The sequence below is a fragment of the Sphingopyxis sp. QXT-31 genome, from assembly GCF_001984035.1.
Taxonomy (GTDB): Bacteria; Pseudomonadota; Alphaproteobacteria; order Sphingomonadales; family Sphingomonadaceae; genus Sphingopyxis.
In genome coordinates, this window is the sequence record NZ_CP019449.1 from 508,721 (window position 1) to 558,396 (window position 49,676).

Here is a 49,676-nt window from a genome sequence, read left to right on the forward strand (position 1 = left end):
TCGCGCAGCATCTGCGCGCCCATATTCTCGAACTTGTCGGCAAGCTCGATTTCCTTGGCGACGGTGACGCCGTCCTTGGTGATGCGCGGCGCGCCGAAGCTTTTGTCGATCACGACGTTGCGGCCCTTGGGGCCCAGCGTGACCTTCACTGCATTCGCAAGCGTATCCACGCCGCGCAGCATGCGATCACGCGCGTCCGACGCAAATTTCACTTCCTTGGCAGCCATTCTTACCTCCTTCTTGATGTCCTTTCAGTTGTTGGATGGATGCGGCGTCAGGCCGCCTGCTTGAGCGCTTCGGCCTGCTCGATGACCCCGAGAATGTCGCTCTCCTTCATGATGAGCAGCTCCTCGCCGTCGATGCGCACCTCGGTGCCCGACCATTTGCCGAACAGGATGCGATCGCCTGCCTTGACGTCGAGCGCGGTGACCGTGCCGTCCTCGGCGCGGACGCCGGGACCGACGGCGACGACTTCGCCTTCCTGTGGCTTTTCCTTGGCGGTGTCGGGGATGATGATGCCGCCCGAGGTCTTCTCCTCGGCTTCGATGCGGCGGACGACCACACGGTCGTGCAAGGGTCGGAAATGCATGCATAACCTCCATATTGCATAACGATATGATAAGCCGGCGCGCCTGTCCGGGACGCGCGGCGCCGATGAGCTAGGAAGCGATTTTTTTCGCTTCAAGAGGTCTGGCGAAAATTTTTTGATGGCTGCGCTGGCGCGAAACAAACGCCGGTAATCAAGGGGCTGAACCCTCTTGACTCGACTCGCTTCGCTCCCAAAATTTTTTCCTGCGGCGCTTTGCCGCACGACAAGAAAGGAAAGGCTACAAGGAAGGAGGCACGATCATGTCCGAGCCATTTTCCCGTTTTCTTCATCCCTTCGACGTGGCGCGTCACCCGAGCCTCGAGCCCGAGGTCAAGCGCGCCCTTCTCGCATCCTGGGCATCGGACCACTCGGCGGTCCGCAACAAGCCCGCACTTCGCAAACCCCCGGGGGCGAGGCGAGCGGTGCCAGTCGACGATGTGCTCGCGGCGCTTCGGTCGCTCGATGGCGGCGAGACGCGCGCGCCATGACCGACCGCGCGCTGATCGCCCAGCTGGACGGCTACGGGCTGACGACCGCCGAGATCCATTATTACCGGCCCGATCATCCCTCGCTGCTCCAGCTCTTCGTCTGGCAGGACTATGATCTGCCGCCGGACTTCCCGGTGCTGTTCGATTTTCTGGCGATGTGGCGGCGCCAGATCGAAGCCGCGCTTCATTCGGTACGGATCGCGCACGAGGCGCTGATCGGCCCGGCCGAGTGGAGCGCGGCCGATATTATCCGGTCGATTGACTGACGCTCGTTCTGGCGGTGGCGCCATCGCCGCTGGGGCGCCCCGAGGACCCTTTGAATTGCGGGGCCGCGCCGTTGGCAGCGGCCCCGCCAGATTTTACGCGTTTTCGAGGCTCTTCTCTTTGGACGCGCCGATCCGGCGCGGTTCGGCATCGCCGCTGCCGATCTCGATCTTGCGCGGTTTCATCGCCTCGGGAATGACCCGGTTGAGCTCGATCGCCAGCAGGCCGTCGGCGAAGCTCGCCGCGCCGACCTCGATATAGTCGGCGAGCTGGAAGTGCCGCTCGAACGCGCGGCGCGCGATGCCGCGATGAAGATAGCTGCGCTTTTCATCTTCTTCCGCCGGCTTGCCCGACACGCTGAGCTGGTTCTGCTGGGCGACGATCTCGATCTCGTCGGGTTTGAAACCGGGAACCGCGAGCGTGATGCGGAAGCGGTCGTCGGCCTCGCGCACGATGTCGAAGGCGGGAAAGCCGTCCGACGTTTCGCTGCGCTGCCCTTTCTCGAGCAGGTCGAAGAGGTGATCGAAGCCCACCGTCGAGCGGCGGTAGGGGGTGAAGTCAAAGTCGGTTCTCATTTCCAAATCCTCCTGATTGAAGCAATTCGGGCATGAGATGCGCCGGGACTTAGAGCCGGCGCTCTCTATGTCCTTCGGACCCGAACAATCCGGCGTCCAGAAAAAAGCTAGGAAGCCAAATTTCCGTTTCAAGAGGTCGAAAGCGCTTTGGATTGGCGAATGGGGCGGCGCTCCATAGGCGCTTTCAGGTGCGGAGCCGCGCCGCGCGCGGCTCCGCGATCGGATCAGGCGGCGCGGCTGCCGCCGGTATCGCCGATCCATATGGTGATTTGGTCCCTGACCAACAGCTTCAGCTTCTTGAGCCGCGCGATCAGGACCTCGTCGGGTCGGCGCTGCCGCGCTTCCCGATCGATTTCGGCGTCGAGGCGGGCATGCTCGCGCCGCAGATAATCGATATGTTTGCTGGACATCTTCTTCTCCATGCCAAGTTGAGGATGTTGCAGCCCGAGCGGCTGCGGCGTGGATGTAGGAAAGCTATGGTCAGGATTTCAAGGGGTTGAAGTGTCCGCCTGTGGGAGACTGTCGGAAGCTGTGAAGAGCATCGCGCGGCGCCCCGCAGGGACAGGCACGACAGCCGGCATTGGGATGCAAAGTTGTAGAGGCGGTCGGCGCGCTACAGCTAAATCGTCACAACATGGGTTAGTCGCTGCAACCCGGCCCGGCGACCATTGTTTCGGTAGCATGCCGACTCGCGAGGGACAGGTTTACCCGCTCTTCAGACGCGTCGCCGACGCCATTCGCGCTGTCCGCCTTCCTGGCCGCGCCTGGGAATATGCGCTGCGCCGGAGCCAACCGGCATATGCTTCAGAATGGGAGTGATGGATGTGACCATGAAAGCACAGAAGCTTGATACGATCTGGGTCGAGAAACCCTGGGGCGTCGATCGGCTCCCTCCGCCCTTCGACGCACGGACCGATGGCCGCGTCGGCGAAATCTGGTTTCGTCCGCCCCAATCCAATCCGCTGCTCGTGAAATATATCTTCACGAGCGAGCGCCTGTCGATCCAGGTCCATCCCGACGACCGGCAAGCGCAGGCGCGCGGACTTCCCGCAGGCAAGGAGGAATGCTGGTACATTCTGGGTGCCGAACCCGGGGCTATGCTCGGGATCGGAACGGGTCGTTCGCTCAGCGAGCGCGAACTCGCCGATGCCGCCCGCTCGGGCGCTATCGAGGCGCTCATGGAGTGGCATCCGGTGCGCGCGAACATGTTCTTTCATATTCCGCCCGGAACCGTCCATGCAATCGGTGCCGGGGTCACACTCGTCGAAATCCAGCAGAATGTGGATGTTACCTATCGTCTCTACGATTACGGCCGCCCGCGCGAGCTGCACCTCGCCGATGGGACGGCGGTCGCGAAGGCTGGGCCAATGTCACGCGATCTCTGCCGCCAAGTCGATATCGCAGAGAGCGCGTTGTTGCTCGACAGCCGCCATCTCGTGGTCGCGCACCTGAACGCCAACGACCTTTCGCCGCTTGCCGATGCGAGGGATGGGGCGATGATCGTCCCCCTCGGCGGTACGGTCGCAGCTGAGGGCGTGACCGCGCAGGCGGGCGAGTGCCTGTGGGCCGAAGACGTCACCACCATCGAGGCCGGAGCCGGCGCGCGTTTTCTGGCGGGTTGGCACAAGCCTTGACGCCCTGCGCGACCTTGGCGCATCACCGATGGGGGGCGATCCGCCTGCGCCAACTGGCCTGGCACCGTCCCGCCGCCCGAGACGCCTAGCGAGGCGCGTCGGCTGCCGCGCATGTTACAGGGTTGATCGGCTATCCGCCCGAGGCTTTCTCTACGGCGCTTCCCATCTCCTCTCCGAGGCGTACCCGCCGTTCGGGAAACCAATCGGGGTTGAACGCGATCGCTTGCTTCTCGAACAGCATCACGATCGTGGAGCCGAGGAGAAAGCGACCCATCTCGTCGCCCTTGCGCAGCGAGACTTCATCGGGGGCGTAGGACCATGACGATATCTTGCTCGATCGCTTTGCATTCACCACGCCATGCCATGACGTTGCGATGCTGCCGACGATGGTCGCACCTACGAGTATCATCGCGAAATGGCCGTGAGTGGGGGACTCGAACAGGCATATGACCCGCTCGTTGCGCGCGAAAAGGCCGGGCACCCCGCGCGCGGTCGTCGGGTTGACGGAAAAGAGCGAGCCCGGGACGTGGATCATGCGTCTGAGCTCCCCGTCGCACGGCATGTGCAGCCGGTGATAATCCTTGGGCGAAAGATAGAGGTTGGCGAAACTGCCGTCGCGAAACGTCGACCCCAGCGCAGCGTCGCCGCCCAATATTGCGGTGGTGGTGAAACGGTGGCCCTTGGCCTGGACGATGTGATGATCGTCGATCGCGCCGAACTGACTGATCGCACCGTCGACCGGGCAGATGAAATCGGCCGCGGCGAGCGGGCGCGCGCCCGCTATCAGCGGGCGGGTGAAGAAGTCGTTGAAGCTCGCATAGCTGCGAATATCCGGATTGTGGGCCTCGCTCATGTCGACGCCGTATCTCGCGACGAACCATCGGATCAGCTTGGGGGTCAGCCAGCCGGACGATGAAGCCACACGGCCGACGAATTCGGTCAGCCGCCGCTTCGGCATCGCATGCTGGGCAAGAATTGTCAGGCGCTTGAACATGATATCATCCGTTGGTCGATCCTTCGGAGGGAAAGCCGATCGCCTGGGGAGAGACGACGGCGCCCGCCTCTTCGTTCCGGCGGTGATGCTTTATCCCGATGTCGTGGGGCAAGGGAAGGCGCATGGCCGGGAGCGGAAGATAATCGGGTAGGGGGCGCGCTCAGTCTCGCCGGGCTTTTGGCGCCCCTCCCGCCGAACGGAGGAAGCGGTAACTCTTCATATCATAGTTCCGCGCGCGCAGGAAGTTGTGGGCGTTGTTGATCATGATGTCGCTCATGATCTCGATCGTGCCGCATCCGCCCTTGGCGAGAGCCGTTTCGGCGGCGGTCAGGAGCGCCGTCCCGATGCCGCGGCGCCGATGGTCGCCGTCGACAAGCAGCAGGGTGACGCGGCCGACGAGGCCGTGCTGCAAGGTCGGAACGACGCCCCAGGCGCAGCATCCGACCAGCCCGCCGGCATCGGCGACGAGAAGCCCGGCCTTCGCTTTGCCGATCGCCTCAACGTTCGCATCGATCGATATGCGCTCGGGCGGCTCGGCAAGCTGCGCGAGCAGACGGGCGAGAGCCTTTCGGTCCTTGCCCGTCGCGGGCCGCAGGCTGAGCTCGGGCTCCGGCAGGGCTTCGGGTTTGACGATCCTCAGCACCGGCTTGGCTTTCGGCGGCGGCGGCGGATCCTGCCGCCTTCGTGCAGGCTCGGGTGACGGTGGCGGACTCGTTTTTCCGCGTCGGCGGATAGGCGAACGCTCCTCGATGGGTTCGGCAGCTTTGGGTGCCTTCTTGGCACGCTTCGCCGCGGGTTCGCGTTCGGCCGAGAGTTTCCAGCTGTCGGCCGCGCCGCCGCGAAGATAGTGCGCGATGTCGGCGGCGCTTGCCATGAGCCCTTGTTCGCCGATCCCGAGGAGCGGCTTGCCCGCCGCATCGGTGAGGCCGAACTTCCCATAGTCGCCGACGCCCGGCGTTCGCTTTCGCGACCGGACGAGTTTCATCCCGCGATGTTCGGCCATGGCGCGTAGCTCGTCGGCTGTCGGCTCGGTCGCCATCGATCAGGGCCGGAAAGGAGAGGCGGGGCGGGTCTGCGGGGAGGGGGCGCTCGCTCGGACCGGCGGCGCGCGCTTGCCCGCGTCCTGGTGGGAACCTGTGCGGCTGCGACGCGCTCTGCCCATATGCGCGCGCGCCGCTTCACCCGCTCGACCATGATCGACCATGTCGCCTATGACGAGGCGGCGTCGGTGCTTTCCATCAGCTTCCGGGACAGCGGCAAATATCTTTATCATGGCGTCCCGCGCGCGATCTACGACGGGCTGTGCGCCGCGGATTCGCTCGGCGCCTTCTTCAACGCGCATATCAAGGATCATTTCCGCTGCGAGCGCGACCCGGCGCGCAGGCGGTTCGGTCCTGGTGCCTGACAGTGGGGCGGTGACGATCGCCCCTGCGGAGGCGCCGCTCATGCGCGCTTGCGCGCTGCCGGCTTGGCGGGCGCTTTTTTCGCCGGGGCTTTTTTGGCAGTCGCCTTTCTGGCACTGCCAGCCTTCGCCTTTCCGCCGCCGTCACCGATTGACTTCTTCAGCGCCGCCATCAGGTCGACGACGTTCGATCCGCTCGGCGCCTTCTCGTCCTTCCCGTCGTCGAGATTGAGCGTTTTGCCCTTCTTCTTGCGCTCGATGAGCTCCTTCAGCGCCTCGACGTAGCGATCGTGAAAGTCGCTCGCGTCGAACTTGCCCGTCTTCTTGTCGATCAGCGTCGTCGCGAGGTCGAGCAGGTCTTCGTCGGGATCGCTGTCGGCAATGTCGCGGAAATAGCTCGCCGCCTTGTTGACCTCGTCGGCATAGCGCAGCGTCTCCATGACGAGACCCCGGCCGCACGCCTTGATGCTGACGACATATTCACGGCCGCGCATCGCGAGCTGACCGAGACCGACCTTGCCCGTGCGGCGCAGCGCCTCGCGCAGCACGATGAACGCTTCCTCGGCAAGGTCGTCGGCGGGGACGACATAATAGGGCTTCTCGAAATAGATCTCGTCGATATCCTCGGCCTCGACGAACTGGGTGAGCTCGAGCGTCTTCTTGCTCTCGAGCCTGACCCCTTCGATCTCCTCGTCGTCGAGCAGCACATATTGGTCCTTGGCATATTGGAATCCCTTGACGATCTCGTCGACATCGACCGGGCCGACGCCGGGGACGACCTTTTCATATTTGATGCGCCTGCCGGTCGGCTCGTGGATCTGGTTGAACGCGATCGTCGCCCCGCTCTTCGTCGCCGAATAGATCTCGACCGGGATCGAAACGAGCGCCAAGCGGATCTGGCCTTTCCAATAAGGGCGCGCAGCCATCGTCACTCACTCCTTTGCCAATGCTCCTTCAATGCGCGCGGTCGCCGAGCGTTCCGCGCCGGCGATGGGAAGGGAAGCCCGATCGCCGCAACGGGATCGAAAGCGGGAGCTGGAAACGGCCGGACAGTTGCGATCGCGCGCGCCTGCCGTTTTCGCGGACCGCGACTTGCCGATCCGAGCTTGTCAGACGGTCCAGCGCGCGGGCGCGAGCGCGATGGCGATCGGAGGATGCACCCGCTGCCATTTCGTTGCGGCGAGCACGTCGTTGCTCTCCTTCGCCTCGCGGCCCGGCCCAAGCGACCAGGTGATATGATAATGGCTGCCGTCGCCGCGATCGGTGGTGCCGCCGATGCGCACGACGAGCGCCTGGACGCCCGCGCCGTCGTCGACTTCGCCGACGATCTCGCCCGCGTGCGCGGCGGGTAGGGGCGTGTCCTCGGCGGTCCCGAAGCGGAGCGTCACATGGTCGGCAACCAGCTCGGCATAGCGCGGTTCGAACCGTTCGAGCAGCCAGTCGCGCTCGGCTGGTGGCAGCTTCCAGCCGGCGATGGAGCGGGTCATGACGCCTTGCGCTTTCGCTTTGTGGGGCCCGCGCCAAGTTCGATCCAGGCGGGCGCATGGTCGCTCGTCTTGTCGAGCGCCCGCGGGCGGGTGTCGACGCCAGCTGCCTCGAGCCGCTTCGCCGCGGGCTTGTTCAGCAGCAGATGGTCGATGCGGATGCCGGCATTTCGTTCGAACGAGCGCCGCCAATAAGCCCAGAAGCTGTAGATGCGCTCCTCGGGATGCAGGTGACGGATCGCATCGGTCCAGCCCTGGTCGAGGATGCGCCGGTAGGCGGCTTTGGCTTCGGGCGCGAAGAGCGCGTCCTTCTTCCAGTTCGCGGGCTTGTACACATCGAGGTCGGTGGGAATGACGTTGAAGTCGCCGCAGATGACGACGGGGGCATCGAGGTCGAAGAGCGTTGTCAGATGCGCGTCGAGCCGTGCCATCCACTGCATCTTGTAATCGAACTTCGGACCGGGCCAGGGGTTGCCGTTGGGAAGATAGAGGCCGGCGACGAGGATGCCGCCGACCGCGGCCTCGATATAGCGGCTCTGCTCGTCGCCGGGATCGCCGGGGAGCCCGCGGCGCGTTTCGTGGATTTCGCCGACGCGGCTCAGCATCGCGACGCCGTTCCAGCGGCTCTGGCCGTGCCAGATCACGTCATAGCCCGCGTCGCGGATCGCCTTCTCGGGGAATTTTTCCTGAGGGGCTTTCAATTCCTGCAGGCAAACGATGTCGGGCTCGGCCTGCGCGAGCCAGCCGAGCAGAATGTCGAGGCGGCCGCCGATGCCGTTCACATTATAGGTCGCGATCTTCACAGGTCGGGCAGCGTCTGATCGGCGCGGCCCCAGCCTTGCAGCGCCTTGAGGCTCGCGCGCTTCAGAAGCTCCTTCGCGTCGGTGATGCGGAAATGCGACGGCTTGTCGATCGTCTCCATTTCCTTCCAGCTGATGGGCGCGGCGACCGGCGCGCCTTCGCGGGCCCGCGCTGAATAGGGCATCACCGCAGTCGCGCCGCGCTGGTTGCGGAGATAATCGACGAAGATCCGGCCCTTGCGCTGCGCCTTGGGGAGGGCGGCGGTGAAGCGGTCGGAATCCATCTGGGCGACGGCGCGGGCGAGCCGGTGCGCGAAGTCCTTGACCTCGGGCCATTCGGCGCGCGGCACGAGCGGGGCGATAACATGGACGCCCTTGCCGCCGGTGAGCATCGGGAAGGTCTCGAGGCCCATCTGCTTCAGGATGTCGCGGAACTGGAAGGCGGCGCTGCGGACCGTCTCGAAATCGAGACCGACGTCGGGATCGAGATCGAAGACGAGCCGATCGGCCTTCTCGACATCCTCGATGCGCGCGCCCCAGCCATGGAATTCGATCGTGCCCATCTGGACGCAGGTCATCAGGCCCTCGGGCGTGTCCATATAGAGATAGGGCTGGTTGTCGCCATCCTTCTCCTCGATCGCGACGTGTTTCACCGCATCGCCGAAGCTTCCGGCATCATGTTTCTGGAAGAAGCATTTCTTGGCGCGGCCCTGCGGACAGCGCACGAGGCTGATCGGGCGCGAACCCGCCCACGGCAGCATGATCGGCGCGAGTGCGGCATAATATTCTGCAAGCTCGCCCTTGGTGAGCCCCGCCTCGGGAAAGATGACGCGGTCGGGGTTGCTGATCGGTACTGGCGAGGCGTGCGCTACCTCGGCGACCGCCGCTTCGCTCTCGATGACGACCGCCTCGGGATTCTTGTCCTCGCGAAGGCCGAGATAGCTCGGGTGGCGGAGCGTGCCATCGTTCGTCATCTCGGTGAAGGCGATCTCGGCGACGAGCTTCGGCTCGATCCAGTGCGCGCCGCGCGTCTCGGTGCGGGGCGCCTTCACCGTCGGCTCCTTTCGTTCGAGCGGCTTCATCATCGCCTGGAGGCGGAAGAGCTCCTCGGTATCGAAACCGGTCCCGACCTTGCCCGCGTAGCGCAGCGCGCCATTCTCATGGACGCCAAGCATCAGCGAGCGGAACGCGCGCGACGTGTCCGAGGGCGTCCAGCCGACGATGACGAACTCCTGCCGCTTGATGCACTTGGTCTTGAGCCAACTTCCCGTGCGCGCGCCGACATAGCGTGCATCGGCCTTTTTCGAGATGACCCCTTCGAGACCCGCGGCGCAGAAACTCTCGAGCAGCTTCTCGCCGCTGCCCGCGATATGATCCGAGTAGCGGATATGCCGGGAGGCCTTGGGAAGAATTTTGGCAAGATGCGCCTTGCGGTCGAGGAGGGGGAGGGCGGTCAGATCCTCGCCGTCCAGCGCGAGCAGATCGAAGGCGAAATAGTCGATGCTATCGGGCGCGGACTTCAGGGCATTTTGCAGTGACTGGAAGCTTGAGCGGCCTTCAGCATCGAGCACGACCGCTTCACCGTCGATCAGCGCGCTGTCTACCTTCAGCTTTGCGGCCTCGGCGAGGAGCGGCGCGAAGCGCTCCGACCAGTCGACACCCGAGCGCGTATAGGCGCGGGCCTCGCCGCCGCCGACCGCGATCAGCAGGCGGTAGCCGTCATATTTCATCTCGTGAACCCAGCCCCTGCCGGCGGGAACGCTGTCGACGAGCGTCGCCAGCTGGACCGGACGAAAGGGCGGGGGAGCCGCAGCCTTTCGTTCGCCGCGCTTCGAAGAGGGGGCGCGGTCTGCAGGGCTCGGTGCGGCGGTCTTTCTGGCCATGGACTCAAGACCATCCGGCGCCGCGATCGTTCCCGGTGGCGGGGCAACTTGCCCGCCCCGCCATGCGTTCCCATTTTCGTCCCCGAAACATGGAGCTACAACATGGCGAATGGCTGGGCGCGCGACGGCGCCGTTCAGGAGCAGATCGACGACACGGTGAGCGATGCCGTCAAGGAGGCGCGCCTGCGGCTGCTGTCCGGCAAGGGCGCGGACTATTGCGACGATTGCGGCGAGCGGATTCCGCAGGCGCGGCGAAAGGCCTTGCCTGCTAGCCGTACCTGCATCGGGTGCCAGACGCTTCGCGACGCCGAACGCCGTCCGGCCGGTTTCAACCGCCGGGGAAGCAAGGACAGTCAGCTGCGTTGACCCCTTTGGAAAGCGGCCGCGGCGTCGACTTCAGGCGCGCGCCTTGGCTGCGGCGCGGACTTCCTGCGATCGGTCGAGCGCGATAACGAGGATATCGTCGCCGTCGACGATGACGCCGACATTGTCCATGCCGACGAGCGACACGCGTTTTCCGGGCGCGCGGACGAGGCAATTGTGGCTGTCGTGTGCGAAAAGATCGTCGCTGCAAGCATTACCGGAAGCGTCGGCACCTGCGAGCGCGTGCACCGCCTGCCAGCTGCCTAGGTCCGACCAGCCCATCGACACGGGGACGACCGCAACGCGGGCGTCTTTCTCCATCACGGCATAGTCGATCGAATCAGAGGGCGCCTGTTCGAACGGCGCGCTTGCCGCGTGCAGGGCATCGCCATCGTGCAGCGCATTGGCGACCGCGGCTTCCGCCGCGCGATATATGGCCGGGCAATGCGTGAGCATCGCTTCGCGCATGCGACCGGCCCGGAAGAGGAAGATGCCGGCGTTCCAGCTGTAGCCACCCTCGCGAAGCATCGCTTCGGCATCGGCGAGCGGCGGCTTCTCGACGAAGCGGGCGACGGCAAATCCCGCGCCGCCGAGCGGCGCGCCGCTGGCGATGTAGCCGAAGCCCGTGTCGGGCCGATCGGGGGCGATGCCGAATGTGACCAGCCAGTCGTCGCGCGCCAGATCGGCGGCTTTGGCGATGGCGCCCCGGAATGCGGCTACATCGGCGATGACATGATCGCTCGGCATGACGAGCAGCAGAACGTCATCGGCCGACGAAGCGACCGCGAGCGCGATGGCGGCAGCGGTGTTGCGCGCCGCGGGCTCGACGATCAGCCGAAGGTCGCGACCCTGGGATTGCTCGCGCACCATCGCGACATGCTCGGCGCCGCACACGATGAGCGGCGCCGAAAAGCCGGCTCCGGTTGCCCGATCGAGCGTGCGGGCGAACAGGCTCTCCTTTCCGATGATGTCGAGAAACTGTTTGGCACGCGCGCCGCGGGAAGCAGGCCAGAGGCGCGTACCCGCGCCGCCGCAAAGAATGACGGGCTGGATCGTCGCAGACATAGGATCAACCTTCTAGGGTCGGGGCGGAGGCGCGCGAGCTCGACCCGATCGACTTTCCGCCGTTTTCGAAATGAGCGACCGGCTGGACCATGTCCGAACGAACGCCGCGCAAGCGAGCGAGTTGCCCCTGTTTCTGCGCAAAGGCCCGAAATTCGGGGCGGATTAACGCAGGTTATACCGAATTCTCGCATGCGTGATCCGGATTGAGCGCGGTCAGCGTGTCCTGTTGCGCCGGAAAATTGCGAAGTCGGCGATAAGAATGCTTCAACGACGAAGATTGTGGAGGCTTGCCGGTCGGACTTCACTTCCGCCGCATGCAGCCCGCCGGGGCACCGGGGCGTTGAACAGGCATGAACGAGAGCGACACCTTTCTGATGCTGGCCGGGCAAGAGCTGAAATTCCTCTCCGACCTCATCGCGCGGATCGATCAAGGCCGTCTTGATCCTGTCGGCCTCGACCGGGAGGCCGCGATCCTCCTCCTGCGCGAGGTAGCGGCGGAGCGCCGAAGCCTTGTCGATCGGCTGAAATCTTATGAGGGTGAGGGCGGCGCTGCCTGGACCGGAGCGCCCGTATAGGGGCTCTTTGTCGGTCCTTGCTAATCTCGTCCGCCGCTATCCCTTGGCATTTCGGCGGCGCGTTTCCCAACCCTTTTTCGCGGCCGCCGATCGCTTTTCGCTGCTCTTGCCCGTACCGCTTTTGCGGCCACGTTTTCTCGAGGCTTCATGGGTATCGGGCTGGCCACGGCCGGAACCCGACTTGTTGCCGCCGCCCGACTCCTTGTTCACCGTTGCCCATGCGCGGCTCTCCGCTTCCTTCTTGCCGACGCCGCGCTTCTCATAACTTTCTTCGATATGCTCGGCCTTGCGCTTTTGCTTGTCGGTGTAGCTTGATTTGTCCCCACGGGGCATGACAATTCTCCCTATCCGGCCCCCTTTGGTCAACCAACGGAACATCTTGGGGTTCCGCTAAAGACGCTAATCGGTGGCATGCAAGACCTCGCTTCCGGAGACGGACACGAGCGCGCTGGCCGTGTCGGCACCGCGTGACAATCGTTGCGAGCGGCGGCGGCGCCCAGATATGATTGCCGCTCGGCGCGGTCTATCCGTTGACGACCGTTCCGCCGTTCGGGTGGAGCACCTGGCCCGATATGTAGCTGCTGTCGTCGCACGCAAGAAAGAGGAAGCTCGGCGCGACCTCGTTGGGCTCTCCCGGTCGCTTCATCGGCGTCGTCTCGCCAAAACTTTCGACTTTTTTGGCTGGCGCTCCGCCGCGTGGATTGAGCGGGGTCCAGATCGGTCCGGGCGCGACCGCATTCACCCTGATGCCCTTCTCGATCAGATTCTCGCTGAGCGAGCGCGTGAAGGCGGTAATGGCGCCCTTGGTCGCACTATAGTCGAGCAGACCACCGCTCCCCTGATACATTGTCACGCTCGTGCAATTGATGATCGCCGCGCCTTTCTTGAGATGCGGCAGCGCAGCCTGCACAAGATAGAACATGCCGAAGATATTGGTGGCGAAGGTGCGCTGCAGCTGCTCCGGGCTGATGTCGCGAATATCGTCCGCCGGATGCTGTTCGCCCGCATTGTTGACGAGAACATCGATGCGCTTCAGCTTGCTCACGACCTTGTCGACGATAGTCTTTCCGGCGCTGGTTTTAGCCACGTCGGCCTTGACGAGGATCGCGGTCCGCCCTTCGGCGCCTACGAGCGAAGCCGTTTCCTCGGCATCGGCCTTGTTGCTCTTGTAAACGATTGCGATGTCCGCACCTTCGCGGGCGAACAATACGGCTACCGCGCGCCCGATCCCGCTGTCGCCGCCGGTCACGATCGCGACCTTGTCCTTGAGACGGTCGGAACCGGCATAGCGCGGCTCCCATTTCGGCGCGCGGTCGAGATCGGATTCCCGGTCTTTCGGCGGCGTGCGGATCGTCTTCGTCTCGCCGACCTCCTTCCGCAGTTTCCTTGCCGCCGTCTGTTTTCCGCGCTTCTCGGACGCGGTTTCTCCGACCTTTCCGGCCTCTGATTTGCGTGCCATTGCCGACTCCTCCTGTTCTGCCTGTCATCGACAAACCGGCGGGTCCTACACTTGGTTGCGGAGCTCTTGGCTCATGCCGAGCTGCGCTGCGGCGGAGCTGTCCGGTACATTCCATGGGCTGGACATGCGCGGCCGACTTTCTACCTATGCAGCGTTGCAATCCTTACCGCCCGGGGGCGCGCCCTGCGCTGCCGAAGCTGAGAGAAGAAGTTTGTCCAAGATCGTGAACGGTGCCAGCCTGCAACCTCGCTCCGGAGGCGCCCCCAAAAACATCGTGCTGCTGCTCCACGGCTTCGGGTCGAGCGGCTCCGACATGATTTCGCTGGCGCCGGAGTGGCAGGAGGCCTTGCCAGACACGCTGTTTCTTGCGCCGCATGCACCGCAGCGATGTTCGATAATGGGCGGGGGCTACCAATGGTGGGGGCTGTCGGGTTTCGCCCCGGCGGCGTTGGCCGCAGGCGCTGCGTCGGCAGCGCCGGCGATCGACGCGTTCATCGATCGCAAGCTCGCGCAATATGACCTCAGCGAGGCCGATCTCGCCCTTGTGGGTTTCAGCCAGGGCACGATGATGGCGCTTCAGGTCGGCCTTCGCCGCCCCCGCGCCGTTGCCGCTATCGTCGGCTATTCGGGCATGCTCGCGGGCGCGGCGGATCTCGGGCATCATGTTCCGTCGAAACCGCCAGTCCTGTTGGTGCACGGCACGGCCGACCCCGTCGTACCGATCGCGGCGCTGCACATGTCCGAGAGCCAGTTGAAGCGGCTCGGCGTCGATGTCGAGACGCATATCTCCTACGGCGTCGCGCACAGCGTCGACCCGGTCGGACTGCGGACCGGCCGCGACTTCGTGACCGGCGCCTTTGTAAAAAGCTGCGGCTGAACCGCGCAGCTTCGTCACGGCGGCATCGGGCGCACGGGTGTCGGCGAGCGACGCGGGGTGGCCGGGAAGGGAGAGGGGGGGCAGCCGCGGTGGGGTGGGAGCCGCGCGGAACTGCCGGGTGCAGCGGGCGTTGGCCTGATAGGTCAACATTCGGGGACAGGCATCATGAACAAGCTGCGGCGGCTCGAGACATTTGCGCGGACGGGGTGGTTCGCGCGCGGCGTCGTCTATTGCCTGCTGGCATGGATAGCGCTCACCGGTTCGTCGGCCGACGACGCCAGTCCGCAAGCTGTGTTCCGCTCGGTCCGCGATATGCCCGCTGGCTCGATCCTTCTTGCTTCTCTCGCGATGGGTCTGGCGCTTTACGGCGCCTATCGCCTGTACGGGGCGGCGCTCGATAGCGAAAACAAGGGAATCGGTGCGAAGGGCGTCGCTGTGCGGATAGGCTATGCCGCGAGCGGCATCGCCCATTTCTTTCTCGCCTGGGCGGCGCTTCGCCTTGCCTCGGGCGGCGGCGCCGAAGACGGCCGCGAGAAAGAGGCGGCGGGCATGCTGCTCGACCTGCCGCTTGGCGGCCTGCTCCTCGGGTTCGTCGGCGGCGCCTTCCTCGCGGCGGCCGTGCAGCAGGCGGTCAAGGCCTGGACCACCGATTTTGCGAAGGATCTCGATGCGGCAGCACCTGCATGGGCCGTGCCCGTCGGGCGGGCGGGGCTTGCTGCGCGCGCGGTCGTGTTCGCGGTCATCGGCGCCTCGCTCGTGCGCGGCGCCTGGTTCGGCGCTGCCCGCGAGGTCAAGGGCCTCGGCGACGCGCTCTCGGCGCTCACCGACAATCCGCCGCTCTATCTGCTCGTTGCCGCCGGGCTGTTCCTGTTCGGCGTACACAGCTTCGTCGAGGCCCGCTGGCGGCGGCTTCGCGATGAAGACATGATCGCGCGGATCATGGCAGCGCGACGCTGACGATGCCCATTGCACGGGCCCGCGGAACCCTGTGGGCTTCGCCGCGTTTGCAGGGCAGTCATCAACAGGGAGAGTCTCGATGAAAAAGCTGTTTGTAACCCTCGCCGCAACCTCGGCCCTCGCGCTCGGCGCCTGCCAGAGCCCCGCCGCCGACAAGGTCGAGGATCAGGCCGAAGCGAAGGCCGAGGCGATCGACGATCAGGCCGACGCGATGCCCGAAGGTCCCGCCAAAGAGGCGATGGAGCAGAAGGCCGATGTCGTCGAAGAGCAAGGCGAAGAAAAGGCCAACGCGATGGACGACAATGGCGAGATCGCTCCGTCCGAAACCGGCGTCGGCGACACCCAGAAGAAATAAGACTGCCTTCCCTAAGGGCAGGGTGAAGGGCGCCGGTTCCGGCGCCCTTTATCGTTGCGGTGGCCCGGCTCAGGCTGCTGGCAGCTGGCGCCGCTGGGATAAGGCAAGGGAACGCGGTTCGGCGTCGCTTCTCAGCACAGCGTCCGATCGAGAAAGTCCCCGATCAGCGGGACAACCTCGTCGAGGTTGGTTTCGAGAAGCCAATGGCCGCCGTCGAGCAGATGCAGCTCGGCGTCGGGGAGATCGCGCAAATAGGCGCGCGCAGACTTCTCGGGCATGTAGAAATCCTGCGGACCCCAGACGATGAGCGTCGGCGGGTGGTGCTCGCGCAGATAGCGTCGATGCGCGCCGAACCAGGAGCGGTTGGCCTTGAGGCCGGCGATAAGGTCGATCGCGATCTCGCGGCGCCGCGGAGTGATCAGCGACCAGTGCAGTTTCCAGAGGTCCGGCGGAATGCGCGGCACGAGATCGGGCCGCACGTCGTTCAGAAACTCTTCGCGAAAAACATCCTCGCTGATTGCCTTGCCGATCTCGGCGCGCATCTCGGGTTCGGGAAGCGACCAGCTCTTCTCTATCTCGGCATATTTGTCGCCCAGCGCATCCTCATAGGGAATGTCCCCATTCTGGATGATCTGCGCGAGGATGCGTTCAGGCCGCATGATCGCGAGACGTGCGCCGATCGGCGAGCCGAAATCGTGAAGATAGAGCACAAAGCGCTCGACGCCGAGCGCACGCACGAACCCGTCGAGAAGCTGCGCATAGCCGTCAAAGCTATAGTCGAAATGCTCGGGCGTGTCGCTGTAGCCCATGCCCGGATAATCGGGTGCGAGCAGCCGCCACCGATCGCCAAGCCGCGGCAGGAGATTGCGAAACTCGAACGACGAACAGGGATAGCCATGCGGCAGCAGCAGGACCGGAGCGTCGGGCGGTCCTGCCTCCCTGTAAAAGATATCAACTCCGCCGACATCGATCCGCCGATGGAGAGTTTCTCCGTTCACAGTCGATGCTCCTCGCGCGTCACGATCTCAAGGGGCTGGCAGTTCCACTTCGGGCAGCGCATCGAGGTCGGTCTTGGTCATGCTCGTCTGAAGATCGGTGTCGTCGCCGAGTACGATAGGTTTGAGGCCCTGCACCGGTACATGAACATAGCGGTCGGGACCGACGCCATCGAGCTCAACGAGGAGACGGTCCACATTGTCGTCGGCGCCGCGCAGCACCTGCGATACGTCTCCGAGATCCTTCCCGTCCGCGCCGACGATATCAGCGTCGAGAAGTTGTGGCTCGCTGAGGCCGAGCGCCGCAGGGAGGGGGCCGGCGACCGTAGCGCTGGTCTCGGCGGCACGTTCCATCCTGTCCTCGGCAGCTTCCTGCTTACTGTCGCAAGCGGCGAGAAAAAGTGCGGCGCCGGCACCGAAGATGAGGATGCGCATGTCTTGTCCTTTCAGTAGCGGATCGAGCTTTGGTTCGACGCGGCGGAACTCGAAATCGTCATGATCTGACCAGGAAACGCCCCGCTGCAAAAGCGGTTGCGATTTTGCCACGTGCGGCTCTTGGGGCGCGGTCTTCATCTACGCCTCAGCCCGCCTCCGTGACACCCTCGTCGAGCCCGCGCGTCTTCGGTCGCAGCGCCTTGTACCGCGGAAGGAACGCCATCATCGGCATCCAGCTCGGCGCCTCGGCGGTGTAAAGCTGGAAAGCTGGCGCAATCTCTTCCGGATCGTCCAGCGTCCCCGCCGCAATATCGATCTCATCGGCCTGGTGGCGCACATGGATCGTTAGCGGCGAGCCGCACGTCCGGCAGAAGCTGCGCGTTCCGAAGCTGGTCGATGCGAAGCGTCCGATATGCTCTTCGCCCGCAAGGATGCGGTACCGGTCGAGATGGACGGTCGTAAAGACCATGCCGCCCGCCCCCGAGATATGCTGACAGACACGGCAGTGACACCAGCCGCTATCATATGGCTTTTCCTCGAGGCGGTACCGAACCGCGCCGCAAGCGCAGCCCCCATCAAGCGCAACCTCTTCGGCGCTTGCATTGTCGCTATCGGAGGCGTTCGGCATGGAGCTCGCCTTTCTCGCGGCGCGGGTATCGGAGAGGGTAGTGGCAGACCGATGGGGTGGTGGCTTCTCTTTGTCCTTCACCGACCGGGAACCGTGGCGGGATGTCTTTCCTTGTCAGAGCTGAACTTCGCCCTCATCTTCCCCGTCCCAATAATGCGCGCGGGTGCCCGACACCTTGATGAGGACGATCCCTGGCGTCTCGATGCCGTCCGGCCACCAGCGTTCGAGGCCCTTCGTCCAATGTTCGGCGAATTCGGCCTTGTCGCGGATGAGCTCTGCGTGACCCTCGACGGCGAGGAAGAAGGGCCGCATGCCGAGCAGGCCCGATTTGCCCTGATAGCTCAGATTGACGTTCGGGTTGGCCGCGATATCGGCGACCATGTGGGACGTCTCGTCGGTGAAGAACCAGGCATCGCCGTCATAATCGACTTCGCGATTGTTGCTCATCGGCCGCGACCCGATGGCGCCGCCCGCGGTGTGCGTGGCGAGCATCGCGAAGTCGATATCCTTCATCTTCTCGGAAAGCTGTTCGATCGTCATGGTCATGGGAGGAGCCTTTTGTCTGGAGCGTCTGTATCTGCATCAATGCGCCGCGAAGGCGGGAGTTGCGGAGGGGGGCTGCGCCTCGCGGCTTGGGTCAGGGACCGGTCGCGGCGGTCCGGCTTTGCCGGCGCGGCGCGCGGATCGGGCGATATTCGCAGGTGATCGGGAGCTCGCGCCGCGGGGCGGGCACGAGATGGATGTGGAGCCGGGCTTCGGCGGCCACCGCGTCGAGCGCAAAGGCCTGCTCGGCCTCGTACATCTCGTCGCGGTGCGGCTGCACCCACTCCCGCACCGATGCGAGCGCGCGCGACTTCGCGCGCGCGAGCGTGTCCGCCACAATGAAAAGATTGCGGTGGCGCTCGAGAAATTCGCCCCGGATATAGCCGCCTAGATTGACATAATAGAGCCGTTCGGGACCCTCGAAGGGCGCGGTCTTCAAAACTATGTCATAGCCATCTGCGTGATCGATCTCGGCCCAGCAGTCGATATGGAGGCTGCCCGGCGTGCCCCACCATTGGCGGCGGAGCGCATTATAAGTGTCGGTGATCGTGGGCGCGGCGACGAAGCGCATGTCGTGCAGCTCGATATTGGCGCCGGCCATCTCGCCGCCGACATAAATGGCGAAGAGCTTCACGCGGCCTTCTCCTCGGCATTCGCCTGGCCGATCGCGGCTGCAAGCTGTTCTCCGACCACCATGCCCATTTCGTGCGAACTCGTTATCCCCTGGATGAAAGGGTGGCGGCCGAGCAGGAAGGGCAGGCTGAGGCAGTAGAGGCGGGATTCCGGGATATCGTCTGCAATCGGGTGGAAGGCATCGTCGATCGCGATGCCCCGCGCCTCCGACTTGCCGGCACCAGGCGCTGCATCGCGCACGATGCCCTGTTGCCGCAGCGAGGAGAATGGAAAGGCTGCGGCGCCGAGTGGGCGCTGGCCCATCGCCTCGATAAACACCTCAAAATGCCGCTGCTCGCCGCCCAGGATCAGGGACGCGCCTGCCTCTTCGCGGCTCGTGTCGATGCGGTAATCGTCGCCGATCGCCATGACATCGAGCCTCCCGGCGCGGTGGAGCGCGATCAGCCGCCGGATCGATTTGTGGGGAACGGTGGCATAATCGTCGACGAACACCGGCTTGAAGTAACGGACGAAGCGGCGGTAGTCCGTTCCCTCCAGATATGGCACGAGAAGCGCGAGAGTTTCGTGCATGCGCAGGATCGCGTAACGCCAGGCGACTGTGTGCCTTGCGGCATAGTCGTGCTGCGCTTTGGCGAGATTCGCCTCGGCCCACACAAAGGGATCGCTCGCTGCGCGCCGCGCAAAATAGGCTTCGCAGAAGCCCTCGAGGTCGAGGTCCTCCAGGCCGATACCCGCGGCGTAAGGGGGATCGGCAGCGGCAAGCTCCGCCTTGAACAGTGCGAAGGCGGCATCGAGCAGCTCGTCTTCTTCGCTCGCGACGAGACGCGTGATCGCCTCCTCGGTACAGATGGCGAGCGGCTCATAGGGAAGCGGCGCATAGAAGTCGGCTTCGGGGAGCAGGCCCTTCCTCGACATCATCGTCATGTGGAACGCGTCGGTGGCGGATGCCGGACGATAATGCGTCTCGCCGTTCCGGTTTTCGTCAAACGAGCCATGGATGTTGGCGAGCGCGATACAGGCGTCGATGGCCGTGAGCGAGCTGCCGCGAATGCCGATATCGCAGGGCGGTACCGTGGCCAGAGCCGAGGCGGGCCAGGGGCTGAGGAAATAGCCTGGCCGAACCTCGGGCTCGGCGGGCCATTGGTGGCCCGTCGCGAGGACGACATGATCGAAAGCCTCGTCGGCGAGTTCGCCCGACCTCATGCGAACCTTGAGTATCATCGCGCCGGACGTGCTGACGACGTCCTCGACGCGGCACCGCGTGCGCAGCTCGAGCTCGATACCGCGCGCCCGCGCCATGTCGATAACGGCGTCGAACTGGTCGCGGAAATATTCGCCGAGCGCGACGCGCGGATAGAAGGTCCGTTCGCCGATCGCATCGGGATCGATGCCGAGATCGGCGAGGCGCTCCGGCGGCTGACGTATCAGCCAGTCGCACAGCGTCTCGGCAAGCGGCGGGATTTCGATGCTGGCGATATTCGCCAGCATGGCGGGGTCGTTCCAGCCGGGCCGATAGGGCGTTCCGCGCCCCGCGCACGCCTGCGCTTCATACACGGCAAGACGGAAGGGCGAGGGGTGGTGGGCGAGAAGCGCATGCAGCGTGTAGAGCGTGGTCGGGCCGGCTCCGACAAAGGCTATGCGGGGTGTCATATTGCGACAATGCTCCGGGCGCGCAGAGGTTCGGCCGACTTGCTCTGGGTCAATGCGAATTCTCCTCAGCTGCTCCGGGGCGCCCAGCCAAAAAAAAAGGGTCCGCATGCGCGGACCCGAAGGGGGCCATCAACTTGGCGGGAGGATTAGTTTTCGGTGCCGGGAGTACCCGTCTTCGGCGGCTTGCCGTCTTCGATGCGGCCTTCGTTGCGAAGGTCGCGGCCTTCCTGCGCCTTGCGCTTGGCCTCGGGGCTGTCGCCGTTTTCGAAGGCTTCTTCCTTCACATAGCCGGCAGCTTCCTTGATCTGTCCCTTGACGCTCATGATACTCTCCATTGGCTGTGGGTTCTGGTCTGAGAAACCCTTGGACGCGGGCGAAAGTTGCCTGCGATCGCCCAGATTTATCTTCGCCGCCGTGCGCAACTTTGGCCGCATCGCGGCGTTTCGCGGCGCGCATGAAAGAGTGACGACGGCGAGGCTTGGCCATTGCCCTGAAGCCTGCGAACGCCCTTCGGCGATCGTCGCCGAACCGCAACTTTTGTACCCTGCACGCGTTCGCCCGTCATCATCAACGAGAGACGGGCGTGATCCACCAACAGTTCGAACTTGACCGCATCGATCGAAGCGCGCCCGACGCGATGCTCGCCTGGGCGCGTATATTGGGCGTCAGCCAGTCCGAGATATTGATCGCGGTCGCGGCAGTCGGCGATCGCGCCGATGCGGTTCGTACCTATCTCGCGCGGCCGTGGCCGGAGCCCTTGGCTTGACGGCGGGCCCCGAGGGGACGGGCGGCGACGCGGCTGCAGCGAACAGCCGTCGCCCGGACGGAATCAGCGAAAAGATGATCTCCGGGCAGCGCTGGCACCGCCACGCGAGCCCCGTTTCCTTCGTCCTGCTCGCTGCCATCGTCGCCGTCGCGCTATCGGGCCTCGTCGGTGGCCAGCTGAGTCCGCTGCGCGTCGAGGATTTTGGAGCAGCGCGGCTCGAGGTGAAGACGCCCTCGGTCATTCGCAACGGCGAGTTTTTCGAAACCCGCATTCGTGTCGAGGCGATCCGCGATGTTTCCGATGCGGTGCTTGCGGTCTCCCCGTCGCTCTGGACCGACATGACGATCAACACGATGCTCCCCGCCGCCGCCGAGGAAAGCTACAAGGACGGCGCCTATCGTTTCTCCTATGGGGAGCTTCGCGCGGGCGAGACGCTGGTCGTCAAGATCGATGGCCAGATCAACCCGCCGCTCTTCGCAGGAACCAAGGGCGAGATTGCGCTGTTCGACGGCGAGCAGCGGCTCGGCAGCATGCCGCTAGAGGTCAAGGTCCTGCCCTGATGGATATCGTCCTTCGCGCGAGTGCGATGTTTTTCCTGCTCTATGCGCTCCTCCGTCTCATGGGAAAACGCGAACTGGGGCAGATGACGCCTTTCGAGCTGGTTCTGCTCGTGGTGATGGGCGACCTCATCCAGCAGGGCGTCACCCATAATGATTTCAGCCTGACCGGCGCGTTGCTCGCGATCGTGACCTTCGCCTTCTGGGCGCTCACCCTGAGCTGGGCGACCTATCTCTTTCCGCGGCTCAAGAATCTGCTCGAAGGCCATCCGCGCGTCGTGGTGAAGCAGGGCGAGATCATCCGCGACAATCTTCACCGCGACCGGCTTACCGCCGACGAGATCGAGTCCGAGATGCGGCTCGCGGGCATTGCCCACATTTCCGACGTGGAATGGGCGATCCTCGAGCCGCAGGGCAAGATCAGCTTCATCAAGCGGTCCGAAGGCGCGTCGCGCCAGCGCGATGCCGACGACGGCGCGGTGTGAGCGGATCGAGCGCAACTTTCGGGCTCGCCGCGCGCTGAACAGGCGCGGGGCATGACGATGGAGACTGCCATGAAACCGACCGAAGTCGACACCGACGCCACCCATATCCTCGCGGCCGATCACCGTGCCGTCGAAGCCCTGTTCGAGGAATTCGAGAAGGCGAGCGGCACCGACCGCAAGGCGAAGATCGCAGACCGGATCTGCACCGAGCTCAAAATCCATGCGCAGATCGAGGAGGAGGTCTTCTATCCGGCGCTCAAGGGAAAGATCGACGACGATCTCCTCAAGGAAGCCTATGTCGAGCATGATGGCGCCAAGATCCTGATCAACGATATCGTCGCCTCGGGACCCGACGACGAATTTTTCGAGGCGAAGGTCACGGTGCTGTCGGAAGAGATCAAGCATCATGTGAAGGAAGAGGAAAAGCAGCACGACAATATGTTCCAGCAGGCGCGTGCCGCCGACGTCGACCTCGACGCACTCGGCGAAAGGATGCTTGCCCGGAAAGAGGAGCTGAAGCGTCAGGCCGAGACCGCGGGCCTTCCCCCCGCCGAACTCGCCACGATGTAGGGTGAGCGCTGCAACGCTGATCGAACGGCGTACGCGTAAGCTGGCCCGGCATCTAGCCGGAAAGACGCTGCGTTTCGTGACAGCCGAAAGCTGCACCGGCGGTCAGCTCGCAGCGGTTCTCGCAGCCGATGCCGCGCTCGGAGTTCATCTTGAGCGCGGCTTCATCGTCTATTCGGTCGACGCCAAATGCGAGATGCTCGGCGTCGCCCGAGAAGACGCCGAGCGAGATGGAGCGGTGAATCCCGAGGTCGCCGCCGCGATGGCGACTGGCGCTCTTCGGACAAGCCATGCCGACATTGCAATTGCGATCACGGGGTTCTGCGGCCCTCGCGAAGGCCGCGAAGAGGTAGGCCTTGTCTACATTGGCGCGGCCGACGCCAACGCGGTGCGGGTCATGGATTTTCATTTCGGCGATATCGGGCGCCGCAATGTGCTCGATCAGGCCGTGGCCGCAGCGCTACAGATCATGATCGATGCGGCATCGTGAACGAGGATCGCGGGCGCTCCGGCGGGCGGGATCGGAGGCGGGAGCAGAGCCGAGTTCGGCAGCCGTCCTTAGCGCGGCGCTTTCCGCTTCAAGGCCCCAGCCTTGTGGGCCGCCCGCTTGCCTTCGGCCGTTTCGACCAGATATTCGGGGTTCGCCGGCGATGCCGCGACATGATGGCCTTTGATGTCCATTGCTTTCGTCACTTTTCGCACGACGTTGCCCTCGGCGCGTCCGCCGTGGCTCTTCCACGTCACCTCGTCGCCCTTCTTGGGTTCGTCTTTCATGGTCGCTCTCCTTTTAAGAAACAGTCCGCGTGCGCGGGAAAGGTTCCTCTCTTGGAGCGGCGAGCAGGAAGACATCTGTCGCAGGCTCTTTCGATGCGATTGCCGAATACGGTGGGGAGGCTGCGATGAATGACGATCACGCGCGCGGTCGGCGCGACGGTCTGCGGCTTGCTCTGGCCGTGCTTGCCGCCGAAGAGGCGAAATGGGCCGCGTTGCTTGGTGAGAGCCGATCCTGGCGGACGAACCGCGAACGCGAGGTACGCCACAAGGCCCTGCAAGTCGCCCAGAAGCGGATACAGACATTGCTCAACCGCATGTATCCAAAAGGGCCGGATGGGCTCGGCGATGAGGTCGCCGCCGCCCTTGAGAAAGCCGGACTCTGATCGGCGGCGCGCGCTCGGTTCATTATTGAGCGAGGCTGGCGAGCGCGACTTCGAGGCTATCGATGGTGAAAGGCTTCGCGAGGATCGGCCTGTCGTTCCAGCAGGGGCCGGGCTGACCGACAAAGCCGCCCGTCGCGACAAGGAATGGGATCGAGCGTGCCGCGAGAGCCTCGGCTACCGCATCGCAAGGCAAGCCGGATTCGAGGTAGACGTCTACAATCGCGGCATCGAATTCGCCTGTCGCGATATGTCTGAGCGCCGATGCGATATCGCCGGCGTCCCCGACAATATCATGCCCCAGCGCGCCCAGCGCATCTTCGAGCATCATGGCGACAAGTGGATCATCTTCGACGACCAATATCCTTTTGGGCATATTTTTCCTGCATTATCTGCGAGGCGCTTGCGGCGCGCTCACGAAGCTCGACTTACGGCGGCATCCGAGTGAATGTCCTCCCGGTGCCGCGCCTACGCCTGAGCATCGGCGACCCTCATCCAAAATCATATTGATCCATGTTAATCGCCACCCAGACCGCCTGCAATCTCGGCTGATAGGGCTAGCAAGGCTGCTTGCCACGAAGGGCATGGCAGTGCATGCAACGGCACAAATTGTTCGACCGGGCCGAGGGGCATATCGATGGAATCGGCCAGGATCTCGTCGCTCGGCCGCGACACGCGGGCGAGTCGCCTCATCATCCTTCTCCTGACGATCGGATTTGTTGCGCTCCTCGCGGCGGCATTGACTGCTTTTTATGTGCAGCGCCAGAATGAGGCCGACGCCCGAAAGGTGGCGCACACGCTCGCTGTCGAGGCAAATCTCGGGGCTTTCGCCAGCGCGACCGAACGAATGGAAACGGCGCGCCGCGGGCTGATCCTCACGCAGAACCCGGCCTTCGCGGCGATCATGGATGAGGCCGAGGACCGGTCGCGCGCCCAGCTCGCCTCGCTCGAGGCGCTGATTAGCGACAATCCAAACCAGCGCGGCCGCGCCGCCAGGCTCCGCGCGCATCTCGACGCCTATGGCCGTCATTACCAGGCGACTCTCGGCCTTCGCGGCACGGACCGCTCGGCACTGATCGCCGACTTCGCGAACGACAAGGGGGTGCTCGAGGTGCGCGCTGCGCGCGCGGTCGTCGAGACGATGCTCGAGAGCGAACTCGCCCTCCTCAAGGATCGCGAAGCACGCCAGCAGCGCACACAGTCGCTGTTCACCCTGACGCTGATCGGAACCGGCATTCTCCTGCTGGTCGTTGCAGCCGCCACGCTGCTCCTCGTTCGCAACAATCTCGTCGAGCTCCGCGCATCGCGCGCGGAACTTCGCCGTCTCAACGAAGGGCTTGAGGAACTGGTCGATGCGCGCACGGGCGAACTCAAGCGCGCCAATGCCGAAATCCAGCGCTTCGCCTATATCGTGTCGCACGATCTGCGTTCGCCACTCGTCAATGTGATGGGTTTCACGGCCGAACTCGAGACCGCGCGCAAGGCGATCTCGGGCTATCTCGAACAGGGCGATGCGCAGGGCTGGAAGGCGCCCGACGCCGCGACGCGGCTCGCGATCGAGGAGGATCTGCCGGAATCGATCGGCTTCATTCGCACCTCCACGCAGAAGATGGACCGGCTGATCAACGCGATCCTCAATCTCTCGCGCCAGGGTCGCCGCACGCTCGCGCCCGAAACGCTTGCTCTCGGCGACGTCGTGGGCGCGATCGTCGGCAGCCTGCAGCACCGCATCGACGAGACCGGCACGACGGTCGAAGTGTCGGACCTGCCGACCGTGATCAATGACCGGGTCGCGGTCGAGCAGATCCTCTCGAATCTCATCGAAAATGCCCTCAAATATTCGCAGCCGGGGCGGGCGGGGATCATTCGCATAGCCGGGGGCGCCGATCTCGGGCGCGCTTGGGTGGCGGTCGCCGACAATGGTCGCGGCATCGAGCCGCGCGATCACGAACGTGTGTTCGACCTCTTCCGAAGGTCGGGCGTCCAGGACCAGCAGGGGGAGGGGATCGGTCTTGCCCACGCCCGCGCGCTTGCCTATCGCCTCGGCGGTAATATCGAAATCCAGTCCGAACTCGGTGCGGGTTCCACCTTTCGGCTGATCCTGCCCCTCGTGTGGCAAAGCGGAGAAGAAGATGCCTGACCAACTGCCCGTAAACATCGTGATGATCGAGGACGACGAGGGGCATGCGCGCCTTATCGAGAAGAACATCCGGCGCGCCGGCATTTCCAACAAGATCCATCATTTTCTCGACGGCACCTCGGCTCTCGAGTTCCTGTACGATGCGGCGGAGGGCCCGGTGCGCAACGGGCCGGCGCTCGTGCTGCTCGACCTCAATCTGCCCGACATGAGCGGGACCGACATTCTCGCCAGGCTGAAGGCCGACAGCAGTCCGCTGCGCCGCACGCCCGTCGTCGTGCTCACGACCACCGACGACAAGATCGAGATCCAGCGCTGCTACGACCTCGGCTGCAACGTCTATATCACCAAGCCGGTGAACTATGAGAATTTCGCCGACGCCATTCGCCAGCTCGGTCTCTTCCTGTCGGTGATCCAGGTCCCCGATCCCGACCCGGCTTGAGACCCGCCCTGGCCCACATTCTCTATATCGATGACGACGACGGCATGCGGCGGCTTGCGTCGCGCGCGCTTGGCCGGAAAGGTTATGAAGTCAGCCTCGCGGCAAGCGGCGGCGAGGGCGTCGACATGGCGAAGGTCACTGCCTTCGATCTCGTTGCCGTCGATCACTATATGCCCGGGCAGGACGGGCTTGCCACGCTCGAGGCGCTTCGCGCCCTGCGCGACTGCCCGCCCGTCGTCTATGTGACGGGCTCCGAGGAGAGCCGCATCGCCGTGGCGGCGTTGAAGTCGGGTGCCGACGATTATGTGGTAAAGTCGGTCGGCGAGGATTTCTTCGATCTCTTGGCCTCGAGCTTCGAACAGGTGCTCGAGCGTGCCCAGCTTCGGCGCGCGCGCGCCGAGGTGGAGAGCGAGCTGCGCGCGACCAATGCGCGGCTGGAAGCGCTGCTCAAGGAAGTGAACCACCGCGTCGCGAACAATCTCCAGATGGTGATGTCTTTCGTCGCCCTCCAGTCGAAGACGCTCGCCGATCCCGCCGCCCGCGAGGCGCTGCAGAAGACGCAGCAACGGATCGCGACGGTCGCGCAAGTCAACCGGCGCCTCTACACCACCGAAGACGTCGAATATGTGGCGATGGACGACTATCTGGGCGGCCTTGCCGAGGATCTCTCGGCAACCTGGTCGACAGGGGTCGCCGCGCGGCGTGTCATCGCCGACGTCGAGCCCATGCGTGTGGCCACCGACAAGGCCGTGGCGCTCGGCATGATCGCCAACGAATGGGTGAGCAACGCGTGCAAATATGCCTATGGCGACAGCCGTGATGGCGAGATTCGGATATCGCTTCGCCGGGCCGACGAGACATTGCTCGAACTCGCGGTTGTCGACGACGGGGCAGGGATGCCGTCCGACGGAACGGCGCGCGGCACGGGTCTCGGAACGCGCCTCATCGAAGCGTTGGCGCGGACCCACAAGGCGGCTGTCTCTTACAGCGCGGTCGATGCATCGCGCGATATGCCGGGCACGAGCGCGCTCATCCGGATCCAGTTGCGACCGGGCGAGCTCAAAGTCTAGTTTGCGCCGCGCGGCTGCCGCGCGGGTTCGGCCGCCGCCGACGGGCGAGGCTGGACGAGCGCATCGGACTGCTTTTCGGGGCGGATGTAGATCGAGCTGATATCGCTCGACGCGGCCTTGAGCTCGGCCTCGATCGCCTCGATCAGCGTCTCGGCCTCGCCCATGGCGAGACGATCCTCGAAGTCGGCGCTTACCGCGACGAAGATCGAATTGGGTGCGGTGTGGATCGTGCGCACATGATTGACCGCTGTAATTTCGCGGCGCCGTTCGACGATGGTCCAGATACGCGCGATCAGTTCGGGGTCCGCAGCCTCGCCGATCAACAGCTCCTTCGCTTCGCGGGCTAGAAGGATCGCGACCGCCGCCAGGATTGCGCCGATCGCCATCGAGGCGATGCCGTCGATCCGCGGATCCCCTGTCGCATGGCTCAGCCATATGCCGCCGGCGGCGATGGCGAGGCCGGCGAGCGCGGCGCTGTCTTCGAACAGAACGATGAAACCTGCGGGATCCTTCGACCGCCGCACCGCCGTCCACCAGCCGAGCCCGCGCCGCCCGGCGTTAAACTCGCGCACCGCGATCGTCCACGACGCACCCTCGAGCAGGAAGGCGATGGCGAGCACCACATAGTTGATCGTCGGATCGCGAAGCGGCTCGGGATCCCGGTAGTGAACCCAGCCTTCGTAGATGGAAATGCCGGCTCCGACGGCAAAGATGAGGATTGCGACGACGAACGCCCAGAAATAAAGTTCGCGGCCGTAGCCGAAGGGATGACGATTGTCGGGCGGCCGCTTTGCCTTCGCCTGGCCGTAGAGGAGCAGCATCTGATTGCCGCTGTCGACGAGCGAATGGACCCCTTCCGATAGCATCGACGAGGAACCACTGATCGCCGCGGCGACAAATTTGGCGACGGCGATGCCGAGATTGGCAAAGAGCGCACCATAAAGCACGATGTTCGCCCTGATATGATGCGCCCTCGAGCGCGGCTTGCCCGTATCAGACTGGTCTATCACCGAGCTACCTTCGCCATCGCGGCGCAAGGGGCCGCGCAGGCTCTCGATATCGATAGACAGGGGATGAGACGCGTCATGGGACAGCTACGCCCGGCGGGGCGGCACGTTCCCGAGACGCGTCGCTATGTCCCCGCTCCATCAGCGCCGCCCAGCGCGCGTCTAACGCCGACCGCGCGCCGCGGGGCGCGAAGGTGCCGGAAGGCGGAAGAAGGTGGGCAGTGCCACACCTTAGCGCGATCATGGCGGCGTTCTTCGCTTATTTTACCTGGCGCGTGATCCGCTTCAAGCCTGGCGGCTCCGCCTGATTATCTTTTGCTGGCTGCAGCAGCGACCGGTGATCCCATCGCGAGCGCACGGGGTCCGGTGACGCGCCACACCGTGTTAGAGAGATCGTCGGCGATCCAGAGCGCGCCGCGCGCCGGGTCCCAGGTGACGCCGACCGGGCGACCGCGCGCTTTGCCGTCCTTGATGAAGCCGGTCACGAAATCCTTCGGCTTGCCGGCAGGACGTCCGTTGGCGAAGGGGATGAAGCTGACCTTGTAGCCGGCGAGAGTCTGGCGGTTCCAGCTGCCATGCTCTCCAACGAAGGCGCCCGTCTCATAGCCCGGCAGCCCGCCTTCGGTCGCAAAGCTCAGCCCGAGCGGCGCGACGTGCGAACCGAGCGCATAATCGGGAGTGACTGCGGTCCTGACGAGCTCGGGCTTTTGTGGATGAACGCGCGGGTCGGGATGGCGTCCCCAATAGCTGTAGGGCCAGCCGTAGAAAGCGCCCTCGCGCACCGAGGTCAGATAATCGGGTACGAGCTCGGCGCCAAGCTCGTCGCGTTCGTTCACCACCGCCCAGAGGATGTTCGTCGATGGCTCGAAGGCGAGGGCGGTCGGGTTGCGGATGCCCGAGACGAAGATGCGGCTCGCGCCGGTGGCGGCATCGACCTCCCAAATGACGGCGCGATCCTCCTCGATGCTCATTCCCCGCTCGCCGATATTGCTGTTCGAGCCGATGCCGACATAAAGCTTCGACCCGTCCGCGCTCGCGGCGAGCGATTTCGTCCAGTGATGATTGATCGCTGCCGGGAGCTTGGTCACTTCCTCGCCCTTGCCCGCGATGCGCGTCGCGCCAGGCGTGTAGGTGAAGCGCAGCAGCGCACCCTGATTGGCGACATAAAGGTCGTCGCCGACGAGCGCGAGACCATAGGGCGCGTCGAGATCCTCGATGAAGCTGGTACGAAGTTCGGGTTTGCCGTCGCCATTCGCGTCGCGCAGCAAGGTGATGCGGTCGCCGCCCTTCACCGAGGATTTTCCAAGGCTCTTGATATAGCCCGCGATCACATCCTTAGGGCGGAGCTTCGGCGCATGGCCGCCGGACCCTTCGGCGACGAGGATATCGCCATTTGGGAGCACGAGGATCTGTCGCGGAATCTTGAGGTCCGTCGCGACCGGCACGATCGTGAAACCGGCGGGAACGGTCGGAAGCTCGCCGTTCCAGCCTGCAGGCTTGGCGATCTTCATCGGTGGGACGAGCGTCTCGTCGATCTTCGGCAGGCTCGGGCTGGCACCCGTCTGGTCGAGCTTTTCATCGCCTTTGCCGCAGCCGGCGAGCGCGGCCGCTAGCGCCGCCGCAGCGACGAGGCCGAAGGAGGTCTGGCGGTTCATGCGCGGGGCTCCTTCGCTGCGTGGAGAAGCCAGGCGGCGGCAATCGCTGCAAGTGTGGATAGGGCCGAGAGGGTCACGCCGGTCGTGCCGACCGAACTCCAGGCATCCTGGCTATGCTTGAAGGCGTTCACGAGGCCCGCGATCCACATAACGAGGATCAGCAGAAAATAGGCGATGGCAGGCCCGCGCTTTAGCTGCTTTCGGCCTCGGATAAATGCTATGGCGGACCACAGGAGCACCGGAGCCCCGAGTATCAGCCCGCCCGTGATCAACCAGGCCGAGAAATTGCTCCACTGCATCTCGGCGCTGTTGAGATAGGTGATGTCGGAAAGGAGCGCGCTGCTGAACAGGGCGACCGGAAAGGCGAGGAGAATGGCGTGCAGCGGATGGGGCGCGCGTCGGCGATAGGGCGGGTCGGTGCGAGGCGATGGGGCCGTTGCCATATTGATCTCCATGCAGGCCCCCGTCTGGATAATGCGCCGACCGCCCAATAGTTTCCCGGAACCCGCGCGCCGGGCGCGACGTTGGCAATTGGATGAATCCGTCCTCGATTCCTTATTGCGGTCCCGCGCCGATCCCGGCTGACTGGATGCTGCGCTGGAATCTCGATCCCTGGCTGCTCGTGGCGCTGGGCGCCGCGGCGCTGATGGCGTGGCGATGGAAAGCGCGCGGTCCCTTCTGGGCCGGGTTCGCCCTCATCGTCCTGCTGTTCGTGTCGCCTCTATGCGCCCTGTCGTCGGCGCTCTTCTCGGTGCGCGTCGCGCACCATATCATCCTGACCGCGGTTGCTGCTCCGCTGTTCGCGCTCGGCCTGCCGCGGTTTCGGCTGCGCGGCGGTGCGCCGCTATGGGCGGCCGCGCACATTCTCGCATTCTGGATCTGGCACGCGCCGGCGCCCTATGCTCTCGCGCTGGCGAGTGACGGCGCTTTCTGGTTGATGCAGCTTTCGTTGCTCGCGACCGCGTTCGGCTTCTGGGCTTCGCATCGCTCGTCGTCGCCGCCGCTCGCGATCGGCCTGCTGCTTGCCATGATGGTGCAGATGGGGCTGCTCGGGGCGCTCATCACCTTCGCGGGCACGCCCCTCTATGCGCCCCATCTCGCGACGACGATGGCCTGGGGGATGGCGCCGCTCGAAGATCAGCAACTGGCGGGGCTCATTATGTGGGCTCCTGCCGCGGCTCTTTATCTCGGCGCGGCGCTCTGGACCGGGTGGCGCCTCCTCGGCGAGCCGCCCGCGGTGGCAGCATGATCGAGGCGATCCAGGCGTGGGCGGCGCGTTATGCCGCCGACCGCCGCTACTCGCCCGTCGGGCAGCTATTCCACTGGACGATGGCTGCGCTCATCCTCTTCCAGCTCGGCTGGGGCTGGCGAATGAGCCGCATCGATGCGGGCGGCGACAAGTTGGAGGCGTTTCGAGTTCATGCCGAACTCGGCCTGCTGATGCTCGTGCTTGCTGCGCTGCGCGCGATCTGGCGGATGATCGTGCCGGGTCCCATCAACGATGCCGACCGGCTGGGCTGGCAGACGGCCGCAGCCTATGTGACGCACATACTCTTTTACGTCTGCTTTTTCGGTCTGCCGCTCTCGGGCTGGGCGATGTGGTCGGTGGTCGGCGGCGAGCCGCTCGAAGTGGCGGGGCTCCTTCCCTGGCCGCACATGCCCTTCGACAGTCTGGAAAAAGGCATTCAGTGGTGGATTCTCGACTGGGCGGAGGGAATCCATGCGCTCCTGATCATTCTCCTCGTCGCGATGATCCCGCTGCACGTGGGCGCGGCTCTGAAACATCATTTCTGGGATCGGCACGACGTGCTGCGGGGGATGTTGCCCGAGCTTCCGGAGGATGGGGCGGAAAGGACGCCGCATGACGGGACACCGCCGCAAGCTCGGCGTCCGAGAGCAGGCGGCTGACGCGGCGCATCTCGCCTAGCGGGTCATTATTGCGCTTCGCTTCGCGCCACGCGCGAAGCTGACCCGCGATATAAGCGGCGGACTGACCGGCCAGCGGCGGATTAGCGGCATCGCCCACGCCGCCCACACCGTGGCACGAGGCGCAGGACGGCAATCCCCGCGCGGGATCGCCCTCGTCGTAGAGGCGCGCACCCGTCGGACTGCCGGCTTCGACCGGCCACGCCGCGGGCCTGATCGCCGCGTAGAATGCCGACACTTTCGATCGGTCGCCATCGCCGAGTTTGCGGGCGATCTCGCGCATCGCGGCATGCTCGCGGCGACCATTTGCATAATCGTCGAGCTGCCGATGGAGATAGCCCGCGTCGAGTCCGGCGAGGCGCGGCGCGTCGCGCCCGTCGCCTTCGCCCTGCAGCCCGTGACAGGTGAAGCAGGCCGCTTCGGCGCCGGCATCGCCGCCGCTCATCGCGATCGTCTCGCCCGTCGCGCGGAAGCGATCGGGCGGCGCGGGCGCTTGGCATGCGGACAGGAGGAACAGGAGGAGGAGGGAGGCTTTGCGCACGCTTCGGGAACCAATGGCCGCGCGAGGTGGTTCCCAAAGCGAAACGAGGACGGTGAACAGCTATGAAAGGGGGCGCTGCGATTTCGGTCTTGATGCTGCTCGGCGCCTGCGCGCCCGCCCCGGTTGAAACGGCACCCGCAGACCCCGCCGCCATCGCGCGCGGGCGCGATGCGGCGGCGCGGCTTGGTTGCGGCGCCTGCCATGCCATGCCCGGGATCGCCTGGCCGAAAGGGCGCGCGGGACCGCCGCTCGCGGGCTTCGGCGCGCGCCCGCTGATCGCCGGCGAACTGCCCAATCGCGCGCCGCAACTTGCCGCCTTCGTCACCGACGCGCCGGCAATGGTGCCGGGGACCGCAATGCCGGCGATACCGATGAAAAGAGCCGAAGCCGACGACATCGCCGCCTGGCTGCTGAGCCTCGATGACTGACCTGGCGCTGCCTTCCGAAGGCTGGCCGCCCGCCGTGCTCGATCCTGCCGGCCCCTATTCGGAGCCCGTGACCCTGCTTGCCTGGGTGCTGCTTGCTGGCGGAACCGTGATATTGGCGATCGTGCTTGGCGCACTCTGGATCGCGCTGCGCGGATCGCCTCGGCTCAAGACCCGGCTCGGCGGCGAGAAGGCGATCTGGATTCTGGGATTTGCCTTTCCCTCGGTCGTGCTCACGGGTCTGCTCGTGTGGGGCCTGATGCTCACCAGTTCGCTTTCGGCGGCGCGCGTTCCCGAAGGCGCCATGCGCGTCAAGGTCATCGGCGAGATGTGGTGGTGGCGCGTCCATTATCAGGACGGACAAGGCCGCGAGACGCTGCGCGATGCGAACGAACTCCACATTCCGATAGGACAGCCCGTCCTGCTCGAACTCGAGGCGGCCGACGTCATCCATAGCTTTTGGGTGCCGCGGCTTGGCGGTAAGATGGACATGGTACCGGGGCGCACCAATCGCCTGCTGATCGAGGCCGATGCGCCGGGTATCTACAAGGGACAGTGCGCCGAATATTGCGGCGGCCCGCACGCGCTGATGGGGTTTGTGTTGGTGGCCCACACCCCGGCGGACTTTGCGCGATGGCAGGCTTCGCGGCTCCCGTCGCAAGGCGCCGGCGGCGAGGGGCTTGCACTTTTTCTCTCGAGCGGCTGCGCCGCCTGTCACACGATCCGCGGCACGCCGGCGCGTGGACTGGCCGGCCCCGATCTGACGCATGTCGGTTCGCGCAGGACGCTGGGCGCGGGCATATTGCCCAATAATCCGGGGACGATGGCGGGCTGGGTCGCCGACAGCCAGGAGATCAAGCCCGCGAACCGTATGCCCGCCTATCATCAGTTCAGCGGCGAGGAACTGCAGGCGCTCACCGCCTATCTGGTCTCGCTCAAATGAGATCGGAAACGGGGTTCGATCCCGCGCTTTATGAGCGTTTCCCGACCCGGGACGAGCGGCCGAAAGAAGAGGAGGAGGACCTCCGCCGCATCTGGTGCAAGCCCAAGGGCTGGGAATATCTGTTCGCGGTCAACAATAATTATATCGGCATCTATTATCTCGGAACCGCTTTTCTCTTTTTCCTGATGGCGGGGGTGCTCGCGCTGCTCATGCGTGCGCAACTCGCGGCGCCGATGCTCGAGATCCTGCCGCAGGGCACCTATAATCAGGTCTTCACCATGCACGGCACGGTGATGATGTTCCTCTTCGCGGTGCCCGCGGTCGAGGCGGCAGGCGTGCTCCTCCTCCCGCAGATGCTCGCGGCGCGCGATCTGCCGTTCCCGCGGCTGTCCGCCTATGCCTTCTGGGCCTATGCCGTCGGCGGACTTTGTTTTTTCGCTTCGATCTTCGTCGGGCTTGCGCCCGACGGCGGCTGGTTCATGTATCCGCCGCTGACGTCCAAGGCCTATTCGCCGGGAATCAACACCGACTTCTGGCTGCTCGGCATCGGCTTCATCGAGATCAGCGCGATCGCGGGGGCGATCGAGATCATCGTCGGCGTGCTGCGGACGCGCGCGCCGGGCATACGCCTCGACAGGATGCCGATCTTCGCCTGGGCGATGCTCGTCTTCGCGGTGATGATCGTGATCGCCTTTCCGAGCATCATTCTCGGCACCTTGCTGCTCGAGATCGAGCGCGCGTTCGGCTGGCCCTTCTTCGACGCGACGCGCGGCGGAGACCCCTTGCTCTGGCAGCATCTCTTCTGGTTCTTCGGCCACCCCGAAGTCTATATCATCTTCCTGCCCGCCGCCGGGATGATGAGCATGATCGTCGCGACCGTCGCGGGCGAGAGGCTCGTTGGCTACCGGCTCATCGTCCTTGCGATGATCGCGACGGGTTTCATCAGTTTCGGCGTGTGGGCGCATCATATGTTCACCACCGGCATGCCGCCGATGACGACGGGCTTCTTCTCGGCCGCCTCGATGGCGGTCAGCGTGCCGGCGGGCATTCAGGTCTTCTCGTGGATCGCGACGCTCGCGATCGGCAAGCCGAAGTTCAATGCGCCCGGCCTCTTCGTGATGGGCAGCATCGTCATTTTCGTGACGGGGGGTCTGACGGGTGTGATGGTAGCGATGGTGCCCTTCGACTGGCAGGCGCACGATAGCTATTTCATCGTCGCGCACCTTCATTACGTCCTAATCGGCGGTATGGTCTTTCCGCTGTTCGCGGCCTTCTATTACTGGATCCCGATGGTGAGCAAGCGCGCGCTGTCGGAGCGGCTCGCCAAATGGGTGTTCGGCCTCATGTTCACCGGCATGAATGTCGCTTTCCTGCCGATGCATCTGGCAGGGCTGCAGGGCATGCCGCGGCGCGTCTACACCTATCTGCCGGGGCAAGGGCTCGAACTTCCCAACCTCATATCGACGGTCGGCGCTTTCATGCTCGGGCTCGGTGTGCTCCTCTTCCTTGTCGATCTGGCGCGCAATTTCCGGCTCGCGCCGGGCGAAGGCAATGCCGGAAATGTCTATGGCGGCGGCACGCTCGAATGGTTGCCGAGCGAGCTCTATTCGACGCGCTCGATCCCGGTCGTGACGAGCCGCGAGCCCTTGTGGGACGATCCTGCGCTCGCCGATGAGGTCGAGAAGGGGCATTATTTCCTCCCGCGCTCGGCGACAGGCCGTCGCGAGACGATCGTCACCAGCCCGCTGCTCGCCGAGCCCCAATATCTGCAGATCATGCCGGGGCCGTCGCCATCGCCCTTCGCCGCCGCGATCTTTACTGCGGGCTTCTTCCTCGCGCTGACGGTGCAGGCCTATATGTTCGCATGGGTGAGCGGCGTCCTCGCGGTGATCTCGGTCCTGCGATGGCTTTGGGAAACCGACCGGCCAATCGAAATCGAGGGCGTCGACATTGGCGCCGACATTTGCGTCCCGACCTATGTGACCGGGCCCTCGAGCCATGGCTGGTGGGCCATGATCATCCTGCTGGTCGTGATGGGCATGATCTTTCTTATGGCGCTGTTCAGCCTTGCCTTCCTGTCCTCGAACCAGCCTGGTTTCTGGCGGGCGCCGCCGCCCCTTGGCGAGGCGATATCGATGCTCATGCTCTACGCTGCAGCGATCGGGTTCGCGCTCGCAGCGCGCTCGGTCCTTCGACGCTCGCCATTCTGGTCGGTGATGGCGCTTCTGTTCTCCGCGGCGGCATCAAGTGCGGCGCTCGGTCTGGATTACGCAAGCTGGTCGGGCAGCGGGCTCGATCCGACCGCGAGCGGGCAGGGGGCCGTCGCCTACGCGCTGCTGGCTCTCCAGGCCTGTGCGGCGGCGATCGCAATGCTGATGGCGCTCTACTGCGCCGCGCGCGCTGTACGGGGGCTTGTCGCGCAGCCGAGAAACAACAGCATCGACCTCACGATGCTCTTTCTCGTCTACACCGCGGCCCAAGGGGCGACGGGCACCCTCGTTTCGCGACTGGTCGGCGTTGGCGGATGAAGAGCTGGCTCATCATCATGGGCGGTCTCATCCTGTGGGCCGTGCATTTCTTCCTCCTCTACCTCCTCGCCGAGTTCGGGGGCAGCTGGACCGGCGTACGTCTCGCGGCATCGCTTTGTACCTTGGTCCTTCTCGGCGCTGCGGCGTGGATGTTCGTAGCGGTTTCGCGTGAAACGCCCGGCGATCCCTTCGCCTGGTGGCGACGGCGCGCGGCGATGCTGGCGCTGGCATTCGGCGGGCTCGGAATCGTCTTTCAATATTTGCCGGTCTTGCTCGTTGATCGATAGGACGGCGGGAGCGAAGGCCGTGCCGGTTCGGGCCGGTAGTAAACGAGGGAGCGAGATGGATGCAGGTGATCGAAGCGATAGCGGCATGCGACGAAGCGCTTCGTACGGCGATGCTGGCGGGCGATGCCGAAGCACTGGAGCAGCTGCTTGCGGATGATATGATCTTCGTCGACCAACAGGGTGTGAGGCGATCGCGTGACGACGATATCGCGGCGCATCGTTCGGGACTGCTCGACTTGAGTTCACTCGATTTTCGGGGCGACCGTCTCGTTCGGCCCTATGGTGACCTGGCGAGCGTCGTCGTGACGACCGATGTCGCCGGATCCTATGGCGGCACGGCCTTCTTCGGAACCTTCTCCTATCTTCGTCTCTGGAAGCAGCAGGGTGACCGCTGGCAGATCATTCTCGCTCAATGCACCGCTTGTCCGTCGTCAGAGCTGTGATCGGAGACTGCTTCGGCCGAGGTTGAGCGCGGCATCTGTCGAGCGCGCTCTGGCCTCGCAGGCTCGGCCAGGGGTCGCACGGATGTCCGGCCGCGCCTGCACACTTGCCTCGCTTCTTGCCGGTGCGGGCGCGCGCTGTCACGGCGGGCAAGCCAAGCTGCGCGCGGCTCCGGCCACGGCTCCGCCCCGTCCGGCCCGCCGCTCCCGCGCGCACGCCGCCCCTGCTGCGGCTCCGGCAAGAGTGCGGTTTTCGGCCCTCCGGGCCAGCGGCATTGCGGCCAAGGTCAATCCGCTCGGGCGCGAAGCTTGCGGCGGATCGTCCTCAGCGCGGTTTCGAGACCTTGCGAGCGATATCCGCCTTCCGGCGCTTCGCGATCGAACAAGGCGCCGTCGTCATCGCGGCCGAGCAGAAATTCAAGCGCTTCGACAAGTTCCTGGTCCATGGTGGTTCTTCCCGTCATCGCGCCAGCGCCACCGATACAGGACAGTGGTCGGAATAATGTTTGACGTCTTTCCCGTAGAGCGTCTCGGCAAAGCTTAGCATGTCCGCGCCGGCGCGCCGGTCGAGCACGATATGATCGATGAAGCTGTCATAGCGCGGATCGCATTTCGGCCGCGTCCCGGCATCGGCGAGCCGGAGGTCTGCGTTCGCCGGCGTACCGTCGTCGATCTCGGACCAGATGCGGTCGCCTTCAAGGCCAAGCCTGCGGTTCCAGTCGCCGAGCACGGCGAAGCGCACGGGCGCTTCTGCAGCCGCATCGATCCACGCCTCGAGCGCGGGAACCTGCTCTGCGAGGATCGGGCAGGCCTTGGCTGTGTCTCCGGCAAAGCAGCCCGACTTGAGGTGAATCGAAAGCAGGCGAAGGGGTCTCGCGCCCACCGGTCGAAGGGTTATGTCGACCCCCGAGCGCAGCTGTGGATTGCCGAGCATCAGGCCCTTCACATCGGCGTGGCGGTCGAACGCGATAGTCTTGCGGATCGCGAAGCCGACTGCCTGGCGAATCACGCGCTGCGACTTGTGCTCGCCGCCGCAGGTCCCGCTCGGTGCGCCGGCGCGCTCTTCCATGACGATGGCATAGCGGGCAGGATCAAACACACGTTCTGCCGCCGCAACACTCTCCGCTTCCTGAAACGCGATCACGTCTGCGTCGAGGCCGTCGGCAATTTCTCGCATGGCGGCATAGTCGGCGTCGGTTCGCGGCTGACACCCGTCACCGTTCCGCTCGGCAAGAAATTCGAGATTCCAGCTCGTCAGCGTGAGCGGCCGGTCGTGCGGGACTGCGAGCTGACGATGCTGCGGGGCTTGCTCGGCCCCTGCGCAAGCGCTGAGCGAAAGGAGCGAAGCGGCGAGGAAGAGGAGGCGCTGGTTCATCGGGCGCTTCTGGCCGCGACGCCGAACGCTTTCAACCAATTCGTTGGCAGGAATAACAGCTCGGGAGGGAGCCTAGTCTCCCGGGAACCAGGGGAGAGACGAGGCAAAACAAGAATGCGCGCGCGTGAGGATTTGTTCCGAACGATCTGTGATATCGTGTTGATCTCGATCAACTTTACTAATTGTCTTCCGGTTCTCTGGACTTCGTGCAGACATGCTCCCGTTGGATATTTTTCGCGGTCCCCACGAGCTTTTGTTGGGGAGAACGACTTTGGGAGACTCACGCTCGCGGGAACAAGCCTGCCCCCTTGTCGTTGTCGAGGGGACTACAGCGGAGACAGGTGCATGCAGCAGCAGATTGCAGTCGTGACGCTCGGGATCGCGGACCTCGTCCGGTCTCGCCGCTTCTACAGCGAGGGCTTTGGCTGGACGCCGGTGTTCGCGAACGAGGAAGTCGCCTTCTATCAGATGAATGGCCTCGTCCTCGGCACATGGCTTGAAGCAAAGCTCGCCGAAGACATGACGCGGACATCGTTCGGCGGCCCGGGGTCCTTCGCGCTCGCGCATAATGTCGGGACGCCGGAAGAGGTCGATGCGGTGATCGCGGCGTTGGAAGGTGCAGGCGGCCGGGTGCTGCGGCCAGGCGACGCGCCGCCGCATGGCGGCTATCGGGGCTATATCGCGGATCCCGACGATCATGCTTGGGAAATCGCGTGGAATCCGGCTTGGCCGATCGACGCCGAAGGCCATGTGACCTTCGACGCCTGACGTCGGGTCTTAGCCGTTGAGGCGATCCTTGACCGCCTTCGCCGCGCCGAAGCCGAGCTTTTTCGAGGCTGCGATCTGGATGGTCTCACCGGTCGAAGGGTTGCGGCCCTCGCGGGCTGCGCTTTCCTTGACCTTGAACTTGCCGAAGCCGTTCACCGATACTTCCTCGCCCTTGGCGGCGGCGTCGGCGATCGCGGCGAACACGGCGTCGACAGCCTTCTTGCCGTCGGCCTTGCTGGTTCCGAGCGCGCTAGCAACTGCGTCCGAAAGGTCGGCACGGTTCATTCAATTTCTCCCTTATGCGGTCGGCCCCTCGCCGACCGGGCGGTCTCTATAGGAGCGAATATTTGCCTTCGCTATCGCGATCAACTCGCGAGGCTGCGGAAGGTGATCGACCAGCGCGCCTCCTCGATCGGCGCGATGCTATGTTCCCACGCGTGCCGCGCTTCGCCAGCGAGACGATAGATCGAGCGCGGCGCGAGCGGCAATGAGAAGCGGTGGAACTTGTCATGGCGGCGGCGCCGGAAGCGCATCGCCGCCTCTGCTCCCAGCGAAATGCCGACGACATGCTCGAAGACGGGCCGGTCCTTATGCCAGCCGATGCCGGCCCCGGGGCCATATGAAATCAGCAGCGCCTGCGCGAGGGCGCCCAGCGGAAGTTCTGCAAAACGCTCGGCGCGAGCGGCGATCGGCGCGAGCCAGTCGGGGATCGGCGCGGCGCGTGCGAAAACCCACGTCTGGAAATCATAGCTCCATCCGAATGAGCGGGTCAGGCGTTTGCCCTCCCATTGCTGGAACTTGAAGGCCTCGAGCCCAGCATGCTCGATATGGGCTATGAGCGCCGTTTCCTCGGCTTCCGTGACGAAGGCTTCGGCCGCTTCGAGACCGGGAAGCAGTGCACGGCCAAACAGATCGGCCTGCGCCGCGGCACTTTTGCTGACAGGGCCGTGCTTCATGTCCTTGCGAGTGCGTTCAGTTTCGCCGCGATCGTTTTCCAGCGCTCGACGCCCGCACCGTCGCCCGCGAGTGCGAGCGCGCCGATGCGCGCTGCGACGAAGCGCGGCGCGCCCGCTCCATGCTGCTTCTCGACCGCGAGCGCGCAGGCCCAGAGATGGCGCTCCTGGGTGAACATCAGAGCAGGGTCGGCATCACGGGCGGTCGAGGCAGGGTCTTGCCGCGGTTGCTCCATGGGTCGCTGCTATGCTGGGCCACGAGGCGGTCGCCGGGATATTTGCGCACGAGTTCGAACGCTTTCTCGGCGGGCGCGTGCAGCCAGGCCTCATGATCCTCGGGACGGAGGATCACCGGCATGCGGTCGTGGATATCGAGCAGTTCCTCGGTCGCGTCCACCATGACGCCGGTATAGGCGTCGCCCCATTCGTCGGTGGGGCGCCAGAGTCCCGCCCAGGCTGCGAGCGGCTGATCGCTGACGCTGATCCAGGTCTTCGTCATTGCGCCTTTTTCGCCGACGGCTTCGGCAAATGCGGTGAACGGGATCAGGCAGCGATGCGCCGGCTGGGCAAACCATTGGCTCCACATGCCATAAGGATTGAAGAGCTGATCGTCGCGTGCGTTGTTCGTCGGACTTGGCTTGTTGGGCAGGCCCGTCTTCTTGCTTTTCGAGTGGCGCGGGAAACCCCAAGTCATTGACTGAAGGACGCGCTTTCCCTGCTCTTCGCGGACGACGATGCCCGAATAGCCGGGATACACATCCTCGGCGCTGTTGAAAGCCGGTAGGGGGAGGTCGACGCCGAAATGCGCCGCAACCTCGGCCGCGCTTTTGCGCTCGGTGTAGAGATTGCACATGGACGTCAGTCTATCAGCATCGGGCCGGGAAGGAAGGACATGGGCGGCAACGGCGCTCTGCTAGAGCAGCGCTTGCTGGGGCTGCGCGCTCGGCGGCAATTTGCCGCTGCGCCAAAGATCGTCGGTATGTTCGGCGACGAAATTTTCCGCAGGCGGTGGCGGGCGGAACTGGAAGCCGATAACATCCTTGATCGAGCCGTGGAGCCAGCGCTCATATTCGTGAGGCATGAGGAGGACGGGCATGCGGTCGTTGGTGGGATGCACGAGCTCGTTCGCATCCATCGTCATACCGGCGTAAACGGCACCCATTTCGGGGGTGTTCTTGGCGAAGCCGGCCCAGGCCATGATCGGCTGGCCTTCGGCCGAGAACCAGCTGCGGGTTTTCTCGCCGGGCGAGCCGTTGGGGTTGGCGAAGTGAGTCAGCGGAATGAGGCAGCGATAGCGGGGCTCGACGACGAGACCTTCCCACATCGGGTTGGTGAGATCGGCGACGAGACCGATGCGGCCCGGCGGATCGCCGCGCAGCCGCATCTCGCGGGTAAGGCGCGGGAAGCCCCAGAGCATCTGGCGAAGGTGCCGTCGGCCGTTCATTTCGTGGACGACGAGGCCGGGGAGGGCCTCGATCGTCTCCGAGGGAACGGCGATATCGGTAAAGCCGCCGGCACCGAAATGATCGGCGACGTCCGAAGCCGTGGCGGAAAGGGTGTAGAGGCGGCTCATCTCTCGGGGGTCGGGCGAAGATCTTCGTCCATTTTTCGACTTGTTCCGCAAAGCTCGCCGGCTCGAATCCGAGACCGATCTCGGTCTCGACGAGCGGGGCGCTGCCGCCGGCGGCGTAGAAGCCGCTGATGTCGCTCTCGCCGAACGGGTCGAATTCCTGCGCCCAGCGATCGAGGGCGATTGCGCGCGCGTGGAGCGCGGCGCCGCCATAATCACCGAGCTCATGCTCACGCGCGAAACGCTCAAGAAGACGGCCATGCTCCGCGACGTCGCTCGGGCTCTTCACCACGAGATGCCGGATCGTCTCGATCGCGCGCGCTAGATGCGCGCCGGTGATATGGACCGCATTGATCGCGGCGAGAAAACCGCCGGGCGCGAAAAAATCATTGGCGGGCGAATGGCCGAGGATGCGGTCGCCACCTTCGGATCTGTCGAACTGGATTACGTCGCCCATGGCCGGTCCTTCGCTGCGAGTCGGTCGAGGATCATAGAACAAAAATGGAACAAAGGCGAATCTGCGCCGTGTCGGTCAAGGGTCGACTGCGGCGGGTTGAGGAACAAGGAAGAGCGTGCGGCCCTCGACGCGCCAGGCGGCGAGCTGGGACAGGAAATTCATACCGAGCACGTCCGTTTTGCCGAGCGCGGGTGAGATCACGACCTTCATCCGATGTGCCTCGATCGCACCGACCGCGAGCGCATCGACCGTTCCCGCCTTGGCGCGCACCGTCCCGTTCGCGGTCTGCATAAGGAGCGGCAGCAGCGTTGCATCGGCTTCAACCCCTGCTTCGCGCGCGGTTTCCGGCGACAGGGCTGTCACGGTGGCGCCGCTGTCGACAAGCATCTTTCGCTTGATGCCGTTGATTTCGGCATCGACCCAGAAATGCCCGTCGCGCGCCATCGGGATTCGCACCTCGCTGCCGACGACCTGCTGTCGATCGAGACCGAGCGCCGCGGTGAGGCGGCCGAGGTTCGGATCGAAAGGAGCTTGCTCAAGGATAAGGAAGATCGCGAAGGCGAGAAGCGCGAAGGAGAAGAGGCCGCGCAGCACGCGGCCGACATAGGGGATTTTGAACAGCAGGATCAGGACCAGCGCCGCGCCGGCCGCATAGATCGCGAGCTGTTCCCAAGCGAGATCGGTGGTGAGGGACATATCAGGCCTCTAGCGCTGGCCTCGTGTCGCGGGGCTGAACGATCAGCTCTCCGAGATCGTCTCGTCCTCGATCGCTGCGGCGATCATGCGTTCCCAGACCTGGGCATCCCCGACCGCCAGCATGCGCCCGCTCGGCTCCCGCATCGTCTTGAGGATAGCGAGCGCCGCGGCCGTGTAATCCGGCCAGAGAACGTCGACCGCAGCGGCCGCCGATTCCAGTTCGCCTTCGCCGTTCCGGCTGAGCTCATGTCCGGCAAGGACCCGGGCGATGCGCTCGATCGGCGCCGTTGCGGCAGCGTCCCAAGTCATCGGCCGCTGTTCAGATAGGCGCGAACGGCGTCCGCGCTGTTCCCAACGGCATCGACCGCCTCGCGAAGTTCATCCTCGCCCACGCCGAGGCTCGCGGTCCAGTCGCGGATCTCATAGTCTTCGGAAAGGCTGATCCGATCACGATCGGGCGCCCCCGTCAGCCTCTTGTCGTCAGCCATCATGGTCTCCTGTGTGAGGGAGCGCGAAGCCGGGCCGCGCGGGAGCGGCGGCCCGGCCCAGAAGGCGCAGAATTTCCGCGCCCGTCTGTGCCGCGATCCTGTCGGTACTTTGCCTTCGATAGGCCTTCCCGCCGGTTCAGGGGAAGGCATCTCAACCTCGAATGACGCACCGATGGCGGCAAGCGTTCCCGAGAAAATTTTCGGATTAACACAGGTTATTCGGGAGAGCGGATGCTCTTGTGGCGCGGAACTTTCGAAGCGAGCCAGCGTTACCCGGACATCCACCAAGGATGAATTGGCGCGGCCTTCACCGTCCCCCGCAAGTGCGGTCGGGCGACTGGCGGACTGCGTCCAGACGGGAGATTTATCATGTTCAGATGGGCTATCATCTTTGCCGTCGTCGCGCTCGTCGCGGCGCTTCTCGGCTTCGGCGGCATCGCCGGCCTTTCGGCCGACTTCGCCAAGATCTTGCTCGTGATCGGCGTCGTCCTCTTCATCGTCGCCTTCGTCTTCGGGCGCGGACGCCGCACATTGCCCTGAGTTTCCGGGATGGCCGAAGTTTCCGACTTTGCCATCCTCACGGGTGCCGGCGATCACAAACCCCTCGGTCGCCGGCACACGACTATATCTTCTCGCCATATCGGCCGTGTCTGAGCACCGCCCCGACACACTGGATGTCACGCCGGACGGCCGCTATTTCGTCATTCGCGGCCGACTTTGGCGTATGTCGAACCCGGCGTTAGAGCCTGGCCAGCGCGAGCGACTAATATCCGAACTGATGATTGCCCGGCGGGACGTGCGAGCGGCGCTCGCAGCCAAGGACGGCATAGCGCTTCGGCGGGCTCGCTCCGCGGTCGATCGGTCGAAGCGCGCGCTTGGCGAGCGTGGGCCGGTGTGGTGGGACGATGGAGCCCCGGACTTCAATCGACCCATGGCAGTCAACACGCCCTATGCGCAGTGGTTCGAGGAGTTGACCGACTAAAGTCGGCCTTCTTTCGCCTGGCAGCGGTTCAGGACTTCGCCGTCATCAGCGGAGACGGCGCGCCGCGATGGAGCGTCAGCGTGGCGGTTCCGATCCCGGCCGCGGGGACGACCTTCATCCGCTCGGATGCGACCCCGCGATCCTCGAGCAAATGGGCGAGAAGGCTAATCTGGGCTTCGTCGCCGGCTATTTCGATTGTCGCGGCCGGAGCTGCGCGAAGGACGGTGACGAGGTCTGCGGCGCGCCCGAGTCCAATGCTTGTCAGTTTGGGCCTGTCTTCGTTGAAGCCATGAAAAGTGAATGTCTCGCTTTGGCCATCGCGCGATGCAAGCCAATCGGCCATCTCGCGCGTGAGCGATCCGGATGCTGCCGCCATCGTCGATCCATCGGGCAGCGTGACGAGCGCGCTCGTCGCTGCTTCCGGCGGTGCGGCCTCAACCGGTTCGCTGCCGCAGGACTGGAGCGAAAGGGTGGCGGCACCGATTGCGAGAACGGACGTCATGAGCAATAGAATACGGGGCATCATTTATCCTCGATCCCCCTCGCAGCACCAACGCGCGACGTGAACGGATGTTGCTGCTCCCGGGCCGTTTTTAAGCCGCTGCCTGTACCTCGGCAGCGTCCTGATATCGGCATATGCCGCGGCCGCTTCGCTTTGCGGTGTAGAGCGCCTCGTCGGCGAGGCTGATCAATTGTTCAAGGTCGCGCGACAGGTCGTCGCAGACAAGGTAACCGATCGATGTCGAACGCCCGTGGAGGACCGGCCCCACCCGCGGACGGCCGAACCTCCTGAAATCCCGAACGCTTTCAGCCTAGACCGCGAGCGTTAACAAGGCTGAGGACGGGGCGCTCGATGCCTAAAATGGTAAAGCCCCGCTGCACAAGGCGGCGGGGCTTTCCTGAAGTCGGGTCCTGAGACCCGAGCTTGCAACCTATTGACGCGCAGGCGGGAGGATTGTTCCCATGGGCGTCGATTTTTGTTATCGGCAGCGCACATTGCTGCGATCGATTTCGCGCCCGACGGCTGCCCCGCCGAGCGCGCCGATCACGGTGCCGAGCGTTTCCGACCTGCCGTCGGCGATCACGTTGCCGAGCACGCCGCCCGCGATCCCGCCGACGATCAGGCCGGTCGATCCGTCGTTGCGGCGGCAATAATATTTGTTGTCGCGGCCGCGATAGATGCGGTCGTTGTCGCTAAGGCGGCGTTCGCGATAGCGCCGGTCGTTGCGATAATAATTCTCCGCATAATAGCCGCTGTAGCGCGGGTCGGGGCGATCATAGTCATAGCGGCCATATTGGTCGTAATAGGCGCGATCATAATAGCCATAGCCGCCATCGTCATAGGCATAGCTGCTGCCGGTCGAGGCGCAGGCCCCGACCATGGCGGTCGCGGCGGCGAGAGGAAGGATCATCAGGCGGTTCATCGGCATCACTCCATTTGGTTGCGTGCCGGGCCGACTTGGCGGGGCATGCGCTGGCCCCTCATGATCTAGACCCCTGAAACCATGTCGAGTTCCGCCCCCTGCCATTTGAAAGCTAACGGAAATCCCGAGGTTTGATCTTGACGCCTTCGGTGGGTTGGCCGGGAATGATACCCGACCCAAGGCGGAGGTCGGGAATATAGATGTCGCGCGGATTGCGTCCGAGCGGCTTCGTTTCCGGATCGCGCGGGTCGGGGCCGACGGGGCTCTTGACGACGTCGGCGCGGCCGACCCTGTAGATATCGGCAATATCCTTGCGTTGCCCGACACTCGCGAGCAGCGGGGAGAGGTCGTCGAGCCTTTGCGCGACGATATGGATGACCTCGCCCTCGCGCTGAACCTGACCGCGCACACCCATCATCGCGGCGCCAAGGACAACGCGGCGATATTTCTCGAAGACATTGGTCCACACGACGAGGTTCGCGACCTCGGTCTCGTCTTCGAGGGTGATGAACATGACGCCCTTCGCCGAGCCCGGCTTCTGGCGGACGAGGACGACCCCGGCGAGGTTGACCCAGCGGCCGTCCTTGATGCCTTGAAGCTCCCGGCAAGTAATGATCTTTCGCGCGCGAAGCTCGTCGCGGAGGAAGGCAAGCGGATGGGCTCTCAGGGAGAGACCGGAGGCTCTGTAGTCCTCGACGACCTCGGCGCCTTCGCCCATCGGCGCGAGCAGCGCCGCTGGTTCCAGCGCTTCGCGCTGGAGCCGTCCGGCGCGTTCGTCGGCAGCCTGGAAGAGGGGAAGGGCGGCAGGTCCCAAGCCCTTCACCTCCCACAACCCTTCCCGGCGCGAGCTTCCAAGCGAGGCGAAGCCGTCCGCATCGCCGATCCGGTCGAGCGCTCCGCGCCCGACGCGTGCGCGGCGCTGGATTTCCTCGGCGCTGCTATAGGGTACGCCGGCACGGGCCGCGGCGATCGCGGCGCCATCTTCGTTGGCGAGGCCGCGGACCATGCGCAGGCCCAGACGCACCGCATGATATTTGCCGTTGGCAGTCTCTTCGAGCGTGCAGTCCCAGCGGCTGTGATTGACATCGATGGGCCTGATCTCGACGCCATGATTGCGGGCATCGCGGACGATCTGCGCGGGCGCGTAAAAGCCCATCGGCTGGGCGTTGAGCAGCGCGGCGCAGAATGCGTCGGGATGATGGCATTTCATCCACGACGAGGCATAGGCGATGAGCGCGAAACTCGCGGCATGGCTCTCGGGAAATCCGTAGGAGCCGAAGCCCTCGATCTGCTTGAAGGTCTTTTCGGCAAACTCGCGGTCGTAGCCGCGGCCGACCATGCCATCGATCAGCTTGTCGCGGAAATGGCTGACCCCGCCGGTGAGCTTGAAGGTCGCCATCGCACGGCGGAGGAGATCGGCCTCGCTCGGCGTGAAGCCGGCGCATTCGATCGCGACGCGCATCGCCTGCTCCTGGAAGAGCGGGACGCCCAGCGTCTTCTCGAGCACGCGCCGTAGCTCGGGGGTCGGATACGTGACCTCCTCCTGTCCGTTTCGGCGGCGGCGATAGGGATGGACCATGTCGCCCTGGATCGGGCCCGGCCGGACGATCGCGACCTGAATGACGAGATCGTAGAAGGTGCGCGGCGCCATGAGCGGGATCGAGGCCATCTGCGCGCGGCTCTCGATCTGGAATACGCCGAGCGTGTCGGCCTTGCGGATCATCGCGTAGGTCGCGGGATCTTCCGCGGGAATGGTGGAAAGATCGTGCTTCAGTCCCTTGTGATCCTGCAGGAATTCGAAAGCGCGGCGCATGCAGCTCAGCATCCCCAAAGCAAGGATGTCGACTTTCATGAAACCGAGGGCGTCGATGTCGTCCTTGTCCCATTCGATGACCTGCCGGTCTTCCATCGCGGCGGGCTCGATCGGCACGAGTTCGTCGAGCCGGTCGCGCGTCAGCACGAATCCGCCCGGGTGCTGCGAAAGGTGGCGGGGCGTGTTGATGAGCGTGCGCGCCAGCTCGAGCGTCAGCGCGAGGCGCTTGTCCCCGAGATCGAGGTTCAGGGCTTCGGCATGCTTTTCCTCGACGCCCTCGCGGCTATAGCCCCAGACCGCGCCGGCGAGCCCCGCGGTGATGTCTTCGCTAAGCCCGAGCGCCTTGCCGACTTCGCGGACGGCGCCGCGCGAGCGGTAACGCGTGACAACCGCGGTCAGTGCGCTGCGGGTCCGGCCATAAGTTTCGTAAATCCACTGGATAATTTCCTCGCGCCGCTCATGCTCGAAGTCGACATCGATATCGGGCGGCTCCCGGCGCTCGGCGCTGACAAATCGCTCGAACAGGAGTTCGGACCGCACCGGATCGATCGAGGTGATACCGAGGACGTAACAGACCGCGCTGTTCGCCGCGCTGCCTCGGCCCTGACAGAGGATCTCCCGGCGACGTGCTTCTGCGACGATCGAGTGCACCGTCAGGAAATAGGGTGCGTAATCGAGTTCGCCGATCAATCTGAGTTCATGCTCGAGCTGGGTACGGACCGCCGGGCTGACGCCTTCGGGGTAGCGGAGCGGGGCCTTTTCCCATGTCAGTCGCTCTAGCTCCTCCTGCGGCGTGCGTCCGGGAGCCTGAATCTCGTCGGGATATTGATAGCGCAGCTCTTCGAGACTGAAGTTGCAACGCTTCGCGAAATCGACCGTGCGCGCGACCGGCGAACTATCCTTGAGGTAGCGGAGAAACAGGCGTTCCATCTCGGCCGCCGTCTTGATGTGGCGGTCGGCGAAGCGTTCACGGCGATCGCCAAGCTCGTCGATCGTGCATTTCTCGCGGATGCAGGTGACGACATCCTGCAGCAGGCGTCGGTCGGGCATATGATAAAGGACGTCGCCGGTTGCGAGCGTCGGCACTTTCGCTTTGGCGGCCAATGCTGCGAGATCACGCAGCCTGATCGCATCGCCGGGGCGGCGCCGGATCGTGAGGGCGAGATAGAGGCGATCGTCGAAGATGCGCCTTGCGCGAGCGATCGCCGCCTCGGCTGCGCCATCGGCGCGGTCGGGAAGCAGGATTGCAAGCAGGCCTTCGGTCCAGTCCTCGAGATCGGGCCAGTCGAGATGGCAGGAGCCCTTGCCGGCGCGCGTCTTGCCGATGCTGAGCAGCCGGCACATCCGGCCATAGGCCAGCTTGTCGGTCGGATAGACGAGAAGGGCGGTGCCGTCGGCAAGATCGAGGCGCGTGCCGGTGAGCGCGCGGACCCCGGTAACCTTTTCGGCGTCCCACGCGCGCACGATCCCGGCGACGCTGTGCCGGTCGGCGACGCCGAGCGCGGGTAGGCCGAGCATTGCAGCGGCGGTGAAGAGCTCCTCGGGCGAGGAGGCGCCGCGCAGGAAGCTGAA

At 64.7% G+C, this 49,676-nt stretch carries 68 protein-coding genes and 1 pseudogene (2 of these 69 running past the window's edge); 30 read left to right on the plus strand and 39 right to left on the minus strand.

Annotated elements, in window-relative coordinates:
* Together groL and groES are read right to left on the minus strand one after the other, a co-directional pair.
* Positions 1-227: the 5' end (the start) of a chaperonin GroEL gene (gene groL, locus BWQ93_RS02455; RefSeq protein ID WP_077029140.1), read on the minus strand. It extends 1,393 nt beyond the left edge of the window; 227 of the gene's 1,620 nt are visible here — the first part of the coding sequence; the start codon lies at positions 225-227; the stop codon falls past the left edge of the window.
* A gap of 47 nt (positions 228-274) precedes the next feature.
* Positions 275-589, minus strand: a complete 315-nt coding sequence (gene groES / locus BWQ93_RS02460) for a co-chaperone GroES (protein ID WP_054727958.1) — start codon at positions 587-589, stop codon at positions 275-277.
* A 260-nt stretch (positions 590-849) separates the two neighbouring features.
* Between groES and BWQ93_RS02465 the strand changes: the two genes are divergently transcribed.
* Positions 850-1,077 (plus strand): hypothetical protein, encoded by a 228-nt coding sequence (locus tag BWQ93_RS02465; protein ID WP_077029141.1) that lies wholly within the window; start codon positions 850-852, stop codon positions 1,075-1,077.
* On the plus strand, positions 1,074-1,343 hold the full coding sequence (locus tag BWQ93_RS02470; protein WP_077029142.1) for an usg protein: 270 nt from the start codon (positions 1,074-1,076) through the stop codon (positions 1,341-1,343). Before BWQ93_RS02465 ends, BWQ93_RS02470 begins: the two co-directional genes overlap by 4 nt.
* 93 nt (positions 1,344-1,436) lie before the next feature.
* Here the strand turns inward: BWQ93_RS02470 and BWQ93_RS02475 are convergent, their stop codons facing one another.
* Together BWQ93_RS02475 and BWQ93_RS02480 are read right to left on the minus strand one after the other, a co-directional pair.
* On the minus strand, positions 1,437-1,916 hold the full coding sequence (locus BWQ93_RS02475) for an Hsp20 family protein (RefSeq protein WP_077029143.1): 480 nt from the start codon (positions 1,914-1,916) through the stop codon (positions 1,437-1,439).
* Positions 1,917-2,140: 224 nt separating this feature from the next.
* On the minus strand, positions 2,141-2,326 hold the full coding sequence (locus tag BWQ93_RS02480; RefSeq protein ID WP_077032153.1) for a YdcH family protein: 186 nt from the start codon (positions 2,324-2,326) through the stop codon (positions 2,141-2,143).
* A 420-nt stretch (positions 2,327-2,746) separates the two neighbouring features.
* Here BWQ93_RS02480 and BWQ93_RS02485 point away from each other — a divergent pair, with 420 nt between their 5' ends.
* Positions 2,747-3,550, plus strand: a complete 804-nt coding sequence (locus tag BWQ93_RS02485; RefSeq protein WP_077032154.1) for a class I mannose-6-phosphate isomerase — start codon at positions 2,747-2,749, stop codon at positions 3,548-3,550.
* A gap of 130 nt (positions 3,551-3,680) precedes the next feature.
* Here BWQ93_RS02485 and asd read toward each other — a convergent pair whose 3' ends face one another.
* Together asd and BWQ93_RS02495 are read right to left on the minus strand one after the other, a co-directional pair.
* Positions 3,681-4,544 (minus strand): archaetidylserine decarboxylase, encoded by an 864-nt coding sequence (asd, locus tag BWQ93_RS02490; RefSeq protein WP_077029144.1) that lies wholly within the window; start codon positions 4,542-4,544, stop codon positions 3,681-3,683.
* Positions 4,545-4,704: 160 nt separating this feature from the next.
* On the minus strand, positions 4,705-5,583 hold the full coding sequence (locus BWQ93_RS02495; protein ID WP_077029145.1) for a GNAT family N-acetyltransferase: 879 nt from the start codon (positions 5,581-5,583) through the stop codon (positions 4,705-4,707).
* Between the two features lie 123 nt (positions 5,584-5,706).
* Here BWQ93_RS02495 and BWQ93_RS02500 point away from each other — a divergent pair, with 123 nt between their 5' ends.
* Positions 5,707-5,949, plus strand: a complete 243-nt coding sequence (locus BWQ93_RS02500; RefSeq protein ID WP_232314709.1) for a KTSC domain-containing protein — start codon at positions 5,707-5,709, stop codon at positions 5,947-5,949.
* A gap of 38 nt (positions 5,950-5,987) precedes the next feature.
* Here the strand turns inward: BWQ93_RS02500 and ku are convergent, their stop codons facing one another.
* The 4 genes from ku to ligD all read right to left on the minus strand — a co-directional run bounded on the left by ku (position 5,988) and on the right by ligD (position 10,113).
* Positions 5,988-6,872 (minus strand): non-homologous end joining protein Ku, encoded by an 885-nt coding sequence (gene ku / locus BWQ93_RS02505; protein WP_077029146.1) that lies wholly within the window; start codon positions 6,870-6,872, stop codon positions 5,988-5,990.
* A 183-nt stretch (positions 6,873-7,055) separates the two neighbouring features.
* Positions 7,056-7,433, minus strand: a complete 378-nt coding sequence (locus BWQ93_RS02510) for a hypothetical protein (RefSeq protein ID WP_077029147.1) — start codon at positions 7,431-7,433, stop codon at positions 7,056-7,058.
* Entirely contained in the window at positions 7,430-8,233 is an 804-nt protein-coding gene (gene xth / locus BWQ93_RS02515; protein ID WP_077029148.1) for an exodeoxyribonuclease III, read from the minus strand. Before xth ends, BWQ93_RS02510 begins: the two co-directional genes overlap by 4 nt.
* A complete protein-coding gene (ligD, locus tag BWQ93_RS02520; protein ID WP_083720550.1) occupies positions 8,230-10,113 on the minus strand; it encodes a DNA ligase D in 1,884 nt (627 codons plus the stop codon). The genes xth and ligD overlap by 4 nt, the downstream gene beginning before the upstream one ends.
* Positions 10,114-10,215: 102 nt before the next feature.
* Between ligD and BWQ93_RS02525 the strand changes: the two genes are divergently transcribed.
* Positions 10,216-10,479: a DksA/TraR family C4-type zinc finger protein gene (locus tag BWQ93_RS02525; RefSeq protein WP_077029150.1), complete on the plus strand. Its 264-nt coding sequence runs from the start codon at positions 10,216-10,218 to the stop codon at positions 10,477-10,479.
* A 30-nt stretch (positions 10,480-10,509) separates the two neighbouring features.
* Here the strand turns inward: BWQ93_RS02525 and BWQ93_RS02530 are convergent, their stop codons facing one another.
* A complete protein-coding gene (locus BWQ93_RS02530; RefSeq protein ID WP_077029151.1) occupies positions 10,510-11,541 on the minus strand; it encodes a mannose-1-phosphate guanylyltransferase in 1,032 nt (343 codons plus the stop codon).
* A 350-nt stretch (positions 11,542-11,891) separates the two neighbouring features.
* Here BWQ93_RS02530 and BWQ93_RS02535 point away from each other — a divergent pair, with 350 nt between their 5' ends.
* Positions 11,892-12,116: a hypothetical protein gene (locus BWQ93_RS02535; RefSeq protein ID WP_077029152.1), complete on the plus strand. Its 225-nt coding sequence runs from the start codon at positions 11,892-11,894 to the stop codon at positions 12,114-12,116.
* 36 nt (positions 12,117-12,152) lie between these two features.
* On the opposite strand, the gene BWQ93_RS02540 is transcribed toward BWQ93_RS02535, so the two are convergent.
* Entirely contained in the window at positions 12,153-12,449 is a 297-nt protein-coding gene (locus BWQ93_RS02540) for a plasmid stabilization protein (RefSeq protein WP_077029153.1), read from the minus strand.
* A gap of 190 nt (positions 12,450-12,639) precedes the next feature.
* The gene (locus BWQ93_RS02545; protein WP_083720552.1) at positions 12,640-13,575 is read right to left on the minus strand and encodes an SDR family oxidoreductase; all 936 of its coding nucleotides are present in this window, start codon (positions 13,573-13,575) and stop codon (positions 12,640-12,642) included.
* Positions 13,576-13,798: 223 nt separating this feature from the next.
* On the opposite strand from BWQ93_RS02545, the gene BWQ93_RS02550 reads away from it, so the two are divergent.
* The 3 genes from BWQ93_RS02550 (at position 13,799) to BWQ93_RS02560 (ending at position 15,764) form a co-directional block, all read left to right on the plus strand.
* Positions 13,799-14,452 carry an alpha/beta hydrolase gene (locus BWQ93_RS02550; RefSeq protein ID WP_257787757.1) on the plus strand — a complete coding sequence of 218 codons (654 nt, stop codon included), beginning with the start codon at positions 13,799-13,801 and terminating at the stop codon, positions 14,450-14,452.
* A 165-nt stretch (positions 14,453-14,617) separates the two neighbouring features.
* A complete protein-coding gene (locus tag BWQ93_RS02555; RefSeq protein WP_083720556.1) occupies positions 14,618-15,409 on the plus strand; it encodes a DUF1206 domain-containing protein in 792 nt (263 codons plus the stop codon).
* Between the two features lie 79 nt (positions 15,410-15,488).
* Positions 15,489-15,764, plus strand: coding sequence for a hypothetical protein (locus BWQ93_RS02560; RefSeq protein WP_054727924.1), 276 nt, complete (start codon positions 15,489-15,491; stop codon positions 15,762-15,764).
* Positions 15,765-15,895: 131 nt separating this feature from the next.
* On the opposite strand, the gene BWQ93_RS02565 is transcribed toward BWQ93_RS02560, so the two are convergent.
* The 7 genes from BWQ93_RS02565 to BWQ93_RS21030 form a co-directional block, all read right to left on the minus strand.
* A complete protein-coding gene (locus BWQ93_RS02565) occupies positions 15,896-16,762 on the minus strand; it encodes an alpha/beta fold hydrolase (RefSeq protein WP_077029154.1) in 867 nt (288 codons plus the stop codon).
* Between the two features lie 27 nt (positions 16,763-16,789).
* Positions 16,790-17,332 carry a hypothetical protein gene (locus BWQ93_RS02570; protein ID WP_232314711.1) on the minus strand — a complete coding sequence of 181 codons (543 nt, stop codon included), beginning with the start codon at positions 17,330-17,332 and terminating at the stop codon, positions 16,790-16,792.
* A 7-nt stretch (positions 17,333-17,339) separates the two neighbouring features.
* On the minus strand, positions 17,340-17,822 hold the full coding sequence (locus BWQ93_RS02575) for a GFA family protein (protein WP_077032160.1): 483 nt from the start codon (positions 17,820-17,822) through the stop codon (positions 17,340-17,342).
* A 114-nt stretch (positions 17,823-17,936) separates the two neighbouring features.
* Positions 17,937-18,368, minus strand: a complete 432-nt coding sequence (locus BWQ93_RS02580; protein ID WP_077029155.1) for a pyridoxamine 5'-phosphate oxidase family protein — start codon at positions 18,366-18,368, stop codon at positions 17,937-17,939.
* Between the two features lie 91 nt (positions 18,369-18,459).
* Positions 18,460-18,999, minus strand: a complete 540-nt coding sequence (locus tag BWQ93_RS02585; RefSeq protein ID WP_077029156.1) for a DUF1543 domain-containing protein — start codon at positions 18,997-18,999, stop codon at positions 18,460-18,462.
* Positions 18,996-20,648: an FAD/NAD(P)-binding protein gene (locus BWQ93_RS02590; protein WP_077029157.1), complete on the minus strand. Its 1,653-nt coding sequence runs from the start codon at positions 20,646-20,648 to the stop codon at positions 18,996-18,998. Before BWQ93_RS02590 ends, BWQ93_RS02585 begins: the two co-directional genes overlap by 4 nt.
* Before the next feature lie 146 nt (positions 20,649-20,794).
* Complete coding sequence (locus tag BWQ93_RS21030) at positions 20,795-20,971, minus strand: hypothetical protein (protein WP_167346272.1); 177 nt, start codon at positions 20,969-20,971, stop codon at positions 20,795-20,797.
* Positions 20,972-21,231: 260 nt separating this feature from the next.
* Here BWQ93_RS21030 and BWQ93_RS02595 point away from each other — a divergent pair, with 260 nt between their 5' ends.
* The 5 genes from BWQ93_RS02595 to BWQ93_RS02615 all read left to right on the plus strand — a co-directional run bounded on the left by BWQ93_RS02595 (position 21,232) and on the right by BWQ93_RS02615 (position 23,513).
* Complete coding sequence (locus BWQ93_RS02595) at positions 21,232-21,414, plus strand: DUF3606 domain-containing protein (RefSeq protein ID WP_056350250.1); 183 nt, start codon at positions 21,232-21,234, stop codon at positions 21,412-21,414.
* Positions 21,411-21,974: a hypothetical protein gene (locus tag BWQ93_RS02600; RefSeq protein ID WP_077029158.1), complete on the plus strand. Its 564-nt coding sequence runs from the start codon at positions 21,411-21,413 to the stop codon at positions 21,972-21,974. Before BWQ93_RS02595 ends, BWQ93_RS02600 begins: the two co-directional genes overlap by 4 nt.
* Positions 21,974-22,456 carry a DUF421 domain-containing protein gene (locus tag BWQ93_RS02605; protein WP_056350254.1) on the plus strand — a complete coding sequence of 161 codons (483 nt, stop codon included), beginning with the start codon at positions 21,974-21,976 and terminating at the stop codon, positions 22,454-22,456. The genes BWQ93_RS02600 and BWQ93_RS02605 overlap by 1 nt, the downstream gene beginning before the upstream one ends.
* Positions 22,457-22,525: 69 nt before the next feature.
* Positions 22,526-23,026, plus strand: coding sequence for a hemerythrin domain-containing protein (locus BWQ93_RS02610; RefSeq protein ID WP_062179512.1), 501 nt, complete (start codon positions 22,526-22,528; stop codon positions 23,024-23,026).
* 1 nt (position 23,027) lies between these two features.
* Positions 23,028-23,513: a CinA family protein gene (locus tag BWQ93_RS02615; RefSeq protein WP_077029159.1), complete on the plus strand. Its 486-nt coding sequence runs from the start codon at positions 23,028-23,030 to the stop codon at positions 23,511-23,513.
* A gap of 68 nt (positions 23,514-23,581) precedes the next feature.
* Here BWQ93_RS02615 and BWQ93_RS02620 read toward each other — a convergent pair whose 3' ends face one another.
* Positions 23,582-23,797, minus strand: coding sequence for a DUF2945 domain-containing protein (locus BWQ93_RS02620; protein ID WP_077029160.1), 216 nt, complete (start codon positions 23,795-23,797; stop codon positions 23,582-23,584).
* Between the two features lie 125 nt (positions 23,798-23,922).
* Here BWQ93_RS02620 and BWQ93_RS02625 point away from each other — a divergent pair, with 125 nt between their 5' ends.
* Complete coding sequence (locus BWQ93_RS02625) at positions 23,923-24,180, plus strand: hypothetical protein (protein ID WP_077029161.1); 258 nt, start codon at positions 23,923-23,925, stop codon at positions 24,178-24,180.
* A 22-nt stretch (positions 24,181-24,202) separates the two neighbouring features.
* On the opposite strand, the gene BWQ93_RS02630 is transcribed toward BWQ93_RS02625, so the two are convergent.
* On the minus strand, positions 24,203-24,553 hold the full coding sequence (locus BWQ93_RS02630; RefSeq protein ID WP_077029162.1) for a response regulator: 351 nt from the start codon (positions 24,551-24,553) through the stop codon (positions 24,203-24,205).
* Positions 24,554-24,814: 261 nt separating this feature from the next.
* Here BWQ93_RS02630 and BWQ93_RS02635 point away from each other — a divergent pair, with 261 nt between their 5' ends.
* From BWQ93_RS02635 to BWQ93_RS02645, 3 genes are read left to right on the plus strand one after another with little or no spacing between them, the layout of a single operon-like run.
* A complete protein-coding gene (locus BWQ93_RS02635) occupies positions 24,815-26,317 on the plus strand; it encodes a sensor histidine kinase (protein WP_077029163.1) in 1,503 nt (500 codons plus the stop codon).
* Positions 26,310-26,756 (plus strand): response regulator, encoded by a 447-nt coding sequence (locus BWQ93_RS02640; protein ID WP_056350270.1) that lies wholly within the window; start codon positions 26,310-26,312, stop codon positions 26,754-26,756. The genes BWQ93_RS02635 and BWQ93_RS02640 overlap by 8 nt, the downstream gene beginning before the upstream one ends.
* Positions 26,753-27,826, plus strand: coding sequence for a sensor histidine kinase (locus BWQ93_RS02645; RefSeq protein ID WP_232314713.1), 1,074 nt, complete (start codon positions 26,753-26,755; stop codon positions 27,824-27,826). The genes BWQ93_RS02640 and BWQ93_RS02645 overlap by 4 nt, the downstream gene beginning before the upstream one ends.
* Here BWQ93_RS02645 and BWQ93_RS02650 read toward each other — a convergent pair.
* From BWQ93_RS02650 to BWQ93_RS02660, 3 genes are all read right to left on the minus strand, one after another.
* Positions 27,823-28,833 (minus strand): cation diffusion facilitator family transporter, encoded by a 1,011-nt coding sequence (locus BWQ93_RS02650; protein ID WP_443029372.1) that lies wholly within the window; start codon positions 28,831-28,833, stop codon positions 27,823-27,825. The two genes, BWQ93_RS02645 and BWQ93_RS02650, sit on opposite strands and share 4 nt — an antisense overlap.
* A 308-nt stretch (positions 28,834-29,141) precedes the next feature.
* Entirely contained in the window at positions 29,142-30,488 is a 1,347-nt protein-coding gene (locus tag BWQ93_RS02655) for a PQQ-dependent sugar dehydrogenase (RefSeq protein ID WP_077029164.1), read from the minus strand.
* Complete coding sequence (locus BWQ93_RS02660) at positions 30,485-30,943, minus strand: DUF2231 domain-containing protein (protein WP_232314715.1); 459 nt, start codon at positions 30,941-30,943, stop codon at positions 30,485-30,487. The genes BWQ93_RS02655 and BWQ93_RS02660 overlap by 4 nt, the downstream gene beginning before the upstream one ends.
* A 134-nt stretch (positions 30,944-31,077) precedes the next feature.
* On the opposite strand from BWQ93_RS02660, the gene BWQ93_RS02665 reads away from it, so the two are divergent.
* Entirely contained in the window at positions 31,078-31,737 is a 660-nt protein-coding gene (locus BWQ93_RS02665) for a cytochrome c oxidase assembly protein (protein WP_232314716.1), read from the plus strand.
* On the plus strand, positions 31,734-32,396 hold the full coding sequence (locus tag BWQ93_RS21215) for a cytochrome b (RefSeq protein WP_077029166.1): 663 nt from the start codon (positions 31,734-31,736) through the stop codon (positions 32,394-32,396). The genes BWQ93_RS02665 and BWQ93_RS21215 overlap by 4 nt, the downstream gene beginning before the upstream one ends.
* Here BWQ93_RS21215 and BWQ93_RS21490 read toward each other — a convergent pair.
* A pseudogene (locus tag BWQ93_RS21490) lies at positions 32,389-32,808 on the minus strand (c-type cytochrome); the annotation flags it as partial. The gene BWQ93_RS21215 and the pseudogene BWQ93_RS21490 overlap by 8 nt on opposite strands.
* Between BWQ93_RS21490 and BWQ93_RS21220 the strand changes: the two are divergent.
* The 6 genes from BWQ93_RS21220 to BWQ93_RS02700 are packed head-to-tail and all read left to right on the plus strand — an operon-like array spanning position 32,704 to position 37,581.
* Positions 32,704-33,021: a hypothetical protein gene (locus BWQ93_RS21220; protein WP_232314717.1), complete on the plus strand. Its 318-nt coding sequence runs from the start codon at positions 32,704-32,706 to the stop codon at positions 33,019-33,021. The pseudogene BWQ93_RS21490 and the gene BWQ93_RS21220 overlap by 105 nt on opposite strands.
* On the plus strand, positions 33,018-33,383 hold the full coding sequence (locus BWQ93_RS02680) for a c-type cytochrome (RefSeq protein ID WP_077029168.1): 366 nt from the start codon (positions 33,018-33,020) through the stop codon (positions 33,381-33,383). Before BWQ93_RS21220 ends, BWQ93_RS02680 begins: the two co-directional genes overlap by 4 nt.
* Positions 33,376-34,323: a cytochrome c oxidase subunit II gene (gene coxB, locus BWQ93_RS02685; RefSeq protein ID WP_077029169.1), complete on the plus strand. Its 948-nt coding sequence runs from the start codon at positions 33,376-33,378 to the stop codon at positions 34,321-34,323. The genes BWQ93_RS02680 and coxB overlap by 8 nt, the downstream gene beginning before the upstream one ends.
* Positions 34,320-36,851, plus strand: coding sequence for a cbb3-type cytochrome c oxidase subunit I (locus tag BWQ93_RS02690; RefSeq protein ID WP_077029170.1), 2,532 nt, complete (start codon positions 34,320-34,322; stop codon positions 36,849-36,851). Before coxB ends, BWQ93_RS02690 begins: the two co-directional genes overlap by 4 nt.
* Complete coding sequence (locus BWQ93_RS02695; protein WP_077029171.1) at positions 36,848-37,138, plus strand: hypothetical protein; 291 nt, start codon at positions 36,848-36,850, stop codon at positions 37,136-37,138. Before BWQ93_RS02690 ends, BWQ93_RS02695 begins: the two co-directional genes overlap by 4 nt.
* 59 nt (positions 37,139-37,197) lie before the next feature.
* Positions 37,198-37,581, plus strand: coding sequence for a nuclear transport factor 2 family protein (locus BWQ93_RS02700; RefSeq protein WP_077029172.1), 384 nt, complete (start codon positions 37,198-37,200; stop codon positions 37,579-37,581).
* 284 nt (positions 37,582-37,865) lie between these two features.
* On the opposite strand, the gene BWQ93_RS20625 is transcribed toward BWQ93_RS02700, so the two are convergent.
* Positions 37,866-38,024, minus strand: a complete 159-nt coding sequence (locus BWQ93_RS20625) for a hypothetical protein (RefSeq protein ID WP_156878109.1) — start codon at positions 38,022-38,024, stop codon at positions 37,866-37,868.
* A 14-nt stretch (positions 38,025-38,038) separates the two neighbouring features.
* A complete protein-coding gene (locus BWQ93_RS02705) occupies positions 38,039-38,953 on the minus strand; it encodes an endonuclease (RefSeq protein WP_077029173.1) in 915 nt (304 codons plus the stop codon).
* 345 nt (positions 38,954-39,298) lie between these two features.
* On the opposite strand from BWQ93_RS02705, the gene BWQ93_RS02710 reads away from it, so the two are divergent.
* On the plus strand, positions 39,299-39,721 hold the full coding sequence (locus tag BWQ93_RS02710) for a VOC family protein (RefSeq protein ID WP_077029174.1): 423 nt from the start codon (positions 39,299-39,301) through the stop codon (positions 39,719-39,721).
* Positions 39,722-39,730: 9 nt separating this feature from the next.
* Here the strand turns inward: BWQ93_RS02710 and BWQ93_RS02715 are convergent, their stop codons facing one another.
* From BWQ93_RS02715 to BWQ93_RS02735, 5 genes are all read right to left on the minus strand, one after another.
* Entirely contained in the window at positions 39,731-40,006 is a 276-nt protein-coding gene (locus tag BWQ93_RS02715; protein ID WP_077029175.1) for an HU family DNA-binding protein, read from the minus strand.
* An 80-nt stretch (positions 40,007-40,086) separates the two neighbouring features.
* Positions 40,087-40,677, minus strand: coding sequence for an alpha-ketoglutarate-dependent dioxygenase AlkB (locus tag BWQ93_RS02720; protein WP_077029176.1), 591 nt, complete (start codon positions 40,675-40,677; stop codon positions 40,087-40,089).
* Positions 40,674-40,853, minus strand: a complete 180-nt coding sequence (locus BWQ93_RS02725; protein ID WP_077029177.1) for a DUF6961 family protein — start codon at positions 40,851-40,853, stop codon at positions 40,674-40,676. The genes BWQ93_RS02720 and BWQ93_RS02725 overlap by 4 nt, the downstream gene beginning before the upstream one ends.
* Entirely contained in the window at positions 40,853-41,527 is a 675-nt protein-coding gene (locus tag BWQ93_RS02730) for an SOS response-associated peptidase (RefSeq protein ID WP_077029178.1), read from the minus strand. Before BWQ93_RS02730 ends, BWQ93_RS02725 begins: the two co-directional genes overlap by 1 nt.
* A gap of 60 nt (positions 41,528-41,587) precedes the next feature.
* Positions 41,588-42,247 (minus strand): SOS response-associated peptidase family protein, encoded by a 660-nt coding sequence (locus BWQ93_RS02735; RefSeq protein WP_077029179.1) that lies wholly within the window; start codon positions 42,245-42,247, stop codon positions 41,588-41,590.
* A gap of 40 nt (positions 42,248-42,287) precedes the next feature.
* Between BWQ93_RS02735 and BWQ93_RS02740 the strand changes: the two genes are divergently transcribed.
* Positions 42,288-42,569 (plus strand): hypothetical protein, encoded by a 282-nt coding sequence (locus BWQ93_RS02740; protein ID WP_077029180.1) that lies wholly within the window; start codon positions 42,288-42,290, stop codon positions 42,567-42,569.
* A gap of 207 nt (positions 42,570-42,776) precedes the next feature.
* On the opposite strand, the gene BWQ93_RS02745 is transcribed toward BWQ93_RS02740, so the two are convergent.
* The 3 genes from BWQ93_RS02745 to BWQ93_RS02755 are packed head-to-tail and all read right to left on the minus strand — an operon-like array spanning position 42,777 to position 43,888.
* Positions 42,777-43,397: a retropepsin-like aspartic protease family protein gene (locus BWQ93_RS02745; RefSeq protein WP_077029181.1), complete on the minus strand. Its 621-nt coding sequence runs from the start codon at positions 43,395-43,397 to the stop codon at positions 42,777-42,779.
* A gap of 42 nt (positions 43,398-43,439) precedes the next feature.
* Positions 43,440-43,706: a hypothetical protein gene (locus BWQ93_RS02750; RefSeq protein ID WP_077029182.1), complete on the minus strand. Its 267-nt coding sequence runs from the start codon at positions 43,704-43,706 to the stop codon at positions 43,440-43,442.
* On the minus strand, positions 43,703-43,888 hold the full coding sequence (locus BWQ93_RS02755; RefSeq protein WP_232314718.1) for a DUF3606 domain-containing protein: 186 nt from the start codon (positions 43,886-43,888) through the stop codon (positions 43,703-43,705). The genes BWQ93_RS02750 and BWQ93_RS02755 overlap by 4 nt, the downstream gene beginning before the upstream one ends.
* A gap of 366 nt (positions 43,889-44,254) precedes the next feature.
* On the opposite strand from BWQ93_RS02755, the gene BWQ93_RS02760 reads away from it, so the two are divergent.
* Complete coding sequence (locus BWQ93_RS02760) at positions 44,255-44,425, plus strand: DUF1328 domain-containing protein (RefSeq protein ID WP_077029184.1); 171 nt, start codon at positions 44,255-44,257, stop codon at positions 44,423-44,425.
* Positions 44,426-44,531: 106 nt separating this feature from the next.
* Entirely contained in the window at positions 44,532-44,867 is a 336-nt protein-coding gene (locus tag BWQ93_RS21035) for a hypothetical protein (RefSeq protein WP_232314719.1), read from the plus strand.
* A gap of 28 nt (positions 44,868-44,895) precedes the next feature.
* Here BWQ93_RS21035 and BWQ93_RS02770 read toward each other — a convergent pair whose 3' ends face one another.
* From BWQ93_RS02770 to BWQ93_RS02780, 3 genes are all read right to left on the minus strand, one after another.
* Positions 44,896-45,393, minus strand: coding sequence for a hypothetical protein (locus BWQ93_RS02770; protein WP_156878110.1), 498 nt, complete (start codon positions 45,391-45,393; stop codon positions 44,896-44,898).
* A gap of 454 nt (positions 45,394-45,847) precedes the next feature.
* A complete protein-coding gene (locus BWQ93_RS02775; protein WP_187140408.1) occupies positions 45,848-46,291 on the minus strand; it encodes a glycine zipper 2TM domain-containing protein in 444 nt (147 codons plus the stop codon).
* 112 nt (positions 46,292-46,403) lie between these two features.
* On the minus strand, positions 46,404-49,676 hold the 3' portion of the coding sequence (locus tag BWQ93_RS02780; protein WP_077029186.1) for an error-prone DNA polymerase. It continues 48 nt past the right edge of the window; the window shows 3,273 of its 3,321 coding nt (coding positions 49-3,321); the start codon falls outside the window, past its right edge — the gene reads right to left on this strand; its stop codon occupies positions 46,404-46,406.

What these genes read in the sequence shown, in the direction of transcription:
- groES (WP_054727958.1), bottom strand. Translation starts at nt 589, where the DNA reads ATGCATTTCCGACCCTTGCACGACCGTGTGGTCGTCCGCCGCATCGAA.
- BWQ93_RS02465 (WP_077029141.1), top strand. Translation starts at nt 850, where the DNA reads ATGTCCGAGCCATTTTCCCGTTTTCTTCATCCCTTCGACGTGGCGCGT.
- BWQ93_RS02470 (WP_077029142.1), top strand. Translation starts at nt 1,074, where the DNA reads ATGACCGACCGCGCGCTGATCGCCCAGCTGGACGGCTACGGGCTGACG.
- BWQ93_RS02475 (WP_077029143.1), bottom strand. Translation starts at nt 1,916, where the DNA reads ATGAGAACCGACTTTGACTTCACCCCCTACCGCCGCTCGACGGTGGGC.
- BWQ93_RS02480 (WP_077032153.1), bottom strand. Translation starts at nt 2,326, where the DNA reads ATGTCCAGCAAACATATCGATTATCTGCGGCGCGAGCATGCCCGCCTC.
- BWQ93_RS02485 (WP_077032154.1), top strand. Translation starts at nt 2,747, where the DNA reads ATGAAAGCACAGAAGCTTGATACGATCTGGGTCGAGAAACCCTGGGGC.
- asd (WP_077029144.1), bottom strand. Translation starts at nt 4,544, where the DNA reads ATGTTCAAGCGCCTGACAATTCTTGCCCAGCATGCGATGCCGAAGCGG.
- BWQ93_RS02495 (WP_077029145.1), bottom strand. Translation starts at nt 5,583, where the DNA reads ATGGCGACCGAGCCGACAGCCGACGAGCTACGCGCCATGGCCGAACAT.
- BWQ93_RS02500 (WP_232314709.1), top strand. Translation starts at nt 5,707, where the DNA reads ATGCGCGCGCGCCGCTTCACCCGCTCGACCATGATCGACCATGTCGCC.
- ku (WP_077029146.1), bottom strand. Translation starts at nt 6,872, where the DNA reads ATGGCTGCGCGCCCTTATTGGAAAGGCCAGATCCGCTTGGCGCTCGTT.
- BWQ93_RS02510 (WP_077029147.1), bottom strand. Translation starts at nt 7,433, where the DNA reads ATGACCCGCTCCATCGCCGGCTGGAAGCTGCCACCAGCCGAGCGCGAC.
- ligD (WP_083720550.1), bottom strand. Translation starts at nt 10,113, where the DNA reads ATGGCCAGAAAGACCGCCGCACCGAGCCCTGCAGACCGCGCCCCCTCT.
- BWQ93_RS02525 (WP_077029150.1), top strand. Translation starts at nt 10,216, where the DNA reads ATGGCGAATGGCTGGGCGCGCGACGGCGCCGTTCAGGAGCAGATCGAC.
- BWQ93_RS02530 (WP_077029151.1), bottom strand. Translation starts at nt 11,541, where the DNA reads ATGTCTGCGACGATCCAGCCCGTCATTCTTTGCGGCGGCGCGGGTACG.
- BWQ93_RS02535 (WP_077029152.1), top strand. Translation starts at nt 11,892, where the DNA reads ATGAACGAGAGCGACACCTTTCTGATGCTGGCCGGGCAAGAGCTGAAA.
- BWQ93_RS02540 (WP_077029153.1), bottom strand. Translation starts at nt 12,449, where the DNA reads ATGCCCCGTGGGGACAAATCAAGCTACACCGACAAGCAAAAGCGCAAG.
- BWQ93_RS02545 (WP_083720552.1), bottom strand. Translation starts at nt 13,575, where the DNA reads ATGGCACGCAAATCAGAGGCCGGAAAGGTCGGAGAAACCGCGTCCGAG.
- BWQ93_RS02555 (WP_083720556.1), top strand. Translation starts at nt 14,618, where the DNA reads ATGAACAAGCTGCGGCGGCTCGAGACATTTGCGCGGACGGGGTGGTTC.
- BWQ93_RS02560 (WP_054727924.1), top strand. Translation starts at nt 15,489, where the DNA reads ATGAAAAAGCTGTTTGTAACCCTCGCCGCAACCTCGGCCCTCGCGCTC.
- BWQ93_RS02570 (WP_232314711.1), bottom strand. Translation starts at nt 17,332, where the DNA reads ATGAAGACCGCGCCCCAAGAGCCGCACGTGGCAAAATCGCAACCGCTT.
- BWQ93_RS02575 (WP_077032160.1), bottom strand. Translation starts at nt 17,822, where the DNA reads ATGCCGAACGCCTCCGATAGCGACAATGCAAGCGCCGAAGAGGTTGCG.
- BWQ93_RS02580 (WP_077029155.1), bottom strand. Translation starts at nt 18,368, where the DNA reads ATGACCATGACGATCGAACAGCTTTCCGAGAAGATGAAGGATATCGAC.
- BWQ93_RS02590 (WP_077029157.1), bottom strand. Translation starts at nt 20,648, where the DNA reads ATGACACCCCGCATAGCCTTTGTCGGAGCCGGCCCGACCACGCTCTAC.
- BWQ93_RS21030 (WP_167346272.1), bottom strand. Translation starts at nt 20,971, where the DNA reads ATGAGCGTCAAGGGACAGATCAAGGAAGCTGCCGGCTATGTGAAGGAA.
- BWQ93_RS02605 (WP_056350254.1), top strand. Translation starts at nt 21,974, where the DNA reads ATGGATATCGTCCTTCGCGCGAGTGCGATGTTTTTCCTGCTCTATGCG.
- BWQ93_RS02610 (WP_062179512.1), top strand. Translation starts at nt 22,526, where the DNA reads ATGAAACCGACCGAAGTCGACACCGACGCCACCCATATCCTCGCGGCC.
- BWQ93_RS02620 (WP_077029160.1), bottom strand. Translation starts at nt 23,797, where the DNA reads ATGAAAGACGAACCCAAGAAGGGCGACGAGGTGACGTGGAAGAGCCAC.
- BWQ93_RS02625 (WP_077029161.1), top strand. Translation starts at nt 23,923, where the DNA reads ATGAATGACGATCACGCGCGCGGTCGGCGCGACGGTCTGCGGCTTGCT.
- BWQ93_RS02630 (WP_077029162.1), bottom strand. Translation starts at nt 24,553, where the DNA reads ATGCCCAAAAGGATATTGGTCGTCGAAGATGATCCACTTGTCGCCATG.
- BWQ93_RS02635 (WP_077029163.1), top strand. Translation starts at nt 24,815, where the DNA reads ATGGAATCGGCCAGGATCTCGTCGCTCGGCCGCGACACGCGGGCGAGT.
- BWQ93_RS02640 (WP_056350270.1), top strand. Translation starts at nt 26,310, where the DNA reads ATGCCTGACCAACTGCCCGTAAACATCGTGATGATCGAGGACGACGAG.
- BWQ93_RS02655 (WP_077029164.1), bottom strand. Translation starts at nt 30,488, where the DNA reads ATGAACCGCCAGACCTCCTTCGGCCTCGTCGCTGCGGCGGCGCTAGCG.
- BWQ93_RS02660 (WP_232314715.1), bottom strand. Translation starts at nt 30,943, where the DNA reads ATGGAGATCAATATGGCAACGGCCCCATCGCCTCGCACCGACCCGCCC.
- BWQ93_RS02665 (WP_232314716.1), top strand. Translation starts at nt 31,078, where the DNA reads ATGCTGCGCTGGAATCTCGATCCCTGGCTGCTCGTGGCGCTGGGCGCC.
- BWQ93_RS21215 (WP_077029166.1), top strand. Translation starts at nt 31,734, where the DNA reads ATGATCGAGGCGATCCAGGCGTGGGCGGCGCGTTATGCCGCCGACCGC.
- BWQ93_RS21220 (WP_232314717.1), top strand. Translation starts at nt 32,704, where the DNA reads ATGCTCGCGGCGACCATTTGCATAATCGTCGAGCTGCCGATGGAGATA.
- BWQ93_RS02680 (WP_077029168.1), top strand. Translation starts at nt 33,018, where the DNA reads ATGAAAGGGGGCGCTGCGATTTCGGTCTTGATGCTGCTCGGCGCCTGC.
- coxB (WP_077029169.1), top strand. Translation starts at nt 33,376, where the DNA reads ATGACTGACCTGGCGCTGCCTTCCGAAGGCTGGCCGCCCGCCGTGCTC.
- BWQ93_RS02690 (WP_077029170.1), top strand. Translation starts at nt 34,320, where the DNA reads ATGAGATCGGAAACGGGGTTCGATCCCGCGCTTTATGAGCGTTTCCCG.
- BWQ93_RS02695 (WP_077029171.1), top strand. Translation starts at nt 36,848, where the DNA reads ATGAAGAGCTGGCTCATCATCATGGGCGGTCTCATCCTGTGGGCCGTG.
- BWQ93_RS02700 (WP_077029172.1), top strand. Translation starts at nt 37,198, where the DNA reads ATGCAGGTGATCGAAGCGATAGCGGCATGCGACGAAGCGCTTCGTACG.
- BWQ93_RS20625 (WP_156878109.1), bottom strand. Translation starts at nt 38,024, where the DNA reads ATGGACCAGGAACTTGTCGAAGCGCTTGAATTTCTGCTCGGCCGCGAT.
- BWQ93_RS02705 (WP_077029173.1), bottom strand. Translation starts at nt 38,953, where the DNA reads ATGAACCAGCGCCTCCTCTTCCTCGCCGCTTCGCTCCTTTCGCTCAGC.
- BWQ93_RS02710 (WP_077029174.1), top strand. Translation starts at nt 39,299, where the DNA reads ATGCAGCAGCAGATTGCAGTCGTGACGCTCGGGATCGCGGACCTCGTC.
- BWQ93_RS02715 (WP_077029175.1), bottom strand. Translation starts at nt 40,006, where the DNA reads ATGAACCGTGCCGACCTTTCGGACGCAGTTGCTAGCGCGCTCGGAACC.
- BWQ93_RS02720 (WP_077029176.1), bottom strand. Translation starts at nt 40,677, where the DNA reads ATGAAGCACGGCCCTGTCAGCAAAAGTGCCGCGGCGCAGGCCGATCTG.
- BWQ93_RS02725 (WP_077029177.1), bottom strand. Translation starts at nt 40,853, where the DNA reads ATGTTCACCCAGGAGCGCCATCTCTGGGCCTGCGCGCTCGCGGTCGAG.
- BWQ93_RS02730 (WP_077029178.1), bottom strand. Translation starts at nt 41,527, where the DNA reads ATGTGCAATCTCTACACCGAGCGCAAAAGCGCGGCCGAGGTTGCGGCG.
- BWQ93_RS02735 (WP_077029179.1), bottom strand. Translation starts at nt 42,247, where the DNA reads ATGAGCCGCCTCTACACCCTTTCCGCCACGGCTTCGGACGTCGCCGAT.
- BWQ93_RS02745 (WP_077029181.1), bottom strand. Translation starts at nt 43,397, where the DNA reads ATGTCCCTCACCACCGATCTCGCTTGGGAACAGCTCGCGATCTATGCG.
- BWQ93_RS02750 (WP_077029182.1), bottom strand. Translation starts at nt 43,706, where the DNA reads ATGACTTGGGACGCTGCCGCAACGGCGCCGATCGAGCGCATCGCCCGG.
- BWQ93_RS02755 (WP_232314718.1), bottom strand. Translation starts at nt 43,888, where the DNA reads ATGATGGCTGACGACAAGAGGCTGACGGGGGCGCCCGATCGTGATCGG.
- BWQ93_RS02760 (WP_077029184.1), top strand. Translation starts at nt 44,255, where the DNA reads ATGTTCAGATGGGCTATCATCTTTGCCGTCGTCGCGCTCGTCGCGGCG.
- BWQ93_RS02770 (WP_156878110.1), bottom strand. Translation starts at nt 45,393, where the DNA reads ATGATGCCCCGTATTCTATTGCTCATGACGTCCGTTCTCGCAATCGGT.
- BWQ93_RS02775 (WP_187140408.1), bottom strand. Translation starts at nt 46,291, where the DNA reads ATGAACCGCCTGATGATCCTTCCTCTCGCCGCCGCGACCGCCATGGTC.